Genomic DNA, 53,176 nt, shown 5'->3' with positions numbered 1-53,176 from the left:
CGACCCGGCGTGGGACGCTGAACTTCATGGACACCGCTTCCAGTGGGCGCGGGAGGATGCCCGTAAGGCAACGGCCTCCTTTGTGGAAGGCTGGCTGCACAATGTGGCAGTGGCTGTCCGTGAATTTTCCGCACCCGCACCAGACCAAGACATAAAAAATTGGATGGCGCAGAAGTACGGCAAACTGGGAAGCCACAAGCCGCGCAAGGCTAACCATCTGGATGCCGATAGCGTCCAAGCTGGCTTGGATGCGGGTTCCCGCGTGCGCCTGCACCACGGCGTCAATGGCAAAGCTGAAAGCCGACGTATGTTGGCCTGATGCCGCTGAATGCCGCTGAATGCAGAAGCTGCGCGGTCAGTGTTACAATCGCAATGACCCAACCAGCCTACTGCTCCGTACTGTAGGCGCGGTTGGTTGCCAAGTGGGCTTTTGCCCACTTGCACCTAACATTGGGCATTAACCACACCTTCGGGTGTGGTGGCCTTGCCAGCCGGTGACTCGTGCGCAATGGGCGTGCCAGTGCCGGGCGGCAAGGTTTCCTATGTGTAGTGTTCCACCCTGAACACGCCCTAGCTGCCAAACCTTACGGTTTTGCAGCAAACCCTATAAAGCCCTGACGTGCCACCAGCACAGGGCGGCATACCTTCGGGTATGTTGGTGGTGTACTTTTACTTCACTTCGCCCTCACGGGCTTTTACTGCCTTTTTTATTTTTAACCCTCTGGGAGAACCACTCCCACGGGGATGTTTCTCCCCAAATCCATTTCAGGAGAAACTATCATGGCTAAAGCACTTATGTTCCCGCGCCTTGCGCAAAACTTTATCAAAAACGGTTACTACCCCACTGATGATGTGACCATTGCCCGCACCTTGTCCGCACTTGTTGCGTCAGAGGATGGGGCAGGCCAACTGCGCATCATTGACCCGTGCGCGGGTGAAGGTGTGGCGCTGGCTGAATGCAAACACGCATTGGGCAAAGACAGTACCGTTGCCTTCGGCATTGAATATGACGCTGAACGCGCTTGGCACGCTAAAACCGTGCTGGATCACTGTATCCACGGTGATTTCAATGGCTGCGTTGTGTCCCCCGGCTCATTTGGCCTACTGTGGCTGAACCCGCCTTACGGGGATATGGTGAAAGACGATGAAGGCAATGGCGCAAACGGCCTGTTCAAGGACAGCCGCCCGCGCTTGGAAAAGCACTTTTACCAACGCACCCACGGCCTGTTACAGGTTGGTGGTGTGATGGTGCTGATCCTGCCCTCAACCAGTTACGACAAGCAATTGTCGGCTTGGGTTGCCACCCATTTCCGGGAAGTGAAGGTATTCTGCGCTGCCACCAACAAGTTCAAGCAAACCGTGCTGTTTGGCATCAAGCAGCGCAGTAATGGCAATATTGACACCGCTTTGCGCCAGCACCTGCTGGCTATTGGGGTGGGTGATGTTGTGCCAGACGAACTGCCTGAAACGTGGTTTTTCCAGCCTTATACCGTCCCTGCCGTGCCTGAGACCCGCCGCCCATTCAAGTTTGCTGCGGCATCCTTGGATGCGGCGCAACTGCAACAGGAGCTTGCCAAGCACCAAGGTGCGCTGGAACAGCAGTTTACCGGGTTGTTCCAGCAGGCTGCTGCCCAAGCCAACCGCCGACCACTGCGCCAGATGACGGGGTGGCACACGGCATTGGCACTTGCCGCAGGGCAAGTGGGTGGTGTGGTGCGTTCCGACGATGGGCGTGTGTACCTGATCAAGGGCAGCACGCACAAAGAAAAACGCACTGAAACCCGCATCCATGAAAACCTTGATGGCTCACAAACGGAAGAACGCATCGACACTGACGTGTTCGTGCCGGTGATCCGCGCCCTCGACTTCACCCCCAACAGCCCTACCTACGGGGACATGCTGATGATCCGGTGATTTTTAACGTTCGGCCAACCCTGCTGGGGAGCATCACTCCCTGCGGGTGGTGTTTCTCCGGTGTGCTTTTACTTTTGGAGAAACATCATGAATCACCAATACCGGGCAGCCGTTGCCCAAGATGGCAACTTTAAACGCCTGTTTGTCTTTAACAGGGATGGGGTATCCACCAACACTGTGTTGGGTGGCTTACTCAATTACCAACCCGACCAGCCGCTTTGGACAACTGAGGCAGTTGGCAAATGTGACTTGAGTGGCACATCCATCGTTGATGTTGGTAGGGCAGTGTTGGTCTTCGGATCGCACGTCTTCCAATGCAATATGGAGATATTGGAGGATTGGGATGCCAACTCCCTGATAGGCCGCGATGATTTCATCGTGTCCTATCTGGATACCTTGTGGCGGATGTTGCCGGACAGTGCCATCACCGAAAGCCAGTATTTTCTGGTTCAAGGGGGTGAAGCATGAGTGCGGCAATCACCATCACCACATTCGTAGGTGTCACATACCAGTTTCAGGCAGTCCCAATGGATCATCTCCCCAGTGCTGACCCGCAGGATTTCTGGGATTTTTGGCAGGAAACCGTTGAAGGCACAAACCTTTCAAGGGCGGAAAGCGACCGTCTCCTGCAATTCTTGGTCGAACACAAAACCGATGCCGTTACCGACGGGGAAGCGTATTACACGCTGACACGGGCGGGACTTGCCCGCTGTGACCCGTTTTACCGGAAAAAGCGTAAGCAAGGGGGTGTTGCATGAAACCTGAACATTGGAATGCTGAACCCACTGCGTTGGATGAAACCATCGTATTGGCCGACCATGAGTGGGCGGTACACCGTGAAAGCGGTTTACGTGTCCGTAAATTGAGGGGGCAAACTGTGCTTAAACAACGTTGGAACCAATGGCTGTTTGAAGTCACCAATGGCTCATTTTCTACGTTTTTCCTCTACGACCAATGGCCTACTTACCATCAACCTATCAGGAAAGGGTTGGCAGTTTTCAGCGAACTGTTCCCGGCTGGTGATGCCCGTGTCGGGCATTGGTATGAAGCCAATGGGCTTGATGAAGTCCATTTGGTTGAAATCACTAGCCTTTACCCTTTGCGTGGCAAGTTCCAAGGCGTGGAATATGGCTTGGACATTGAACAGTTGGGTGAGTGCCTAACCGCTTGAGCCACTTAACTTAACCAGCCCTTGCAGGGAGCATCACTCCCTGCGGGGTGGTGTTTCTCCGGCGTAATTTACTTTGGAGATACGCGACTTCATTTACTCAGGATATACAACCCGGATTGCCTATTTTGCAAGAACTTACCCGCCCCACAAAGGCATCCATTGTGATCTTGTAGCGGGTGGTGGAACTGGTTATCAGGCGGAGAGTGCCCGCATTGGAAACTTTCCCATTGGGCAGGTAGTTGATCATCTGGGGGGTCGAACTGCTGTCCGTGATGGAAACATTGGTGGCACTGGGTACACTGTCCTGCAAAATGGCTTCAGGCGCATCTGCCGTACCGTTGCCATCAAGGTCACAGGTGTTGGTGGTGTCAACCAAGCTGTTGGCGTTGCAATCGACAAACACGATCCACCCACTGTCAAAATTACCGGAGGTGGCACAACCAGAACCGCTGCTGTTGCGTACACACATGGCGGCATTATAGCGCCGTTTGACGGCTTCACCACGGGTATAGTTGATGGCGGACACGATTTGGTTATTGAGGGCGGTCAGGCGGTTGCTTTCTATCATGCCGCTGATTGAGGGGACAGCCATAGAGGCCAGTATGGCAACCACTGACAGTGTGACCATCAGTTCGACCAATGTCATTCCTTGCTGTTTATTTTCCATGATGCTTTCCATTACAGGTGCGTTATTTTTAGGATTCTTAGAAAGTGAAGGCATCCATGCCAAGCACGTACTCCCTTGCAACGCCAGTATACAAATCCCACCCCTAACGTAGGGTACCAAAGGATGGGCGGCTATCCCAAGCAGACGAACAACCTACTGGTAGCCAAGTTTTCCTAAAATTGAACCAAGCCATACATGCGGCACAAAGACGAAGTTAGGCAAATTATTGTGGTGGCCTTGCCAGCCGGTGACTGGTTAGCCAGTGCCGGGCGGCAAGGTTTCCTATGTGTAGTGTTCCACCCTGAACACGCCCTAGCTGCCAATCCTTACGGTTTTGCAGCAAACCCTATAAAGCCCTGACGTGCCACCAGCACAGGGCGGCACACCTTCGGGTGTGTTGGTGGTGTACTTTTACTTCACTTTGCCCCTTACCGGACTTTTACTGCCTTTTTTATTTTTAACCCTCTGGGAGATGCACTCCCATGGGGATGTTTCTCCCCAAATATCCCTTTAAGGAGAAACACCGTGACTACCATCGCCAATACCACCCCTGCCATTTCCTTGGCAGACTTCGTAAAAGACTTCGGCACTGCCTTGCGTGATGCCGTAGACCAACAAAACCCGCCCATCTTCCACCCGGAAAATGCCTGCCCGGCCCGCGATGCGGTGATGGATGGGCTGTTGCGTAAGCCGTTCCCTGCCCAGCGTGAAGCTGTCCAAGCATTGTCTGCACTGCTGTTCGGGCAGGGCGAAAAAGCCGCAATCATGAACGGCGAGATGGGGACGGGTAAAACCATGGTAGCAATCTGTACTGCTGCGGTGGCACAGGCTGAAGGCTACCCACGCACCTTGGTCATCTGCCCTCCCCACTTGGTTTACAAGTGGCGGCGTGAGATCAAGGATACTGTCCCCAATGCCCGCGTTTGGGTATTGAACGGTGCGGACACTTTGGCGCGTCTGCTGCAATTGCGTGAAATGGTGAAAACCGGGCGCAACCATGATGCGCCTGAGTACTTCGTCATGGGACGTGTACGGATGCGCATGGGCTATGAATGGAAGCACGCCTTTGCCCACAAGCTGGACAGCGGGCGCTTTCCTGAAACGGGTGAGTTTTACGCCCGTAAGTTGTTGGCTTGCCCCAAATGCGGCACGGTTTACCGTGATGCAGAAGGCCAAGTTTTCGGCTCTGAGCGGGGCTTGCCTGACAAACGTCTGGCCTGCAACCACAAGCACGTTGATGATAACGGCGTGGAACATGCCTGCGGTGAACAACTGTGGACATTAGTGCGTAAGGGGCAACTCAAAGGCCAGCGTAAGCTGGTCACTGACGCGCTAAAGCAACTCCCCACCATCGGTGACAAGACGGCACAACGCCTGATTGACACGTTTGGTGAGGAAATGCTGGGTAGCATGTTGTCTGACAATATCCATGAGTTCGTGAATTTGATGGATGAAAACGGGCAACTTGTTTTCAATGACCGTCAGGCAGAACGCATTGAACGCAGCTTGGGTAAGACCGAGATTTCGTTTGGGCAAGGCGGCTACCAGCCAACCGAGTTTATCAAACGGCAATTGCCCGATGGTTATTTCAGCTTGTTGGTGACTGATGAGGCACATGAGTTCAAGAACGGTGATTCTGCACAAGGCCAAGCCTTCGGGGTGTTGGCAGCAAAAGCCCGCAAGGTGCTCCTTCTGACCGGCACACTGATGGGGGGCTATGCCGATGACCTGTTCCACCTGCTGTGGCGGGCAAACCCACGCCGTATGATCGAAGATGGCTACAAATACCGTAACCGCTCGTTGGGTGGTGCGGTGATGGGCTTCATGCGTGACCACGGTATCCTCAAAGATGTGTTCAAAAGCACAACGGGCGGGAGCCATAAAACCTCACGCGGGGAAAAGGACTCGCAGCGCACCTCCAAAGCACCGGGCTTCGGCCCGACTGGCATTTGCCGTTTCATCCTGCCTTACACGGTGTTTTTGAAACTCAAGGACATCGGTGGGGACGTGTTGCCACCGTACAAGGAGCATTACGTTGAGGTGGGGATGGACGGTGAACAACGCAATGCCTACGAAGGCTTCTCGAAAGAACTGACCCAAGTGATGAAGAAGGCGTTGGCAAAAGGCGACACAACCTTGTTGGGTGTGGTGCTGAATGCCTTGTTGCGCTGGCCGGAAACGTGTTTCCGTGATGAGACGGTGTACCACCCGCGTACACGCGAGGTGCTGGCAAGTGTCCCGCAACTGTATGGTGCTGATGAGTTGACCCCCAAGGAGCAAAAGCTGCTGGAGATTTGCAAGTCAGAGAAGGCTAAAGGGCGGCGTGTACTGGTGTATACCAGCTACACGGGCAAGCAGGACACCGCACAACGGCTCAAAGTATTGCTGTCCGCAGCAGGCTTGAAAACCGACGTGTTGCGCTCCAGCGTTTCAACTGAAACAAGGGAGGACTGGATACTCGACCGCGTTGACCGTGGTATCGACGTGCTGGTTTGTAACCCTGAACTGGTGAAAACGGGGCTGGATTTGCTGGAGTTCCCGGCAATTGTGTTCCTTCAGACCGGGTACAATGTTTATACGCTCCAGCAAGCTGCCCGCCGCTCATGGCGGATTGGCCAGCGGTTGGACGTTGACGTTTACTACCTTGGCTATGCAGAAACGGCACAAACCGCGTGTTTGGCGTTGATGGCGGAGAAGATCGCTGTCAGCCAAAGCACCTCGGGTGATATGCCGGACAGTGGGCTGGATTCGCTGAACCCTAACGGGGACAGTGTTGAAGTCGCGTTGGCACGGCGGATGTTGCAGGCGTAAGCCTGCTTCATCCTTTGTATCCCTTCACTTGTTTTTATCCTACCGGCCCCGCCTTGTGCGGGGTTTTTTTTGCCCGCCATCCCCATAAAACAACACATTCCGCCCCATAAATTCTACCTATTGTCAAGTTTTCGCCTACGGCGCGGATTTTGTGCCGGGGTGAAAAATTGCTTGCCATTTTAATGCTTGGGACAATCGCAGGGCAGTTTTAAACAAGAATGCTGGGGCAGATAATCATGTTGGTTTTGGGCAGGGGAAAACAGGTGTGGCTTTGGGCAGCAGTGCCCCTGCTGTGCCTTGCCCTGCCTGTTATGCCAGCCCAAACGGGGCTTGGGGTGGCACTTGGCAAGACCTACCCCATCGCCGAACGTGATTTTCTGGATGTGATCCGTGAACGCCTGCAAGCAAAACAAGATTCAGGTGAGCTTGCTGCCATGCAAAAAGCAATGGTGGCAACCGCCAAGCAGACGGCCGAAAACCCAGTGCCAGTACCCGGCATCACCCGCGCCACTAAAGCGGGGACGCACTATTACGACCCATCGGTAACTGCACCCAATGACATACGGGATGCGGATGGGGACGTGGTGGTGAAGGCTGGGACAAGCGTAAACCCACTGGAATATGTTGGCCTAAGCAAGGTGCTGTTGTTCATTGATGCCACCGACCAGCAACAAGTTGCCTACGCTGGTCGGTATTACCAAGACAGCAAGAAACCCGTCAAAGTGGTGCTGGTCGGTGGTTCTTACATGGCACTGATGCGCCAATGGAAACGTCCTGTTTACTTTGACCAAGGTGGCTACCTGACAGGCAGGCTCCAGATAACCCAAGTGCCTGCGCTGGCATACCAAGACAAGCTATCCGACACAGAACTGCGCATTGACACGGTTGTTTTGCCAGATGCTGGGGGCAAGCCATGAAATTAGGCCAAGCCGCCTTACTGCTGGCTGTGTCCCTCTTGGCAACCGCCAAGTTTGTATGGGCAGCAGCCCCCACTTGTGAAGGCAAATTCGCCAACCCCATCACGGACATTTGCTGGTCGTGCATCTTCCCGATAACCATCGGTGGGGCCAAACTCATGAGCATGGATCAGGAGGATACGCCCAACCCCGGCGGTGTGCTGTGTGCCTGTACAGGGAATGGCAGTGCCCGGATTGGTGTCAAGGTCAGTTTTTGGGAACCCGTGCGCCAAGTGGATGTTGCCCGCAAGCCGTTTTGCCTGACCTCCCTCGGCGGGGTAGACCTTGACCCCGGTTTTGATGCGCCGGAGGCGGGGCGGGATGACCCAGAAGACGGTGCGCCAGTGTCTTCCTTTTACCAAGTGCATTGGTACGTGAACCCCATCCTGTATTGGCTGGAGGTGCTGCTTGATAATGCCTGCCTTGAAAAGTCACCGTTCGACATTGCCTACCTGACTGAACTTGACCCCATCTGGGTGGATGACGAACTGACCTACATCATCAACCCCGATGCCACCCTGTTTGCCAACCTGCCCGCCAAAGCCGCGTGTGCCGCCGATTGTGTGCAGGCGACGGCGGGTTTTGCCCGTTCGGAATTGTTTTGGTGTGGCGGTTGCCAAGGTTCGATGTATCCCCTCAACGGGCATGTGCAACACCACATCGGTGGGGTGCAAGCCTCCAGCCTGCTGGTACAGCGGATAACCGCAAAAATGCACCGCCAAGGCTTGATCTGGTCGGCCAGTGGCAGTGACGGGTTGTGTGGTTATTTCCCGCGCTTGCAGATGGACAAGGCCAATTACAAGTACCAGATGCTGTTCCCCATCCCACAAACCAAGAAGATTGCGGGCAAGTGCTGCCAGCCTTACGGGCGCACCACCACCATTTGGGGTGCGGGCAAGGAGTTCCCGTACAAGGGCGAAGACTTTTCTTACATGATTTTCAGGAAGCGCAACTGCTGCCAAGGCGGCATAGGGTTCTGACATGATGAAGGAAGCATCCCCTACCGTACTGATACCTGCCACACTGTTTTTGCTTGCGCTTGGCCTTGCCGCTGGCTTGCCCGCATGGGCACAAGGGACACCTGCAATGCCGACAGATGCACAAGTGGCTGCACAGCAGCACAAGCCGCTGGTGCTGCCCAGTGCCAGCCAAGTGGACGCTGCTGCGGGTAAGGCCACCACGGCGCTGTCTTCCCCTGAATTGCAGCCCAACAAAGTGGCAGGTTATGCCCGTCCCTTCAAGAAAGGCGTGCTCGTACCGCCCATGCCAGCGGGTGCGCTGGACAAGCTGTCCGCGCAAGTGGGCAAGCCATTGTTCCCTGATTTGAAAAAGGATGGGGAACTGTTGGTGTTGGTGTCTTTCTCGATGCCCAAGGAAACGTTGCAAAACCTCGCCCGGCAAGCGGACAAAGCGGGGGCTGTGTTGGTGCTGCGCGGCATGGTTGACGGTTCCCTTACCAGCACTACCAAGGCGATCCAATCCGTGTTGGGCGACAAGGCAGGGGACAGTACCTTTCAGGTCAACCCCAATGTGTTCCGCGCTTATGGGGTACAGGATGTCCCCACCTTCGTCATCGCCAAGAAGCCCGCTGATGGGGATAGCGCCTGTGATCTGGGGACGGATTACGTGTCAGTGCGTGGTGATGTGACGTTGGCCTATGCACTGCGCAAACTGGGCGGATACCAAGGCTGGCAGGCGGCATCAGCGCGTTACCTGCAAGCGCTGGGGGAGAAGCCATGAACAGGCCCGTGTTGTGGTTGCTGCCTTTCCTGTGCTTGTTGCTGTTGGTGGCAGGGCTGGCGCGGGCTGACTTGGACACCTCCAGCGCATTCCAGCAGGGCGCGGCCATGGCGGCGGGGGGTGCGGCTGCAAATGCTGCGGTTAATGGCGCGGGTGCAACCGGGAATGTGCCGGGGTTTACCAGCAGCCCCAGTGAGGCGGGGTTGTGGGGTAGCGGGAAAACCAACCTGTCTGGCAATGGGCTGGGCAAGCAGGCCGGATGCACCACATCCAGTACCAGTGGGTTCGGTGGGCAGGAATGCAATGCCATCAACTTCCTTGGTGGCAGCAGGCCGCAGTACCCGCTGGAAAAGAATGATGCATTGTTCAACTTGTCAAAGGGGATCACCAAGGATAACCGTGGCGCACTCGCAGGGCTGACAGGTGGCAATGGCACTGGCGGCTGTACAACGGTAGAGACAACCATCCCCGGCATTGAAACAGTGGAGCATTGCGAGGAGTGGCTGGAACCAAAAGAGGAACGTTGCCCGGTGGGGCGGGTGGTCAAAGTTGATGCTGACGCCAATTACCAATGTGACCAGACCATTAATGCCTATGAAACCTTGTCATGTGATGATGCAGGCGTCAGTTGTAATGTCACAGGGCAAGAACTGAAGTGTGTCCCCGTCAGCAAGACGTGCATAGCGGGAGGCGGTTCTTGTTGCATGGTCAACATATCCTGCAATGGAAGTTCAGCCACCATTAGCCACTATGACTGTTGCGGCTACAGCTACTCAAAGACCATCTCCAGTGTTAACAGCTTCCTTTCAGGCATCAGCTATAACCCGGCTGGTGCGAAAATCACCTGCAACTCAAGTGGCTCCTGCTCCATGAGCTTTGAGAATTACTATTGTAACAACCCAAGCGTATCAATTGGGCACTATGCCAATGCCAATTCATTCAATTTAAACACAAGCCCCATCTTTTCATGCACAACAGGTGGCGGGTGTGAGGGGTTGGAGGCCAGGACAAAATGATGGGACTTGTCAGGGCCTGCATCACCCTACTCCTTGCCGCCTCCCTCAGTGCCATTTCCATTTCTGCAACGGCAGTGGATTGCCGCAAAACAGGTACGGTATGTTTGGCGGGGCTTACCAGTGACCCCCATTACCAGTCGGGTGTGACTGTTGTCACACCCTGCAAAACCTTTCAGGGAAGCAGTGTCTGTCTTTCCAGCATTGGCAAAACATGCTGGGGGAAACGGAATACGTATACGTGCATCAAGCCTGATGCGGTCAACTATTGCCAACCATTCATCAACCTGCAACCCAAATGCCAACAGGCCAGTGCAGTATGCGCCCAAACCGACACAATGTTCGGTACGGGCTGTATGCGGCACACCCGCACCTTCCGCTGCGATGACCCCGTTGCCCCGACACCCACCAACACCATCAAACTGGACAACTCCTACACCCTGACGGAAGACCGCATCGACGAATCCCAGTGTGTGGATGAAAAAGCCAACGGCACTTGTACCCTTGCTGAACACAAATGCACAGAAGCTGGGGGCACACGCAACATCAATGGGCTAAATGTCACCAAGGACTGTTGGGCGTGGGAGGATACCTACACCTGCCTTGGGAACCGCCAGAACAGTTGTGAGGATTTGGAGGCCAAGGGCTGTAAAAAACAGGCAGCCAGCACCTGCGTCGATAAAATCCCCAACGGCACATGCCAAGTCTGGGATGTTGAATACTTGTGCAATACGCCCGGAACGACGACGACAACCGAAGACTGTTCCAACAAGGGATTTTGTCTGGAAGGCAAATGTTTCGACTCTTCCAACCCACCCGATGCGGATTTTGCCAAAGCCATTGCAGGCATGGAGGTGGCACGGGAGGCAGGGCAATACCTGTCTTCCGATATGCAAATTTTCAAGGGGACGGATGAACGCTGCTCCATCAAGCTGTCTGGCCTGAAAAACTGCTGCAAATCCAAAGGCGGGGCAAAGAGCAACCAAAGCATCCTGATGGGTGCTGCCCTAGCCGGTGGCAAGGCACTGCTGGATTACAGCTTCCAGAAGGGCAGCAATTACATGTACGACTTCATGTTCTCGAAGGGCAACAACTGGATGACGCAAAAGGCGGTTGATGCATGGGCATCCGGTGCGTGGAACCCTACCCCGTCCACCTCCATGAGCTTCTACGGGCTGACCATCAGCTACACCAGTGGTACGGGCTTTGCTTTCGTGGGTTTTGACCCCGCCTCTTTTGCCTTGCAGGTAGGGATTTACCTGCTGATGCAGTTTTTGTCCTGTACCGAAGATGAAGCCTATTTGCAGATGAAACGCGGCTCTAACCTTTGCCATTACGTCGGCACTTATTGCAGTGGCCGGTTCTTGGGTTATTGCTACGAACGCAAGCAAAGCTATTGCTGCTTCAACTCACGGTTGGCGCGGATCATCCAAGAACAAGGCAGGCCGCAGCTTGGCAAGGGTTGGGGCGGTGGGGACAGCCCCAACTGTTCCGGGTTCACCCCGGATGAACTGGAACGGCTGGACTTTGGGGCGATGGATTTGTCGGAGTTCATGGCTGAAATCCTAGCGAACGTCAAAGTGCCGGATGCTTCCACAGTTAACGGCCTTGTCCAGAAACAGGGCGGCATTGTCGTGGACAAAGTGCAGCGGTATTACCAGAACGGAGGTACACACCCATGAAGTGGGCAACTTTTTTACGGATTTTCACCTCCCTAGCGCTTGTGGGCATGGCGTCCACGGGGTGGGGTGTTGCGGCGGGTGGGGAACCCCCTGCTGCCAGCACTGCCCGTGGACGCCATCCGCCCACCTTTTTCATGATGGAAGTGGTCAACGGGGAGGATAAGGCGGCTGGGCTGGCCCCGGAGGACATGGAAAAGGATTGGCAGGCAAAGACGCTTTCCCAAGACCCGTTACGGGTGACGGCGGAACTGGTCACGCGCTACTCGGAAAAAGACAACGGCGGGCGCAAATGCGCACGGGTCAAAGGTGGGATTGGGCAGGATTTGGTACCACTCAAAGGAAAAACTTACAAGGACTGTGCCGATGACAAGGGCGGGGATACGTGCAAGCCTTTTTACGTCTGGTCTGAACTGGACGTATGTGATGACGGTATGCCGCCATCCGCCAATTATGAAAAGTACAAGGCGGATGCGGCGGACAAGGATTGGAAACCGCCTGTCACGGCAATTAAGGGGGACAAGTGATGTTGTCACGCCGGGCATTTTTATTGGGCACAACCGGGTCCTTTCTGGCAAACCTCCCCTTGGTAGGGGTGGCAAATGGGGCGGGTACGGGTGGGCGCTCCTTTATGGGGGTGTTCTCCTTCGCCTGCCCCTACTGCTACAAGCTCTCGCTGCAACTGGGCATCTGGCTGCCGTTGAACCCGCAGGTCAAGCATTACCCGGTACATATCGTGTCCTCCCCGGATGACCTGAAACTGGCTGCTGCCGGGTACTCGGCAGCGGTATTGGGCAAGGGTGATGCGTTCCGGGCGGCATTCTTTAAGGCCATCTATGAGGGCAACCAAAAGCCGGATGAACGCACCATGGTTGCCGTGGCGGAATCAGTGGGGCTGGAGGCGGCGGGCTTTGTTGCTGCCATAAAGGGCGCTGATGTGGCGGAACTGCTGGCGCGTTCCGAAGACATTACCCAACAATTCCAGATCACCGCGACCCCAGCATTCATCATCGACATGCAACGCCTGCGCTTGCCGGACAAAGACCCGCTGGAAATCCTGCAAGAGGAGTTTGGCAAGGCATGATGGCAGGAAACGCACTGTTGGCGCTGCCCATCCTCTTGGCTGCCCCTTTGTTGGCCTTACCACCGCTGGCATGGGCCGGCCAGCAAACCAGCAGCCACGATGGCAATGCCCCTTGCTGGGCAGAAGCTGCCAGCCGCCACAGTGTCCCGGTGGAACTGTTGCGGGCGGTGGCACAGGTCGAATCCAGCAACCGCGCACGGGTCATTGCCCAAAATACCAACGGGTCGTTGGACATTGGGTTCATGCAGGTCAATGACTGGTGGTTGCCGAAGCTAAGGGAATATGGGATCGGCAAGGATGAGCTGATGGATGCCTGCACCAACTTGAATGTCGGGGCGTGGATTTTAAAACAGGGCATTGACCGTTACGGCTACAACTGGCAGGGCATAGGCGCGTATGGCGCAGGCACTGACCCCAAAAAAGACAATGTGAGGATGACGTATGCAAACAAGGTTTTCAGGGCATTGGGGCAACAGCATGGTACTGGCACTGCTGGTACTGCTGCCCCTGTTGCTGTTGCCGGGGTGCAACCTGCCGAAAGTGGGCGTGGACGCAGGGGTGGCCAGCCAAGGCAGCAAACGGCCACCAGCCGCACAACAGCCAGCAGCGGGGGGGAACAGCTTGTCTGGAGCGTCTTCGATTGAACTGGAATTGCTTGACCCTGATTGGGGCGGGGATGTTGCACCCAACGGGGGATTGGATGGGGTTGTGCCTCCCCTCCCCAGCAAGCACCTGCCCGCCACCGCAAGGGCAACGCCGCAACCCCGGACGGTGGGGATCACCGCCGACCCGAACCCCGACAGCAGCCGGGGGGTGTTGGCCACCTGCCCGCAGGGGGAACCACCCAAAACCCAACCTGACTGGTACATGCCGGGCTACCACCGTATTGGGCTGCGCCTGTGTGATGGGCAGTGGGTGACGTGCGGCAATGGCTACCCCTGTGCCCAACCGACACCCAAGGATGGCGGGGCAGGCTATGGCGATGCCAGCGGCGGGTACGGGGGATACGGGGACAGCACCGCACCAGCACCGCTGACCAGTGAAGGTGGGTTTGATTATTACGCTTACCCCAAACATTAAATATTAACGGGCCAACCAGCTTTTACACAACAGGAGTAATGACACATGGCAATAGCCACCCTACGACAAAACCCACCGCCAGCATGGCTGCAAGCGGCAGATGAGGCCAGCACCCGGCTGATGCTTTTGGCGCTTGGCAACAGGAAAGCCATCATCACAGGCATTGTGGCATTGGCATTGCTGGTGGTGATGGTGGACACCGCCTTCGGCGGCACCACCGCCACCGAGTTCCAAGGCATCTACGACAAGCTCAAGGACTGGGTTTCCGGTTATCTGGGCAAGGCCATTGCGATGTTTGCCTTCGTGCTTGGCCTTGGCATTGGTGTCGCCAAGTCCAGCCCGATCCCGGCCATTTCCGGCATCGTGTTCGCGCTGTTCGTGGCATTCGGGCCTGCGGTGCTGGAAGGCATTGCCACTGCCACGGCCTAGCCATTTTTTCTACAACAAAACAGGAGCATGAAAATGGCAATAGCCATACAACAACCTTACGGCAATTTTGCCGCCAACTTGGCCCGCCAAGCGGATGAAACCAGCACCCGGCTGGTGCTCTGGGCGCTGGACAACAAAAAAGCCCTCATCATCAGCCTTGTGGCGCTGACATTCGTGCTGCTGGCACTGAACGTGGATGCAGGCACTACCGCCACCGAGTTCCAAGGCATCTACAACAAGCTCAAGGACTGGGTTTCCGGTTATCTGGGCAAGGCCATTGCGATGTTCGCCTTTGTGCTTGGCCTTGGCATTGGTGTCGCCAAGTCCAGCCCGATCCCGGCCATTTCCGGCATCGTGTTCGCGCTGTTCGTGGCATTCGGGCCTGCGGTGCTGGAAGGCATTGCCACTGCCACCCTTTAGGCCATTTAGGTGAGGTTAACCGTGGCCTTGCTATGAAAGGGGGGCCACTTATCAGGAGTCCGGCATGAGTGACAGCCAGCAACGGGCATTAGGCCAGTATTACATCCCGCGTTTATTGGATGCGCCGCCCAAGGCATTTTATTGGGACATGGACGAGTTCATGGCAATGGTTGCCCCTATTGGCATCGGCCTGATCATGGGCTGGTTTTTCATCGGGGCCGTGTTGGGGTTGTTGGCAAGCTATGCCGTGCAGAAACTGAAAGCCGGGCGGGGTGCGTATTACATGCTGCACGCCCTGTATTGGTATCTGGGGTTTGCCAAGATGCAGTCAACGCCACCGTCTTATATCCGGGAGTACATCGGATGAACCGCGACAAACAAATGAAGGACATTGGCACGGCACTTGCTGGGATGCGCCGTTGGCAATGGGTGGCAGGCATCCTGTCCGTGCTGGTGGTGCTGCTGGTGCTGACCGTGTTTGGCAAAAGCACCTCGACCAAGACCATTTTCATCCCCCCATCCTCCGCCACGGCAACCAAGCCGTACTGGGTGGCTGATTCAGGCGCATCACCTGAGTATTACCAGATGACCGCCGATTATGTGGCGCAACTGGCGCTGACCAGTGACCCCAAAAGCGCGGCCTATAACATTGACCGGCTGATGTCCATCACCCACCCCTCCATCCAAGGTTTGCTGAAATCCGAGCTGGAGGCTTCCGCCTCGAAAATGCGGGCGGAGAACGTCACGCAGGCGTTCTACCCGCTGGAGTACCACACCGGGGACAACCGCCCGGTGGTTGCCATCAAAGGCACGCTTAAGACGTGGGTGGGCGACAAGCCGACTTCCAGCCGCCAAGTGCTTTACCGCATGGAATTTAGCCTTGATGCAGGGCGTATCTACCTGACCGGGTTCAAGGAAGCACAACCCAATGACCCGTTGAATGAACCTAAAAAGCCCGGAGGGGCTACCCCATGAGAAAAGCGACCCGACCCTTGGCGTGGCTGCTTGCCACTGCCACCTTGCTGCTGGCCGTGGCGGCACAGGCCAGTGAATTTACCGCCAATGACGGCGACACCATCCAAGCACAACTGTCCCGTACCGGGCTGACGCGCATCAGCGTGCTGGGTGCGCGTGTCGAGCAAATCTTTTCTGCCGATGGCAAAGAGCTGACCTTTCAAGTGGATAAGCGCAATGGGCAGGTATTTGTGCGCTACAAGGGTGGGGAGAAAGTGTTGGATGAGCTTGACCTGCCCGGTGGGGGCAAGGTCAAGCGTAAGAAGGCAGGCAGTGGCAAGGGGCAGTTTTCGGCATTTGTCACCGACGACGGTGGGCGCACCTTCAACTTGGATTTGGCGCTGTCCGATGCCCCTTCAGAAATTATCACCCTCAAGCCCATGATGGTGGAAAAGGCCAAATCCGGGCGGGTGGTGATCCAAAATGACCAGTCACTGCCCAGTGAGGTGATGGCACTGATGCAGGTGATGGCAGCCAACGTGGAGGATGTGTCCGGCTACGATGTGGCGCGTGGCCTGAATGAGCCACAGCCCTTGTGGCCGGGTGCTGAGTATGTGCGGGTAGCCTCGTATGAGGGCGACACCCTGACAGGTGAAACCTATACCCTGACCAACCGCACGGGTTCTGAGATGCGCACGGTAGAAAGTGAGTTCCAAGGCACGGGCATTCTGGGGGTGGCCATTAAGAACCCGATCCTGCAAGCGGGCGAGTTCACCTACGTTTACGTGGTGAAGGAGGTTGGGCAATGAGCATGAGTGTCCCGGATGCTGGCAGTGCTGCCAAGCGCCAAAAGCTGCTGCTGTTTGGGGGTGGTTTGGGTGTATTTGCCGTGCTGCTGTTCCTGATGTGGTTGGCTGACCCCGGCAAGCCAGCAGCGGAAACCCTGCCAACCGCCACCGCCAAGGTGGAACAGGTGGAGGCTGTTGCCCGCAAGATCAGCGGGGAGGAGTTATGGACAGCCAAGGCGGATACGGCCTTGCAGGAAATGCGCCGTGCCAATGAGGCGGTGGTGCAGCAGATGCAGCAGGTCAAGCGCGAGAATGAGGAACTGAACAAGCAACTCAAGGGGCAGGCAGATACGGTCAAGGGCTTGCAGGATGCTGCCACCACCGCCAGCAAGGCCGCAGCACCGGCGGGCGTGCTGGGTGGCCCCTTGGATGCGATTGTCCCGCCGTTGCCTGCGGGGGCTGGTGGCAACCTGCCAGCACTGCCCGTGGGCGGGATGGCGGGTGATGGCGCAGCCGCGCCCCTACCATCACCCTTGCCGCTGGAAGATGACAGCGGCAGCATCGTGCATGTGGTGGTGGATGGCGCTGATGATGCCCCGGTAGTTACTGATGCTGGCGATACTGGGCAAGCCGCGCCGACGGTAAAGCCCCCCGGCCAAGGGCTGGGCGACAACCCAACCGCCCCGCTGGTTGCCCCCCAAGCGGTTGCCGTGCAACAAGCGGCAACAGGCCGCCCACTCCCGCAGAAACGTGAGCGCCCCAAATCCAAAACCTACATCCCCTCCGGCTCCTTCTTTAAGGCGCAACTGGTCGCGTCATTGGACGCACCCACGGGCGGCAATGCCGAGCAGAACCCGCACCCCGTCTTACTGGTGGTGACGGACAATGCCTTCCTGCCCAACCGCTTCAAGTCGAAAGTGAAGGAGTGCCACGTACTGGCTTCTGGATACGGCGACATTTCTTCTGAACGGGTCAACCTGCGTACCGAAAAGATGTCCTGCGTCCTCAAAGATGGCACGGTGATTGACACCAAACTGGATGCCTACATTGCGGGTGAGGACGGCAAGGCGGGTGTACGTGGCAACTTGGTGTCCAAACAGGGGGCATTGATTGCCAATGCCATGCTGGCAGGCACCTTGGGCGGTATTGGGCAAGGCTTGGCGCAAGCCGCCACCACTGTCACCCAAACAGGTACGGGGGCTGTAACCAGCGTGTCCCCCAACCAAGCCTTGGAGTTTGGGCTGACCTCCGGCTCCGGTGCTGCCATGAACAAGCTGGCGGATTACTACATCAAGGCGGCAGAAAAGACCTTCCCCATTTTGGAAGTGTCCGCAGGGCGGGATGTGACCGTGATCCTGCTGTCTGGGCTGGACATTGATGCCGAACCTGTTGTGGCAATGGCGGCAGGCCAGCGGGCCACCACCCCGATTGTGACCGCAGACGACCAAGCGCAGGCGGGCAAGGCGATCCGCACAGGAGACAATACATGGTAAACAAAACCACCCGCAGCCTTGTGCTGTTGGCCTTGTTGGCAAGTACGGCGGCATTGGCAGCACCCGCCCCAGCGGATGTGGCTGGCAATATCCGGGCGCTGCTCCCCAGTACGGAAGTCAAGTCCGTGGAAACTACCGGGTTGGAGGGCGTCTATGAAGTCACCGCAGGCCAAAACATCTTCTACATGCAGCCCGGCAAGAAAATCTTGCTGGTCGGCCATTTGTTTGACCTTGGGACGGGGAAGGACATGACCCAACCCCAGCAAGATGCCTTGCAGGCGGCGGCATACAACATCCAGTGGGACAAAATCCCCACGGCGGCACGCATTTCTGTAGGTGATGAAAAAGCCAAAAGGGAAGTGGTGGCTTTTTTGGATGTGGATTGCCCGTACTGCAAGCAAGCCTACACGGCATTGCAGGCAACAGCGGGTATCCGGGTGCATTACGTGATGTTGCCACTGGATGGCCTGCACCCGGAATCCCGCGACAAAACCCTCAATATCTTGTGCGCGGCTGACCCGCCCGCCGCATTGGGGACAGGCATGGCGGGAAAGCCCGTGCCACTGTCAAGCAATACTGCTTGCCGCGCCAAAGCCGCAACGGGGCTGGATGGGGTGGCGAAGTATGCCGCCGCCCACCAGATACAGGGGACACCTTTTTTTGTGACAAACAGCGGGCTGGTTGTGCCGGGCTTAGGTGATGCCCTGACCCAATGGTTACAGCCACAACAACCAGAGAAGGGGCAATAGCCATGAAAATGATGAAAACGGCAACAGCGGGCTTATGGGGCTTGGCGTTTGCCACCTTATTGCTGTCCGGGTGCAGCACCAGCCCCAGTTATGCGTGTGGTTCAGTGCAGGGCGGCAAGTGCCAGTCGGTGTCAGACTCGTATTTGACCGCACTGGGCAAAAAACTCAAAGGCAGTGGCGGTACACCCGGCAAGGCAGGCAAAGCGGTGGAGGCCACGGGCGCACGGGTGACGCAGTATATCCCTGAAGGCATTGCCATCCGTTCCATGCCACAAGTGATGCGTGTCTGGGTTGCCCCGTGGGAGGACAACAACGGGGTGTTCCATGACCAAGGCTACAGCTATTTCGTGGCTGATGCTGGCCAGTGGGCGCTGAGTGCCAACACCGAAAAAAGCATTTATGCCAACGGCTACATGGCACTGGAACACCCCACAGAGAAGGGGCCTGTTGGGGGGGCTGCCGACAAGGCCAGCACCAAGGGCAAACCGCCCGTTGCCATGACCACGGCACAAGCCCAAGGGCAGGCACAAGACTTTATGGCGGGGGATTAGGGCATGTTGCAGGCACTGGGCAAACTGTTTGACTTCAGGAACCGGCGGGTGACACCGGATGCGGCTGTCCTGCGGGGCGTGCCACCCCCCAGCATCGCGGTTTTCAACCAGCACCTCCAAACACACGGCTTGGCTGACCTGTTGAACCATTATTCCTTTGACCCGGAAACCCAGCTTTACCACAGCCAGTTCCATGCTGCGTTCATGGATGCCAAGGCCATCCCCAAAAGTTACGGCTTCATCCTTGAAATCCCCCCTTCACCGGGTGGCAGTGAGGAAATGGCGCGGGTGCTGTTGGGCCTGTTCAACCAGCAGTACGTGACAGGCACAACGCTACAGGTGTGCCTGTACGCCTCCCCGGAGATCACCCCGGCACTGCAATACTGGGTGGACGCCCGCAAACCGGGTTCGATTTATGCGCGGATGGCGCAACGGCGGGCGGATTACCTGCTGCAAGGTGTGCGGAAATCGCTGTTCAGTGACTCCACCTACTTGTTGCGGAATTTCCGCTGCACGTTTGCGGTGTTCATGCCGGGTGGGCCTGATGCACATGACATCACCGATGCGCTGTCCCTGCGGGATGGGCTGACGGGGGTGTTGCGGGCTGCGGGTTTCCCCTCCCGCATAATGCCACCCCAGCGCTTAGTCCAGCTACTGGATGAGATGCTGAACCCGGCAAAGCTGGGGGAGTCCAAACAACAGCCACCCACTTACGATGACAGCATCCCGATCAGGGACCAGGTGGTGTCCCGTGAAACCAATCTGCTGCATGACAAGGATGGCATCACCATTGGTGACAAGGCCATCCGTTGCCTGTCGGTCAAAGATTACCCCAAAGAGTGGTCACTGGCACAAATGCTGGATTTTATCGGTGACTTCTTCCAAGAGACGCTGCAAATCCCTTGCCCGTTTGTGTCCACGTTGGCGCTCCAGATACCGGATGCGGAAAGTATGCGCCGCCTTGTCGCCTTGAAGTCCAGCCGTGCCATCCAAGTGGCGGACTCACCCATGGCAAAATTCTTGCCGGACTTGGGCAATCGGGGACGTGAGTGGCGCAAGGTGCAGGATGATGTGGACTCCGGCATCTTGCTGGCACGGGTGTGGCACGGCATCACCTTGTATGCCCAATTGGGTTTGGCCGACCAAGCCGAGAACCAAGTGAAAAGCCTTTACATGGCGAAGGGCTGGAGCCTGCAAGTTGACCGCTTCTTGCAGGTGCAGTCGTTCCTTGCGTGCCTGCCCGGCAGGTTTGACCCGCATCTGGCGGCAGACTTTGCCAAGCTCAAGCGCCTGCGCACCATCACCCAATTCAATGTGGCCAACACCCTGCCAGTGGTGGGCGAGTGGAGCGGCACGTCCTCGCCGTTGCTGCTGTTGTCCGGGCGGCGTGGGCAGGTCATGTACATTGACATGTTCGACAACAACCAAGGCAACTACAACGGTGCGGTGGTGGCCTCCTCCGGTTCGGGCAAGTCATTCTTCCTCAATGAGGTGGTCAGTTCGGTGGTCGGCACGGGTGGGCGTGCATGGATCATCGACGTGGGGCGTTCTTACGAGCGCACCTGCAAGCTGTTGGGAGGGCAATTCATCGAGTTCACGGAAAAATCCGGCATCAATATCAACCCCTTCACCCATATCCGTGAATTTGATGATGATGAGCTGACCATGCTCAAACAGATTGTTGCACAAGCGGTTGCGTCAGAAGGCGTGGTTGACGACTTGCGCATGTCATGGATTGAGCAGGCCATTGGGCAGGCATGGCGGGACAAGGCCAACGCGGCCACCTTCGGTGACATTGCGCGGTATTTGCTGGACCACCCCGATGAACGGGCAAAAGACATGGGCCAGATACTGTTCCCGTACACCAAGGATGGGGTTTACGGGCGGTTTTTCGATGGGGCATCCACCCTGTCCTTCGACAATGAATTTATCGTGTTGGAGTTGGAGGAACTCAAATCCCGCAAGGAACTGCAAGGCGTGGTGCTGTTGATCATCATGCTGCGCATCCAGCAGGAGATGTATCTGGGTGCGCGTGACCGCCGCAAGGTGTGCATCATCGACGAGGCATGGGATTTGATGGGGGGTGGGCAGGCCGGGAAGTTCATCGAAACGGGCTACCGGCGGGTGCGCAAATACGGTGGTGCGTTCCTGACTGCCACCCAGTCGGTCAATGACTATTACAAGAATGCGGCGGCACAGGCTGCATGGGAGAACTCCGATTGGGTGTTTATGCTGCGGCAAAAGGATGAGTCGATTGAACAGTTGAAGGCATCCGGGCGTTTCACGGTTGATGGGTGGTTGGGGCGCTTGTTGCGCTCCATCAGGACACGCCACGGGGAATATTCGGAAGTGTATATCCACATGCCCGGCGGTGGGGCAGTGGGGCGGCTGATCGTGGACAAGTTCACCGCGAAAATTTACTCAACCAAGGCGGAAGAGGTACACGCAGTCAACCAGTTGGTGGCACAAGGCTACAGCTTGGCAGATGCGGTGGAAGAATTGGTGCGTATTGAGGAGGCACAAGATGGACGGCGGTAACAAGGTGGATATTATCACCCCTGTGGCGGGGCAACCCGCCCGGAAATGGCCCCTGTTGGGCAACAAGTGGCAGGATATGTTGCTGGGGGTTGCCGCCCCGCTGGTGTGGGGGGTGGTGGGGGCAACACTGGTGCTGTTGTTGCTCCCCAGCATGGTGGGCTTGGGCAACCGCGAAGGCGGGGCAGCAGCCGTCAAGTTGGCGACGGTGGACATTGCCAAGATCATGCAGGAATTCCACGAACGGGTGCTGCGTGACCCCAATGACCCCAACGCGGTCAGTTGGGCACTGGAGGAATCAGCGCGTGCCGCCAACCAGATTGACCCGCTGCTGAAACACCTCAGCACGGAACTGCACCCCGGTTACACACTGGTACAGCCGCAAGCCTTGGCCTACCAAGGTACTGTACCGGACTTTACCGACGAGTTCCGGGTGCTGGTGCTGAAACGTACCGGAAAATTCAACAAGGATTTGCGGCAAGGCGCTGGGGATGCTGCCCCACCTGCCCCGGCATTGCCGGACGCCCTGCCGGCTCCCCTGACATTGCCGCCAGCCGCCGCACCGGACGCCCTGCCAGCCCCCTTGGCATTGCCGCCAACCGCCGCACCGGACGCCCTGCCAGCCCCCTTGGCATTGCCGCCAACCGCCGCACCGGACGCCCTGACTGCCGCCCCGGTTGCCCCGGCAACCACTGATGCCAAGGACATGGGGCCAGCCGATGCAAAACCTGTCACCGCACCTTGATGGGCGCTGGGCAAAAGCCCGCCTCCTGCGCAATTACCTGTTGCTGTCATTGGCTGTGGCCCTTGTCTGGGGCAGTGCCCTGCTGTGGGCCATTGGGCATTACCGGGTTGCCGGGAATGAAACCGACAGCCTGCGGGATAAGTTTTTCATCGTGGCACTGGCCAAGGCAGGGCAACCACCTGCACCTGTGGTACGGGGTGGGTTGCTGGCTTTCCATGTGGGGGCTGGGGTGCGCCATTACCCGGTGGGGATGGTGTTCATCAAGCGGGTTGCTGGGGTTCCGGGCGACCGCATTGAATGGCGTGGTGATGCCGTGTATGTGGCAGGCAAGCGGGTTGGCAAGGCCAAGCACCGTAACCGCTTTGGGGAGGTGATGGGCTGGACACCGGCTGGCACTATCCCAGCGGGGCATTACTTCGTGGCGACCCCACACCCGGATTCCTACGACAGCCGTTATGCTGAGGTTGGCTTGGTACAGGCCGGGCAAATTGCCGGGGAAGTGCTGTGGTGAGGCGGCTGTTATGGGGCTTGCTGGCAACCGCCTTGCTGCTGGCGGTTGCCGCGCCTGCGTGGGCGGCTGACCCGTGGTATGGCGACAAGGCACGGGGCTGGTTTTGGAAAGAAATGCCACCACCACCCGCACCCAAACCTGCCATCGGCAAGGATAAAACCACACAAGCACCACCACCTGCCCGGAAAACCGCCACGGAAGAAATGGCGGAGGTGCGTGCTGGCTTGGAGGAGGCCAAGAACGAGGCCATTTTAAGGCCGACACCGGGCAGCTTGTCGAAGTACCTCGCCCTGCAAGACCAAACCATGGACAAAGCGATGCTGTTTACCGATATGTGGCAGCGGGTACGCTGGGCTAACCCGGCACTGGACTATGCCTTCACCCACCCGACTGCTGCGGGTGGGGTGCGGGTGGAGCGGGAAATGACCCGTGCCGAACAAAAGGCGGCGCTCAGGGTAGTGGCGAAGGACAACGGCCTGTTTTTCTTCTTCAAGGGGAACTGCCCGTACTGCACTGAGCAGGGCAGGATATTGCAGGCATTGGTGAAGGAATACCAGATCACGGTGATGGCGGTGTCGTTGGACGGTTCCAGCAACCCGGACTTCCCCAATGCCAAGCCAGACAATGGGATTGCGGCAAAGATGGGGGTGCAGGATGCGCCTGCGATGTTCATCGTCAACCCAAACACCCAAGAAACCCTGCCGTTAGGCTACGGTGTCGTACCGATAGATGAGATTGAAACCCGCATCAGGCGGATGGTGATGATGCAACCGGGGGTATATTAAGTGCTGAAAATACACAAAACCGTGATGGTACTGGTGAAAATAGGGTTGCTAGCAACCTTGCTGGCCTTGGTGGCAAGCCCCGCCAGTGCAGATTTGGAGGGGCGGCTGAACGCATACTACGATTCCCTTGGTGGCTCGGCCTCCGTTTCCCCCGCAGCCATGTACCAAGGGCAGTCGGCGGGGTATTTCTCCGGCGGTGGCTTGCGTATCCGCACCCCCGTCAACAATTACCAACTGATGAGTTTCCAAGCCCCAACCATCAGGTTTGGCTGTAGCGGGATTGATGCGTTCTTGGGTGGCTTCTCCTTCATCAACAAGGAACAAATTATCGCCATGGCGCGGCAGATCGGGTCAACAGCCGTCTCCACTGCCTTTTACTTGGCACTGGATGGGTTGTCGCCAGACCTGTCCTCCCTGATGAAGCGCTTGCAGGAGTGGGCGCAAAAAGCCAACCAAGCGGGCATCAATTCCTGTGAGGCAGGCACCAAGATGGGGGCAGCCTTGTGGCGCGGGATGGGGGGTGCGAACACTGACCTGTGCAAACGCTGGCGCAGCGGTGAGGGGGTCATGTCAGATGAGTTCACCATTAAAACTGCCTGTGACGAACAGGGCTGGGATTTTTCTTCGATACTGGGTTTGGACAAAAATGACCCCGAGCGGAAAATGAAGGAATTGGCAGCAGGCAATATTGTGTGGCGGGCGCTCAAAAGTGCGGGCATCACAGACAACAATTTGGCGGAACTGCTCATGTCCATCACCGGGACGGTCATTATCCCAGAGGGAAACACCAACGCCCCGCAGAAAACACGGGCTGTCGCTGCGGTCATCTCGTATGACGAGTTTTTGCGGGGTGACACCAATTTTAACATGTTGCGTTGTGATAACCACGACACATGCTTTGGGCCTACAACCGTGGCCTACAGCAACAGCAAGGCATTGGCACAAATCCGTGAGCGTGTTGAGAAAGGCATTGCGCATGTGGTGAAGTCGATAAAAGATCCGACTGCCAATATTGCCGCTTGCACGGATTGCCCTAATGCAGGGGATGCCCTGATGGTCATTAGCCTGAGCGAATACCCCATTTTCTCCCTGCTCCAAGCGGAATACGATGCGAACATGCAAGGCTCCATCCTTGCCGAGGAGTACAAGGTATTGCTTACCAAGGAGATAACTTACCGCTTCTTCTCCAAGGCGGCAGTCCCACTCTTGACGGCACTGGCCAGCGATGGCGACACCGTGGCGGGTACAGAGCAGATGCGGGCCGAGATTGCGGCAAACCTGCGTACCATACTGGAATCTACCCAAAGGGCGTTGAGTACGGAGCAGCAGAAAAAGGGCGGATTGAACAACATCATCGCCGTTTATGCGCAGATGAAGAAGATGGCGACCGCACGCTATGCCCCCTCACTCGCCCAGCGCCTGCGGCTGGCACAAGTGCTGCGGCGCTAAGGGGGAAGGCATGTTATTCGAGGTTTATACGTTTGGCAGTGGCTCCTACGTGGTGGAAGCCTTGCAGTCGGTCAAGATGTTCATGGGGTCAAGCAGTTATTCAACGTTGGCACGGATTGCGGGCTTTATCGCCTTGCTGTGGGTGTTGTTGGCAGCATTGCGGGGCAAAGGCGGTGGTGGCGGTACAATACAGGCTGACTGGTCATGGCTGCTGTTTTACGCTTTCTTTTGGGTGGGGCTGATCGTGCCGAAGGTGGATACGGTCATCATCGACCCGATTGACCCACCCAGTGGTGCGTCCCCGGTCGTGACCAACGTGCCGCTGGGGGTTGCGGCATTGGCCTACATCACCAGCGGGATTGGCAAAGGCTTGGTGGACAAGTACGAAACCTACATCACCATCCCCGGCGACCAAAAATACACCCAGAACGGGATGTTGTTCGGGGCCAATGTGGTGCGCTCCTACGGGGAGATGGAGTTCCCGGATGCCCGCTATTCAGCCGACATGAACCTGTTCATCGGGCATTGCATGTTTCCGCAGATCACCGCAGGCACGCTGACATTGGATGCCATGGCAACCGCCTCAGACCTGTGGACGTATTTGAAGGACAAGGGGCAGCAGAACCGCTGGATTGAGTTCCAAGACCACATCATGCGTTCCTGCCGGGAAGCGGCTACTGACCTCAACACCCGCATTAACCCGCAGGTCGATGCCGCAGCCGGGCGGGCAGGGCAAAAGCTGTGGCCCACCAAGGGGATTTCAGCGGCACAGTCGGCCTTCCTTGCCAGTGCGGGCGGCACAACCGCCACGGATTTTATCGGCATTACCCAAACGGGGGCTGACCTGACCCGGCAAGCGATGATGGTCAAGGCCATCTCTGGGGCATTGGAGGGGGCTTCCATCGACGCCGACAACCAGTCAATGGCAACGGCCATTTACCAAGCCAAGGCAGAAACGCAACAGCGCAACATGTACCTCACGATGGGCAACACCGCTGCACGCACCTTGCCGGTGATGAAGGCGGTCATGGAAGCCATCGGCTACGCGATTGCGCCACTGGTGTTCCTGTTCGTCCTGATGCCCGGTGGGGTGGCCGCCTTCGGGCAGTACGCGATGTTCATGGTGTGGTTGCAGATGTGGCCGATCCTGTACGCCATCATCAATTCGGTCATGTATTGGTATGGGCACCAAAGCAGCATGAATGCGGCACTGCTGTCGGATGGCTCCTATGGGCTGACGTTGGAGAGCATGAACTCCGTGTTTTCGGTCAACGCCGACATGGTGGCACTGGCAGGTTACATGGCGGTCAGCATCCCCATGATCTCCTACATGCTGCTAAAAGGTGGCATGAATGCAGGTGGGAGTGTCTACAGCAGCCTGATGCAACCTGCCAACAGTGCCGCCACTGCATCTGCCACCGAACAGACCAATGGTGCGCTGACCATGAACACCATGACAATGGATACAGCTTCGTGGGGTAACATGAATGCCAACAAGATGGACACCAACACCAGCATGTCATGGGGCATGACCTCCATGACGAATCCGGGTACTGGCACGACCACGACAATGACATCGACGGGTGGGATGATCACCCGCATGATGAAAAGCGATTATGCGTATGGCACACAGATGGATTCAGCCATCAAGTCATCCGTCAGTGCCAGTGCGCGGGAATCCGTGACCGCTGCCCGTATGGACTCCGCCGAATACATGGATTCCACTTCATCCTTGTTAAGCAACATGAAATCCTTCGGTCATCAGGTGCAGCAATCCACGGATAAAACCGATACCGCCGCACAGCAGCAATCCACCCAAGTGGTGCAAGCCGTGGACAAGATGGAATCCATTGGGCATGATTTTGCCACCAGCCGGGGCTTGAGTTACCAATCGGGCTTAGGCTTATTGGCACAAGCGGCACAAGGTATCAAAATGAGTGGTGGCGCTGATACCAAATCCCAAGAGGATTACAAGGAAGCGGTTAAAGTTGCCGAACAATCGGGCTTTAAGGAGTCGATGCAAACCGCCCAACAACTCTCCACGCAGTTGTCTGCGACCCATCGGGACGGGGTATCTGATACCGCCACCAACAACCTGCAAACCGGGTTACAACGAAACAACGCCTTGGCAGAAAAAGCCGCCGCATCTTACCAAACAGCGCAAGCCTTTGAAACCACTAGGGCGCGGATGGAGGAAGATGGAATCAGCTTTGGGGGGGACATCAGTGACTTCATGCGTAACCGCTTAGGGGTCAGCCCTGCCGAGTTCACAAACACCCAATCGGCAGCTTACCAAAGTAGCGACCCTGCCGCCCAAGCGGCCGCTATCCAGAAAATGCAGGGCTGGGTCGATAGTTTCGTCAAGCAAGGTGGTGGTGCAGAACTGGTAGGCTTGCAGGCTGCACCAACCGCTGCGGGTGTTGGTGCCTTCCATGCGGCTAACCGCGCAGACATTACCCAACAAGGTAACGCTGGTATCCAAGGGTTACAAAATGCCGGGGCGGGGCAGGTTGGGCAAGCATCCACTGCTGCTGGGGTGGATGCCAACAGCAAAGCCCCCGCTGGTTATCAGGCGTTGCGGGATGCCACGCAGGGTGGCATGGCGGACACCCAAGGGAAAATCCAAGCAGATAAGGCCAGTTTACAGGATGGGCACGACCATAAGGCGGCATTAATCGGTGACATGGCAAAACGCACGGCACGGGACGCAGCTTTTGAACGCACCTCTGATAATGTCCTGTCAGTAACGCCAGAACCTATTGCTGATGTCGCAAAGTTTGCGAACAAGGGGATAGTGGACATTGCCGCCACAGCATCAGGGCTGTCCCAAGGGGTTGCAGGTGCTGTTGAGCGTGCCGCCACCGGACAGGCACAAGACTGGAACACCGATTACAGTGCCGGGTTTAACCGTGTTGCACAAAGCGACCTGCTCACCCCATCGCAACAGGGGTCAACCATTGCCATTTATAACGAACTGTATGGCGAGGATGAGGCTGCGGCGCAAAAAAAAAGCACCCTGAGTGAAGGGGGATGGGGTGGCAACCAACACCATGCCATGACATCCGGTCACGTGGGCGGAAATGTTACCCGGTATGACCACCTGATCCAAGAGGCAGCAGTACGGAACAACCTCGACCCCGATATTATCCGCGCTATGATGAAGCAGGAATCGGAGGGCGACCCCAACGCCACCAGCAATAAAGGTGCCGGTGGGCTGTTGCAGTTAATGCCCGAGACTGCTGAAGGCGTGGCAAAACAACTAGGCATGGGAAACTATGACCGCTACGATCCCCACGATAACATCATGATGGGGGCTGCTTATATGAAGCAACAAATGGACAAGTATGATGGAAACCTTAGCTTGGCATTGGCAGCCTACAATGCAGGGCCGGGGGCTGTGGACAAATATGGCGGTATCCCTCCCTACAAGGAGACCCGGAACTATGTGGCAAAAATCACCAATACATACCAGAAACTGAAAGGCTAACAATGGAAACTACCGAAAAAGACGGTGTACCCCCTTCCCCATTAGATAGCTTTTGGTTGAAAATTAGCCCCCGCCCTATCTGGACTGCACTGCCAGATGGCTACAGCAGCGGGGAACAGGGGAAAGACAAGGTTGGCACGTTGGGGACACCCCCTTCCAGCTTTTTTGACTACGGTGCTGACAAAACACAACAGTAAACACGAGGGAATAACATTGAAACAACAGATTATGGCAACGCTATTATTGGCCTCACTGGCCTTAGCAGGTTGCAGCGGTACGGGGACGGTGATACCCGGAAAAACCCAGCATGTTAACCAATCTTTTGAAGATTTTGCCGACTCCTACGCCAGCCCCGGTGATGTAGGCGATGGCATTGTCTATAAGTTCAGTGGGTTCGACAAGATTCTAGGGGCGACTTACCATGTAAGTGTACGGAAATCACGCTTTTGGACGTGGTGTATTGCCGATGGCTATAAATTCACCGACAGGGGAGACCTCGCCCTTGGTACACGGCTAAGGAAGCTGTATCCCGGTGAAACCATCACCGATGCAACAGTCTGTGGGGATGGGAAAGGTGGCTTTTACGGCTATGCCTACTTCAATACCAAACACAAGACGGCATTCATGAAGGCTGGGGTACTGAACCCCAAAGTGATCGTGGATTTCTGGCCCGGAGAGGGAAAACAACGGGATTTCTGGGAAAAGGGAAAGGAACCCCTAGATATGTGGCCCGAAGCCGCAAAAAAATAAGCCCTTGGGTTGGCGTCCAACTATAGGCCGGACGCCAATGCCCTCACCAATCATTGCCAAGGCTTTTGATATTCGACTTACCCAGTTGTTTAATCATCAGAACCCATTCTCCCTATACTACCAAAGTCATCCAATCCACAACGATCCCAAAGGAATCCCAACGGCATCAAATGGCTGGATATGTGCCATATCATTATCCCCCCAAGCCCCTAACAATATCCAATGCCCCCCAACAGACTGGTAAGCCTCCAGTGTCTTGTGTTCCGGGTCAACCATCCACAACCATTCCACCCCCATTTCACGGTAGATGGGCATCTTAAGGATTTTGTCCTTACTGGCAGTTGATGGGGATATGACTTCACACACCCAGTCTGGGGCAAGGTCAATCCATGCCGTATCTGGCAGGCGCGGCATACGCTCCCGCCGCCATCCAGCCAAGTCGGGGACAAGGATGTGGGGTTTGTCCCCTAAGTGCAGTTCAGGCTCAAACAGGATAAGCCAGCCACCAGAATCATCATCCCCAGCGTCAAAGGTACTTCCTACCCGCCGGTCAAGCACGGAGGCTGCCCGTGCATGACGGACTGCTGGGCGCGGTTGTGCGTACAGTTCACCGTTAATGATTTCCCCCACCAGATGTTCAGGAAGCTGCAACAGGTCTTCGTAGGTTGCCACCTCCAGTATTTTTTTTGCTGCTTCAGCCATCCTGTCCTCCCTTGCCTGTTTGTGTTTCCTGCCTCAGCCCATATTTGCTGTGCAGGCCATTCCCAAAACGCTGCCGCAGTATCCGGTATCCTGCCGCAGCCCACCTACATCCCAGCAACACTATTCTGCCGCACTTACCTGATCCCCAGCATCAAGTTTTCTTCTTTTTTGGGGGAAGTTTGTATGTGATTTTCCCATCTTGGACGGATACACAACCATTTGCCTGTAACCGTTCCAGAATTGCGTTAATTTCTTCTTCTGTAAACTGCTTCCCGAAAACCGCTGCAATGGTGTTCCTCAATGTGTCGGGCTTAAGCGGGCGGGACGAACCACGTTTCCGCAAATCTTCCATCACCAAAGCCACTTTCCCGTCCAGTGGATCGGGAGGCAGCGCGGTTTCGCTTCCCTGCTTGCCAATATTGGCGGGACATCTGAATGGGCCTTTCTGGTTTAGGACTATTTGTAGTTTCTCCTTGATCGTCCTGCTTCCCAGTAGGGTATTCAGTGACTTGCAGCAGGCCACGCAATTGTCATCGCTTTTTTGTCCACCATTCGCGGTTGCCACCAGATGTTCAACACTGGCCTCCCCATCCGGGATTGACTTCCCGCAAAAAAAGCAGTCACCACCTTGCAGGTACATCAACCGTTCAAGCTGTTTCATGGGTTTTTCCTGCTGTCCTAAACATTCCCACTTTCGCCTATTTTGACAACCATCCATTGAATAGATTGGTTAGTTTGTGTACAGCGTGATCTTACACCGCTTGCACGGCGGGATTTAGCAATTCGATATTGAAATAGCGTTTATGCCCACTGTCCCGTGAAACCAGTGTATAACCTGCATAAGCAGCATGGGCTGCAATCAGGAAATCGGCTAGCACACGCTTTTGCTGCCCTTTGTTGCGCCGATAACGTCGGAAGGCTTGCCCTGCAAGAAAATGCGCTTCCCAAGGAATAGGGTCACGGCGAAACAGCGTTTCTGGCAGCAAATTATCCAGCTCTTCCAGCGAATCGCACATTGCACCTATCTCGGCATAGACGACGGGGTTAATGATCAACATTCCTTCTTCTGCTAACTGTTCCAGCAACACACGGGAGCAGTCACCAAACTGCTCATCTGCGCCGATGACATCCAGTAACACATTGGTATCAATCAGGTATTCACTCATCACGTAGCAACTTCATCAGGTCATCGGTTGAACGCTCAAAACGCTTTTTGCCGTAAATGCCTGCCAAACGGCTACGGTTGGCTTCGGGTTTTTTTCGCAAAATCAACTGACCATTTTGGATGCTGAACTCGACTTCAGTGTGAGGGCGAAAGCCGAGTTGTTCCCGTAGTTTGAGAGGGATGGTCACTTGCCCCCGTTCGGTGATTTGCATGATACACCTCATTAGAATAAGAATTCATATTCTTATTTCAGCATAAATACAACCAAAAGGCGAGTGTTTTGCCACCCACACCAACTAGGGTAACTGTGTGGATTCAGCAACCCAGCCCCTCCTGAACCAGCCTGTATAAACTGGAGCGGTGTATCCCATACTTCTTTGCCAGCGCCACCTTGTTGATGCCCGGCGTATTAAATTCCTGCCGCAGCGACTCAAGTTCTGCCGCAGCCAACTTGTCTTTGCGTCCAAACTTCACGCCTGCCGCCTTGGCCTTAGCCACACCTTCGGCAATGCGCCCATTGATCAGGTTACGGTCAAATTCTGCCACAGCCAATATTGTCTGGTACATGCCCGCTTGGGCTGAGTCCAGCCCTTGATCCAGCACCACCAACCTAACCCCGCGCTGGCCCAGTTGCTGGATCACCTTTGCCAACCCATACATGGATTTAGCCAAGTAGCAGAGGTGGGCGACCACCAATGTGTCCCCTGCTTGTGCGGCCCCCAATGCTGTATCCAGTTCCGTATTTCCGTTGTCCTGCCCTTGGAACAGCTTTTCACACCCATACTGCCGCAGCTTCCCTATCTGCACCTCCATACCTTGCCCGGAATTGTCCCGCGCATACCCAATGACCATTATGAAACCATCTCCACCATCCGCCCCAGCACCCGCTGGGCAAACTCCGGTGCGCCCTGCTTTGCCGCTTCCATCGTCAGGAACCCGCTGGCACTGAACCCCAGATAGCGCAGCCCAAAGCGCTCGGCATCGTCATCCTCCTTGATTACAATCATTTCCTGCCCGGCAAACAATGCCCGTTGCATTACCCCATCATCGGAATCCCGCCACACTTGTTGTGGTGCATCCAGCGACCATTTCCCTGCCGCAGTAACCTGTATCCTCATCTTTGCCCTCCTTTGGCTAAATCAAAACGGGTTGGAAAAATCATCAGAGCCACCCAGCCCCACCACCAACTTACCACCCGGCACATCCCAGTATAGGTCTGGTTCTGCTGGCAAGTAGGGCTGTGACAGCGTGATGGAGACGCCACCTGCCGTAAAAACATGGGGTATCTTCCACTTCCTTGCATCTTTGGAGAGGTAAGCTGTGACAGGCGACCCACCCCCTATGGCATCAGCCACCAGCGCATAGCGCGGTGCATGGGCATAGCTGCCATTTCCCAACCGGACTAATACGACTTGCTTTGGCTCCCCATCATGGGCAACTGACGCATATTTCATTGTGCCGCCGCAGACATGGCAAGTAACGTGGCCTTCATCCGCCTCATCCCAACTGTACACCGTACCATCAAGGCACTGGCAACCGACCATCGGGGGTGGATTGAACTGGTAGTTATCAACCATCCCGTAGCTTGCATAGCTTGGGTCATCAAGCAGGAAACCGTCATCAAGGTCTGCCAAGGCATCCAACACCCGGCAGGGTTGCCCCTGAAAAAGTTTTTCCAAGTCATACAGGGAACATGGTTGGCATCCAAAGACCTCACCGTCAACCATTTCTTCTGCTACGCGCAACGTGGCGTTACCGTTGGTGGCGTAGTAGTACCCACCCACCCGCAACGGCGTGGGGAACCGGGAGTTTGGCCCCACTTCGCAAAAACGCTGTAACATTTCCGCCTTCATCGCTCACGTCCTAACAAAAGAATAAAAGGGGCTGGTGACTCTTGGAGAAACACCGCCGCTGCCCCTTGGGGGTCTTACGCATAAGAGTTAAAGCCTCAGCCAGTGGCACTGGTTGTAACCAATGCCTATCATGTTATGTACCATAATGTCTCATATATTTTAATATGTTTGCAAGACAAATAGGCCACTGGTTTAGACTGGTGCAAGGAAGGGTAGTGCCAGAAAATGGGGCATAAGAACCCGTTAAGAAATCCCATCTGACTAAAATTCGGAAACTTAACGAGAAGTAAGCTAAAAACCTCTCAACTGATAACCAAAATGCGGGGCTGTTTAATGACACTCATATTTGAATGGCGCGGCATTCCTATCCGCGCCTTTCCTTATTGGATCAGCGAGCATTGGCGTATTTCAGCATTGCCTTGTTGGAGGGGGACTTCAGCATAACTTAGCCCAAAGTCCAACGCAGTTGGGGCATATATGGCAGTTATGCTTGTTGAGAGACGGATGTAATGCTTAGACTGTGGCTTTGCATCAACCATGACAGAGGCATCGGGGAATCCCCATCCCCAAATCTTACTTTTCCCTTTCGCAGTAATGGTGTGTCTGCCGGGGGTTGTGTACATGACCATATACCCACCATCCGTCAGAGTGGCTTTCTGTTCAATGCCGTCAAGGTATATAGAGGGCGACCCCATGCTGGCAGCTATAGCCGATGGCCTGTAAAGGTAAACCAAGGATTGGCCATTGGTCGGTTCAGGCTGTTCCTTGAAAACTGGGCCTGCCGCACATCCAGTGATGGAAAGCACAACTATCAATAAGGACAGCAAACAGTATGTAAATAATTTTGTCATAATTTTCCCTCGGAGCAGTTTGGTTCCCCACAAATTAGGTGTAAGCCGATAGTACTGGATATTCGGTTACTGGAACAGGGGGCACAACTCCCCCAATACCTTCTTTTTAATGCCTATACTGACTGCTGACTTATCCGCATGAAAATGCGTCCGATTCAGGCTGGTAAATTTTCAAGTTGGGTATTGCGCCCAGCCGTGCGTTTCTTTAAGTTTTGCCATCTCAATAAATCTGCCGCCCCACTGCCATGACCTTTTTCGCCAACTTTTTATGTGATGCAGTATTGACGACAAACACGGTACGCTGTGTCTGGGTCGCGTCCAGTAAAGCCCGTTGCAAACTGCCCTCATCGTATACAAAACCGCCAACTTTGACCGCCAGTACGAATAACGGGTTATCCTGAAAATGGCGCACTTTCTTTTGTGCAAGCCATACTTCCTGCACCTTACCGTGCTGTGGAAGTGTCCCCAGCAACTCCTGCACCAGTTCCTCGCCAGCTTTATCCAATGCATTGGGAGCCATCAGGGTATCGCTACCTTGTATATCGGCCCGCTCTTGGCGGGCTTCTTCCAGCAGGTCAGCAGCCGATTCCAGCCGGATCAGCCAGTCGCCAGCCTGTTGTGGCTGCTGCTGGCGGACATAATAACGCCATGCTTCTTCCGCCGCATAAACGCACAAGGCAGGGTTGCACATGGCCTTTTCAAGATGGCAGATACCATCGGCATTATCACGCACCAGCAGCAAACGACCGATGGCAAGGTCGGCGTCGGTGTCTTCCGGGTAGCTGGCGGCGTATTGTTGGTACAGTGGCAGGGCATCGCGGGCAGGCAGAAAACGTTCGGTCAGGCTTGCCAGTTGCCACTTTTCACTTTCAGCCAGCGCGTGGTAGTCGCGGGCAGCGAGTTTGTCGACATCCTGTCTGGCAGTCTGGGCACGCTGGTGGAAGTCCAGCCATTGCGCGGTGTTCTCACTGACCCATTGCTGGTTGAAATGCTGGATGACACCCACCGTTTTTTCCCCCAACCATACCGCAGCCTTGCAGGTATCGGTTTCAGGCTTGATGCCAGTTGCCTTGAGCGCTTTCAGGCGTTCCATCAATGCGGGATGCGTATCGGCTGGGTCAGTCTTGCGCGTCAGGGCAGTACGCAAGTGGCGTTTGAATTCATCCTCATGTATGGGAAATTGTTGGTAAAACTGCTGCAAGCGGGTGTAGGCCGCTGTTTCCGGTTGTGCTTGGGTATATGCTTGGTCATAAAGGCTGCGCCAGAATTGTTGCCCGGTCAGCTCGCCGTACACATGCACTGCCACCAGTGCGGAAGCGGCGGTGTCATGCGAGGTCAGCTTGCCAGCCAGTGCATCTGCCTCGTATTCGTTGTCGCGTGCCAGCACGTAGGAATAGCCGGAAAAATACGGTGCATACCAATCAAGAAACCGGCGTAACAGCCCTGTTCCCCAGACATTGGATGCATGGAATGCGCCATTCACCTGCGTCCAGCTTTGGCGCAGGCGGTAAATCCAGCCGGAAAACTTACTGTGATCACCGGAAAGGTGTGCCAGTTCGTGCGCCAATACCGAACGTGCCTGCCCAGTGGTCAGGGCGAACAGCAACTCCAGCCCCAAAATCAGGGTGTTTTTGTACGGCCCGATGATGCCAAGACGCGGAGTTTGGGCAATGGCGGCATTCATCTCTGATGTAAGGATAATGTTATGGATGGGCGGCGTACCCAGTTCCTTGCCCAGCTTATCCACCTCTGCCCACACGTGCGGAAATCCTGCCCGCGACAATTCATAGCCTTTGGGTGCCCTAATCCGCACAAACAGGGAACGGACAAGTACCCAGACCAGACCCGCCAGTACAAAAATCAGCTTGCTCTTAAATAACAGCAACAATAGGGCTGAGCTAGTCAGTGCCAACCATACCGTTCCGCCAGTCAGCACCAGCAGCAGTACCAACAAACCGAGAATGACTGCATAACCCAGCAACGCCAGCCATTTAAGGCGGCGTTTGTAAGCGGCTGGTTGTTCTGCAATTTCCTGTTCGGCGCGTTCTACCAATTCTTCAAATTGCTGGCGGTATTCAGTAGATGTTTTCATGCGGCATTCGTAGTTTTTAGTTGATATTACTGGCAGTAGGGTAACAAAGTACAAGCGGATAAGGCAGGTTTTCTGATAAACAGGCAAGACAGGCGCTCTGTTGTACAGAAGGATTCCATATATCCCTATTCTTTAATTCCGTGGGACGAACCCCGCATCGCCCATACCCGCTTAACTTGGCTTATGCTGCAACCGGACAGCTTGGCTGTTTTGGCAATGCTGTGCCCGCTGGCACGTAAGGTGGTGATACGGTCATGGATCACGGTATCGGCTTTCCTGCCCGTATACTTTCCTGCCTGCTTTGCCAGTACCACGCCTTGGCGCTGCCGTTCACGCCGATCCTCGTAATCGTCGTGCGCCATTTGTAGCGCCAGCTTCAACAGCATGTCCTGTACGGATTCCAAGACTATCTTCGCAACCCCCTGCGATTCAGCAACCAGATCAGACAAGTCCACAATGCCGGGCACGGAAAGCCTTGCGCCCATTGCACGGATAGAGGCCACCAGCTTTTCGGCTTCTTCCAGTGGCAGGCGGCTGATGCGGTCGATTTTCTCTGCCACAACGATTTCACCGGGTTGCAGGTCTGCAATCATCCGCAGCAACTCCGGGCGGTCGGCTCGCGCACCTGATGCTTTCTCCCGGTAGATGCCAGCGACATAACAACCTGCGGCGCGGGTATTGTCCACGATGGACATTTGGCGGGTCAAATCCTGTTCTTCTGTGCTGACACGCAAATAGATTCGGGCAACTTTTAGGGGTGGTTTTGTCATAGGGTCAGCCATTTTGGGTGGTTAAAATAAACCTAGCCAATTTAAACCGTAAAAGTGCTTATTGGCTACCATTGTTTAGGGTGGCTCTTTAAGGTTACACCCAAATTGACCCGACCAAGATACATGTGTCCAACGCATCCGCAATGCCAAACTTACATCTTTGGCGGGATGGGCAAAGTTAGCCGCTATTGTAACAGTGCCCATCATGTTATGCGCACAATGTCCCATAAATATTAAATGTCTGAAAGACATTCAGGGCGAACTGCAATGGTCAATTTTCAGCACCATAAGGCGAACCCCGCATCGCCCATATCCGCTTAATTTTTAATGGGGAGTTGCCAAAGTAATGTACGAAATCTGCCGCCTCTCCTTAGTCGTCAAAAAATAAGGGGATAGTGCCTCATCGCTGATCAATATTTCACTGCTTGGGCTACACTTAGACATGTGGCATTTGACCACATGGTTGTTTTTAGAGTGAGAGGGAGGGTTTTCTTATGAAGCTGCTGAATACCTTGTCATATACATTCCTTGCGGGGCTACTGATGCTTGTTGCCCAGAATTCGTGGGCCGTCACTGATACCGAATTTGCCGGAATGCTGAAGGCTAATGAGACCAAGTTATCCTCAATTGAGGGTACATTGAGCCGGATCAAGTCCCAAAAACTGGTTAAGTTGGGCGATGAGGGTATGGATCAGTCCATGTATGCCTACGCCGAATCTATGAAATCAGCTTTTGACCTAGCCTCATCTGAGGCACTGAAAGCCGCCAAATCGAATGGGCGTGAAGGAAACGTTGGCTTAGTTGGAGCTTTCGAGAAAATGGCGAAAGTACACGAACAACGTACTGCGTTATTGGAAGGAAAACTCAAGGCCATTGATTCCGGCGTTAAGGCCGGTGATATTCTGCTCGACAAATCACTGCTGCAAAGGATGACCCCCTCGGAACGGAGCGAATTCAAGGGGACACTCTCACCGGGAGCCATCCGCAACTATGAGCGCCTTTCCCCCGGTTTGTTGAATTTGAGGGTTGGGCCGACATCTTCCCTTATGCCTGACGTTTTGGCACTTGGTGTAGCGCCTGTGGCAGAGGATAATTCTTGCTTTAACACCAGTTTATCGGCTATTGGAGATTTCTTTCTCAGCCCAGCAGAGGCGGCTATTGCTGCCCCTTGCGTCGGGGTATGCTGGTCTAGGAACTGGAGTGCTTGCACCGCTTGTGTTGTCGCTGCTGGGCCTGCCGCAATTAATGCATGGAATGCCTTTGTGGGGCAATGGAATGGGTGCTGTGGGTGCAAATGGTATAAACCATGGTGCTGTGCCTGCAAGGCTGCGGCTGTCGCAAAACTGGTTGCAAAGCTGGCTTAGGGTACTGGAGTTTGTTGGTTTGACAGTTTGACCAGCCTATTACCCCCATCAGGGCAACTGGTTTCCCATCAGTTGCCCTGATGTTGTCTTGGCTTCACATAACCATAACCCTTGGCGTTTTGGCTGGCAGGCTAGCCCGATGGGATCGTTCCTACCTCTAGGGAGGGCAGGCGATGGTAGTGGACAGATGGCAGCATTATCAGGGAAAACCCAATGATGCCGTAGAACTGACCCGTAAAACGCTGGCGCTAGTGTTGGCGAGCGGTGAGGGTGCCAGTCTGGGGGAGTTGACCGCATGGCGTGCCAAGGCGTCCCTCCATTTTGGCGGTAACTACCGTCTCGTTGATTTTGCCTTATCCAATTGTGTGAATTCAGGTATCCGCCGCATAGGTGTGCTGACACAATACAAATCACACTCCCTGATCCGTCATTTGCAGCGTGCGTGGGGTTTCATGCGGGCAGGTAGCGGTGAGTTCATTGAAATTCTGCCAGCCCAACAGCGCACAATACAAAAACGATGGTATCAAGGGACTGCCGATGCCCTGTTCCAAAACTTGGATATTATCCAACGCCATCATCATGACTATGTGTTGGTGGTGAATGGTGGGCATGTTTACACCATGAATTACGCCAAAATGCTCCGTATGCATGTCAGGTCAGGAGCCGATGCGACGGTAGGCTGCATTGATATGCCAGTGGGGCAGGCTAGCAGTTCCGGCGTCCTGTCAGTGGATGGCAATATGCGTATCACCCGTTTTACGAAGCCCCCCCCTGTTCTGGATGGGGTGTCAGCACAGCTTGATAGGGTGTTGGTTCCAACAGGTGTGTACATTTTCTCGCGGGATTTCCTGTATGGGCTGCTGTATGAGGATGCGGCAAAATCCCGTTCTTCGCATGACTTTATTAACGACATTATCCCCTCAATTATCCATTGTGCCAAAGTGTTGGCCTTTCCGTTCCGCAGTGATGATGGTGAACCCATTTATTGGCGTGATGTGGGGACGGTGGATGCTTACTGGCAGACCAATGTGGATTTGTGTTCCACCATCCCGCCATTGAACCTGTATGACTACGATTGGCCTATTTGGACATACCAACACCATTGCCCGCCCACCAAAATCTTAGCGGGTGATAATGGTCGGCGGGGCGGGGCTATTGACTCGCTGACATCAGGAGGATGTGTCTTGTCTGGGGCGCTGACCGAACGTTCGTTGGTATTTTTCAGCACAATGATCGGGAGCCATAGCGAGGTGAAGGATAGTGTGGTTTTGCCGAGGGTCAGTATTGGTAAAAACTGCCGCATCACCAAGGCCATCATTGATAAGGGGGCTATAGTTCCTGATGGCATGGTGATTGGGGAAGACCTTGGCCTTGACCGCCAGCGCTTCCGGGTCACAACAGATAGCGTTGTATTGGTTACGCGGGGGATGCTGGAGGCTATATGAATACGCAAGCTATCAGGGATTTTTTGGGGCAGGGCAACAGGTTCAAGCACCGTAGCATCACAGCGTATGAACATGCTGTCCGCCAGCTTTTTTCAACAGCAGGGATTGAAGTGGGAGGGGCACGTGCCTTTGATGTGTGTGTCCACGATCCCCGTTTTTACGCACGGGTACTCCGGCAAGGCTCGTTGGGGTTGGGCGAAAGCTACATGGATGGGTGGTGGGATTGTGCTGCTATTGACGGGTTGGTTTCGCGGCTAATACAGGCAGAACTTCACGAAACGCTCAAGCACCACCCCGAATTCTGGCTGCAAGCGTTACGTGCCCGCTTGTTTAACTTGTAATCGGTGGGGCGTTCCTATCAGGTGGCGGATGCCCATTACAACCTTGGCAATGACCTCTTCATTGCGATGTTAGGTGAAACAATGTGCTACTCATCCGGCTATTGGAAAGGTGCGGACAATCTCGTACAGGCGCAGGCCAACAAAATGGATTTGCTGTGCCGCAAGCTGGAGTTGCAAGCGGGGGAACATGTACTGGACATTGGCTGTGGGTGGGGCAGTTTCGCCCGTTATGCAGCCGAACATTACAGCGTACAAGTAACTGGGATCACCGTCTCAAAAGGACAGCAGGCGCTTGCTATTGAGCGTTGCAAAGGGTTGCCGGTCAAGGTGTTGCTGCAAGACTACCGATTATTGGAGGGACGGTTTGATAAGGTTGTTTCGGTCGGGATGTTTGAACATGTTGGGCTTAAAAACTATCCCACCTATTTTGGGGTGATCCACCGTGTGTTAAAGGATGGGGGGCTATCTGTCCTGCATACCATCGGCACTGACCGCTCTTTGTTGGTGACTGACCCGTGGATTGGGCGCTATGCGTTCCCGAATGGAAAAATACCTTCCTTGGCTCAAATTGTAGTGGCTGCTGAACAGCATTTTCTGGTCGATGATGTACAGAACTTCGGGCCTGATTACGACACCACCCTGATGGCTTGGCTACAGCGTTTTGAACAGGCATGGCCTCTCCTGAACGCAAACTACAGCGAACAATTCCGGCGGATGTGGGTTTATTATCTGGCAAGCTGCGCGGGGGCATTCCGCTCTGGGTCACTGCAATTGTTCCAGCTTGTGTTGCGCCATAGGAACCGGCCAAGGCCACGCTACGATGCACCGAGGTGATGTTTTTGTTCAAGTTAAGTAGCTAGCCTGAAATTTTCGCGCATCAAAGGAATATAACTTATTGATTTTCACGAGAACGAATACACGAAAACTTAGGCTCATGTACTTATGTACGGTATTGGGAATAGTGGAGCCACCTACCTTTGCCCCGAAAGGGAAAGGGCCAATAAAAGGGCGAAAGGGCTGGTAAGGGAATGGGCGGAGTAAGGGAAGAGGACTTACCCGGAAAGGGCAAAATGGCTCATGCCCATCTCGCTGCTGCCGTTCGCCGTAACTGCGGCGTCAACTAAGCATGAAGGTAAAAGCACTTCAGATTCCAACATGAACCTTTGCCTTTCCGTTTAAATTTCCTTGTGCCATTCCATGCTACGCCGGTAAACCTCGACGTGGGGCACATTTTGTGAACACAAGACGTATTCCTGCAATGCAGGGATCAGGCGATAACCTGCCAACTTTTCGGTGCGGCCTTTATGGGCAGCACTACCAGAAAGCACTTCCACAATCAGGCAATGGGATGTGTTGTAATGGGACTTGACACCTACCGCTGGCTAAATTGTCCGCCTATGTTCGGCTTTTGATTCAAGTCCCCTTACCGGGCAAACGTGCCGCCAACTGACGGGTGAACCAGCCTGTGCCACTGCCCACATCCAACACTTGACCGGCTCCTACTGGGGCAAGCAACTACCACAGCAGTGCCAGTTCTACCTCCCCAACCCAATGCCCACGCGGGGTGCTGTACCATGAGTCATAATCAGCCGGGTTCACCTCACACCCCCAACACGCTTTTGAACAGGATATAGGTTGCCACCACCACCAAGAACCACGCAAACGCCTTTTTCAACAGTGCCTGTGAGAAGCGGGTGGAAAAATGGATGCCAATGAAACTGCCCACCACTGTCACCGCCGTGAACCCGCCCATCACCGCCCAGTCAACCGGCACACTGCCCATGTACCCGGCAAACCCGGCATACGACTTGGCGGCAACAATCGCCAGCGAAGTCCCCACCGCCAGCTTCATCGGCACGCGGGAAAGCAGCACCAGTGCCGGGACGATCAGGAAACCGCCGCCCACCCCCACCAGCCCAGTGAGTACCCCCACCCCAATGCCATGCAGGGCGATATGCCTCATGCAAGGGTCGGAAAAGTGCTGACACGCCAATACTGCCGTCCCATCCGCACCGACCAGCAACCCACCGTCCGTCGCTGGGGCAGCAAGTGGTATCTGTGCAGGTTTCAACATCCGCCACGCCGCCGCATACATGACCAGCGCGAACAGCCCCAACTGCACCACCACGGGCGTGATAATCCCCAGCCGCGCCCCGGCAAATGTCCCCATCACGCCGAACAGCCCAAACACCAGTGACACCCGCAAGTCCACATTGCCACGCCGCCAGTGTTCCAGTGCCGAAATGGTAGCGGTCACCGCCACTACCCCAAGGCTCATGGCAATCGCCGATTTCGGGTCTACGTGCAGCAGGTAAATGAGCGCGGGCAAGGCAATGATTGAGCCGCCGCTGCCAAACAGCCCCAGCACCATGCCGGTAGCCAGCCCCGCGAGAATAGTAGAGAATGACATGATACCGCCCTCCTGAAACAGGGAAACACGAGAAATAAAAGATTGCAAACAATCCAACGATCGTTAGATTATAAGACTAATCCCCAGCAGGACAGAACGCAAGTGAAAGAAACCCTCTATGGGCAAGTCGCCCGCATCGGTCAGGCATTTTCCAGCCCCAAACGGCTGGAACTGGTTGAACTGCTGTGCCAAGGCGAAAAGCCAGTCGAACGCCTCGCCGCCGAAGCGGGCATTTCGCTCAAGCTCGCCAGCGCACACCTCAAGGAATTGCGTCAGGCGCACTTGGTCGAAGCCCGCAAGGAAGGCAAGAACACCATCTACCGCCTCGCCAGTGAGGAAGTGGCGGATTTCTGGGTGGCGATCCGCACCTTGGCGGAAGACCGGCTGGTGGATTTGCGCGTTGCCCTTGCCAAACTTTCCGCCCATGCCCACGAACTTACCCCGCTGTCGCGTTCGGAACTGCTGGCACAGGCCCAAGGAGGCGAGGTGCTGGTGCTGGATGTGCGCCCCAGTACCGAATTCATTACCGGGCATCTCCCTTACGCCCAGTCCATCCCGCTGGCAGACCTGAAAAAACGGTTGGAAGAATTGCCGGGTGACAAGCCCATCGTCGCCTATTGCCGTGGGCCGTTTTGCCTGATGGCGGTGGAGGCGGTAGAAATGCTGCGGGCAGAAGGTTTCAACGCCATCCGGCTGGAAGATGGCGTGGCAGAATGGCGCACCCAAGGATTGCCACTGGAGGTGGGGGCATGAACATGGGCACAAAGACTGGCAACCCCATTTATCTGGATTACAACGCCACTACCCCGGTTGACCCACGGGTGGTGGGAGCCATGCTGCCGTGGCTGCGGGGCGGTTACGGCAACCCCTCCTCCGACCACCCTTACGGGCATCGCGCCAAGGCAGCGGTGGCAGAAGCGCGGGCGCAGGTCGCTGTACTGGTTGGCGCAAAGGCAGAGGAAATCATCTTCACCGGCAGCGCCACTGAGGCCAACAACCTTGCCATCCTTGGCACGGCGCGGGTACGCGGTAACGCTGGCGGGGTGGGTGGCAAGCTGGCCTGTTCCGCCATTGAACACCCCTCGGTATCCCAACCCATGCAGCATCTGGCGGGGGAAGGCTGGCAGCTTACGCTGCTGCCCGTGGATGCTGGCGGGCAAGTGCTGCTGCCAGCCGCCGCCAGCGCCATCAGCGCAGGTACAACGCTGATGTCGGTGATGCTGGCCAACAACGAAGTCGGCAGCATCCAGCCCGTCCGCGCACTGGCTGACCTTGCCCATGCGGTGGGTGCTACCGTGCATGTGGATGCCGCGCAAGCGGTGGGCAAAATTCCGGTGGACGTGGATGCACTGGGGGCAGACCTGCTGACACTGGCAGGGCACAAGTTTTATGCCCCCGAAGGGGTGGGCGCATTGTTCGTGCGCAGCGGTACACCGCTTGCCGCCATCCAGTTCGGGGCAGGGCATGAAGGCGGCTTGCGCCCCGGCACTGAAAATGTCCCGCATATCGTTGCGCTGGGTGAGGCGGCACGGCTGGCAAAGCTGGAACTGGACGCAGAAATGGCACGCCTGCGCCAGTTGCGGGATACCTTGCAGCGCCGCCTTGCGGCTGCCATCCCCGGCCTGCTGGTCAATGGGCAGGGCGATGCTTGCTTGCCCGGCACGCTGAATGTCTCCTTCCCCGGTGTCGAAGGCTGGCGGTTGCTGGCTGCCGTCCCGGAACTGGCGGCTTCCACGGGTTCTGCCTGCCATGCAGGGCAACACGCAGCTTCAGGGGTATTGGGGGCAATGGGGCTGTCCGCCGGACGTGCAGCCGCTGCGGTGCGCCTGTCGTTGGGGCGTTTCACCACACTGGATGAGGTCGGAACGGCTGCCCGGATGCTGTCCGCCGCATGGGGGCAGTTATAGCCATGTGTGAACTGTTTGGGCTGTCGGCGACAAACCCCATACACGCTGAAGAACCGCTGTGTGAACTCCGGCGGCACGGTGGCCTGACGGCAGATAACCCGGATGGCTGGGGGCTGACGTGGTGGGGGGATGGGGTATTCCAACTCGCCAAAGAGCCACTGCCCGCCCACCAAAGTGGCTTGTTCCAGAGACTGTGCGGTACGGTGCGTTCCAGCCTGATTATCGCGCATATACGCAAGGCAAAATTCCCGCCCGTCAATACGCTGGACAATACCCACCCATTCCAGCGCACCTGCTGCGGCAAGGGCTGGGTGTTTGCCCATAATGGTTTGGTGCCGGATATTGTGGGGATGGAACAGGCCAACACTTGCCCCATTTGCCAGCCTTCAGGGGAAACCGATTCGGAATATGCCTTCTGCCACTTGTTGAGCCACATTGCCGAAGCTACCCGGCACACTCCTGATGCTGACAGTGCCGCCCCATTCACAACAGTAGCGGCGGTCAGCGAACTGATCGCCTCACACGGGCAGTTCAATTTCCTGTTGTCCGATGGGGAATACCTGATCGCCTACGGTCATGACCACCTGCATTATCAGGAACAGTCCAACAGTGCCATGATTGCCACCGAGCCATTGTCTGGAGATGAAAACTGGGTTGCCTTTGCGCCAAGGGAGCTGCGGGTTTACCGTTCTGGCAGGATGGTTTTTACCTCCCATCAATGCAAGTGCTGATGATGCGCATCGGGGAAATGTGCATGTTCATGCCGCAGGGGTACGTGCCTATGCCCATGGGAATGCGGTTCGCCGCCAGTGACTGGAAAATCATGTTCATGCTGATGGTGAGTGTCGTGGGTATGGGCGTGTTCATGTTCCAACGCATCATGTTGGTGCGCGTGGGTGTGGTGTTCCGTTAGGTGCAGCCAAAGGCCAAGCACCATCAGCAAGCCCGCCACCAACAACGGCAGTGTGACTGCTTCACCCAACAGCATGACGCTAGAATTGCCCCAAAAAAGGCGCAATCGAGAAATAAGCCCCGGTACGGGCAGTACCAAGATGGCGCAAGCCGACCACAAATAATGCCAAGCTTACCCCGTAAGCCAACAGGCCCAACAACATTGCGCCGACCATCAAGGGCAGGGCAGGCAGCAAATTGCCCACGGCAAGTGCCAACGTCAAGTTGGCCGCTCCCGCCACTAGCCCCTTGACGGCAGCGATCCACGTTGCATCGTTAAGCGACACTTTGCGGGTCAGGTTGTTGTCGAGTCCCCACGCGAAACACGCACCCAATACCGCGAGGGTAGGCCATAAACCGCTAAAGCGTGCTTTCCCCGGCCAACTCAACACCAATGCACCTGCCACAATAGCCAACATGCCGAGCGCAATCCGCCGGTCAACGTTTTCACGGAAGGCAAACCACGCCAACAACACCGTGAAAACCCCCTCCGCATTGAGTAACAGTGATGCACCGGAAGCAGGCATACCCGTCAACCCCAGCATCAGCAAGACAGGGGCAATGATGCCCCCCGCGATAATTGCACCCGCAAACCATCCCCTTTCTTGCTTGGGCAACTTGACGGCAGTAGCACCGCTTAAACGGCGGTAAAGCATCAAACCCAGCCCAGACCCAAGATAAAGCAAGCCCGCCAACATCCACGGGCTGATGCCTGCCAGCAGCAGTTTGGCAAGGGGTGTGCCTGCCCCGAACAAGGCGGCTGCACCCAAGGCGGCGGGGATGCCAGTTTGAAAAAAGCGGTGTGTTAATGGCATAGCAGCTTCCTTGTGGGCGATGTTAGGGCTTACTTGCTGGGTGTGGCTGTGGGTGTTTCCGCTGGAATCTCAAATTTCGCCATACGCGGTTTACCCTCAGCCGGTTGCAGCAGTGCTACTACTTTGTCGCCAGCGACCAGTTTCACATCCGCCGCTGCGTCAAAGTGAGCTTCATCACCTTCTACCAAGGTCATGTCGGATTCTTGCTTTTCCGCGCCTTTCAACACGGTCAGGCGCACTTTGACCGCTTTGAGCGCGTCGCCTGTGGGCAAACCTTCCGCGTAGAGGCTGACTTTGCCGTCGTCAGCAATTACCAGTTCATGATGCACATCATCCACGGTAGCCACAATGCCGCCGTGGTGCGGCGTATCGTCATCGGCGTGATCGTGTTCCGCAGGCTTTTCCTGCCCGTGGTCGGTTTCATGGTTATGCCCCGCTTCGCCGTGTTTGGGCGGGTCTTTGGGGGCTTCTTCTGCCAGCAGTGGGGAAGTGGCAAAGCTCAATGCCGCCGTCAGCAGCAAGATATTCAGTGTGTGATTAGCCATTGTGTTATTCCCTAGTTACGTGAATAAAAACGGTTAAAATGCGCCCTCTTCTGCCGAATTCAGCAGCTTTTCCGTCGGTTTGCGTCCAAACAGCCAGAACATGGAGGGGGTCAAAAAGGTATCCAGCAAGGTGGAACTGATCAGCCCGGAGAAAATCACCACCGCTACGGGGTGCAGAATTTCCGTTCCCGGCTGTTCCGCCTCAAACAACAACGGCATGAGCGCGAACGCCGCGACCAATGCCGTCATTAGCACCGGGGATAAGCGTTCCAGCGAACCCCGGATAATCATCGCACGGCTGAAGTTTTCCCCCTCCAGCCGCATCAGGTTGAGGTAATGGCTGGTCTTGAGAATGCCGTTACGGGTGGAAATACCCGCCAGCGTAATAAAACCGATCAGTGCCGCGACCGACAACGGTTGCCCCGACAGCCACAGCCCAATCACGCTACCCACCAGCGCCAGCGGAATATTTGCCATGATCAGCAAGGCTAGTACCGTGGATTGGTAACGGCTATACAGGGTCAAAAACACCAGCAATGCCGCTACCGCCGCCAATAGCGTGATGCGTTGCGCCGCTTGCTCTTGCGCTTCAAACTGCCCACCGATGGTAACGAAATAGCCCTCAGGCAGTGGGAAAGCCGCCAGCTTTGCCCGCATGTCAATGACCACTTCCGACAAGGCACGCCCCTGCACGTTGGCAGAAAGCACAATACGCCGCTGCCCGTTATCCCGCGCCACTTGGTTGGGGCCGTCGCTTTCCTCAATCTTAGTGAGTTTGCTTAACGGCACTTGCCCCAACGGGGTACTGATCAGCAAGTCCTGTAATTGCGTGGTGGAACGTGCCGCCTCCGGCAAGCGCAACACCAGCTTAAAACGGCGATTACCATCCACGATTTCATTGATGGTTGCGCCATCCACCAGCATTTGCAGTTCCCGCAACAACGCCGCACCCGACAAGCCGTATTGCCCCGCTACCGCATAATCCACGTACACCTTGATTTGCGGAGCAAGCACTTGTTTTTCCATGTTCAAGTCTGCCACGCCCTCAACGGTAGCCAACGTTTGCTGCAAGCGTTCGCCCTGAGCGCGGAGCGTGTCGAGGTCATCACCAAACAGCTTGATGGCAATTTGCGCCTTGACACCCGACAGCATGTGATCAATACGGTGTGAAATGGGTTGCCCGATACTCACACTCACTGGCAAGGGCGCAAGGCGAGCGCGAATGTCGGCATACACCGCCTCCATTGGGCGTTCTGACGGTTTCAAGCCAATGTCCAACTCACTGTTGTGTACCCCTTCTGCGTGTTCGTCGAGTTCGGCACGCCCGGAACGCCGCCCGATATGGGTAATTTCCGGCACAGCTTGCAGCAAAGTTTCGGCTTTGGCGGCAATGCCCACCGACTCCTCCAAGGTCACACCGGGGGTCAAACTCACACTCACCAACAATGTGCCTTCATTGAACGGTGGCAAAAACGTGGTCGGGAAGAACGGCACAAGGCTACCCGCTAGCAATACCGCCACCAACCCCATGCCAAGCAGGGTACGCGGATAATCCAGCACGGTTTCCAGCGACCTTGCATAACCGCGCTTGAGCCAGCGCACCAGCCACGGTTCAGGGTGGTCAAGCTGTTTCATGTTCGGGAGCAGGTAATACGCCATCACGGGCGTCAGTGTGACCGACACCAACATCGACACCAGAATCGAGGTGATGTAGGCAATGCCCAACGGCACAAACAATTTGCCTTCCATCCCCGGCAAGGCGAATAGCGGCAAAAACACCAGCACCACAATAATGGTGGCGTACACAATCGCCGACCGCACTTCCAGCGTGGCGTGCAACACGATCTTCAAGGGCGCAAGTTGGGTTTTGTGCAAGCGGTTATTACGCAAGCGGCGAATCACATTTTCGACCCCCACCACCGCATCATCCACCAGTTCCCCTATCGCAATCGCCAAGCCGCCCAGCGTCATGGTATTGATCGACAAATCCAGATAGCGGAATACCAGTACCGTACACAAAATCGACAGCGGAATTGCCATTAATGAAATTAACGTAGTACGGAAATTCCCCAAAAACAGGAACAAAATCACCATCACCAGCAGTGATGCCAATATCAACTTGTGTTCCAGATTGCCGATGGATGCCTCAATGAAACTGGCTTGGCGGAAGGTCACACGCGGCTCTGCCATGCCTTGCGGCAGGCTGGTTTTCATCGACTCCAACGCGGTTTCTATCGCTTGGGTGAGCTGGATAGTATCCGCATCGGGTTGTTTCTGAATACCCAATATCACCGCAGGCTGACCGTTAAACCCCGCATCCCCGCGCTTGACCTTGGGGGCAAAGGTGACGCTTGCCACCTGTTTGAGCAAAATCGGTTGCCCCGCCGTGGCAGTAATCGCAAGGTTCTGCAAATCCTCAAGGCTGGAAGTGCGCCCAATGTGACGGATCAGGTATTCCTTGCCGCTAAGTTCCATGAACCCGCCAGAGGTATTATTGGCAAACCCTTCCAGCGCATCCGCCAACTGCGTAAGGCTAATCCCCAGATCAGTCATGCGGCGCATATCCGGCTGTACCTGAAACTGGCGCACTTCCCCGCCAATCGGGATGACTTGCGCCACGCCAGCAATCGACAACAGGCGCGGGCGTAACACCCAGTCGGCATACTCACGGACTGCCATTGGGTCAATTTTGGCGGGGTCAATCGGCACTGCCACCATCATGATTTCCCCCATGATCGACGACACCGGCCCCATTTGCGGCACAATCCCAGCAGGCAAACCACTTTCCATCGCTCCCAGCCGTTCGCTGACCATCTGGCGGGCGCGGTAAATGTCGGTATCCCAGTCAAACACCGCGTACACAAACGACAACCCGGCACTGGATACCGAGCGTACCGACTCAATCCCCGGCAAGCCGTTGAGGGTAGTCTCCAGCGGGAAACTGATCAGGCGTTCCACCTCTTCAGGAGCCATGCCACCCGCTTCGGTCATCAGCGTAACAGTAGGTCGGTTGAGGTCGGGAAAGACATCCACGGCGGTTTGCGGCAGTTGCAACGCGCCGTAAATCATCAGCATGGCACTCGCCACCAGCACCAGCAGGCGGTTGCCGAGGCTGGCGTTCAATAACCAGTTAAACATGGCAGCCTCCTAACGGATTTGGTTAATCAGATTGGTGGCTTGCACCACCACGCGCTCACCGTCTGGCAAACCTGCGGTAATCATCACCCGTTCCCCGTCCAGCGGCTGGTATTGCACCACTCGCGGGGCGTACTGTTCCGGCGTGGTTTTGACCCATACCACCGTTTGGTTGCTGGGGTTACGGGCGAGGGCTTCAGCAGGGACAGCTACGCCTTGCAGGGTTTCGCGGGTTTGTACGGTGACTTGTAGGGGGGAGCCTGCGGCGAGGGGAGAACCCCCCATCCCCAGCCCTTCCCCCGCAAGGGGTGAAGGGGGTAAGAAACTGAAGCGTAGGGGTAGGGCTTGTTGGCGTAATTGTTGGCTGTTGCCTTGGTAGCGTAGTGAAAGGGTTTGCTTGCCGATGGTGACGTTAGCGGAGGCGATGTTGGCGGGTAAGGCGGGGTCATAGGTGACGGCTTCTACCTGCAATTTGCTGGGGTCGATGATGTCTAGCAGTAAGTCGCCTGCTTGTACGGCTTGTCCGTTGGCGGCGTAGCTGACGCTGACAATGCCACTGATGGGGGAGCGCACGGTTTCGGTAACGCCTTTTGCCCCTTTGCGGAACACGGCGAGGCGGGCTTGCAGGCTGCGTACTGTGGCAGCAGCAGTATCCACTTCACGGCGCGGAATCAGGTCGCCCAGCCCTTGCAAACGCTGGTAGTCCAGTTCTGCCAGTTTGAGTTGTTCCTGCAAATCGGCAGCTTCGGCGGCTTGGTTGGTGCCTTCCTGTGCGTCTTTGGCAAGTGTGAGGGTGGCGAGGATTTGCCCTTTTTCCACCTTGTCGCCAATCGCTGGCAGGCTACCGTTGGCAATGTCGAGCCGTCCGGCTTGTAATGCTTGCACTTTGCTACTGGCATCCATGCCCGCCACCACCTGACCATTCAGGATAAGGCTACGCGGCAAGGTTTCGAGTTTGGCAGGTTGCGTGCGTACTTGAATGAAACGTTGGGTCTTTTTCGGCAAGAAAACGCTGCCATCCGGCAGGCGTTGCGGGGCATTGGGGTTGGCAGCGGTCGGGGCGGCTTCGCCGTGGTCGTGACCATCGCCCGCCGTTGCCAGCGCGGGTAACAGCAATGCACCGATCAGGAACAATAGGGCTGGTTTCATGCTTGCACCTTCCGTTGTTGGCGGTCACGCCGCAAGGTGAACACCACCAGAGCCATTGCCACCACCGCCAATCCTAGCAGCCACAACAAGAAGCCCCCAGCGTTGGGGGATGTTGTTGCGGTCGGCTCGGCGTGCATCTCTTCCGCCGCGTGTACATCCAGATCGCCAGTCAGCAAATCGCTGGTTTCACCTGCCAGAATGGTTGCCATCACCGCGTATTCCCCTTCTGGGAACGGTTCTGCCAACGCCGCTTGGTAGCTGCCATCGGCTTCTGGTTCGGCTTTAATGCGTTGTCCTGCCAGCTCCAGTTCCACGCTGGCATCGGTCACTGGGGCATTGCTGGCGTAGTCATCGAGGTGCAGGTGCAAGCCGTCCCCTTCCAATGTGCCTACCAGTTCAAACTGGGTGGACTCCATCACCAGACGCGACGCAGCGGGGGATGCAGGGGCAGCAGCGGCTTTTTCTTCGCCGTGGTCATGCCCATCACCGGCAACAGCGGCACAGGCGAACAACAGGCTGCATAAGCAGCCTGCAAGCATTTTTCGCATGGTTTTCCGCCTTACAGTTGGTGGGGCTTGTCGTGCCAAATGATGCTGATACGGTGTAAACCGGGCTGCCAAGGCTGCTTCAAATGAATAATGAAATGAGCAGGTTTTCGAGGTTTTATGTGACGCCCCAGTAAAAACGGGGTGAGGGTGGAAATTTGGGTTTGCCCTTCATCAAGCATACGTCCCTGTTGATCAGTGACTTTGTAATCAATGTGACCCGATTTGATGGGTTTAGCCCCAGCCCGGTATAAATTGCCTTTGATATTGCCAGTACCCTTCGCCGTATTCTCAATATGTACCTGCTCAAACACGACATTGGATGCGCCATCGACATTAATCCCTTGAGGTGGTGGGGCAGCTTTTTCAAAAACAGTTGCACAGCCAGCAACCAGCAGTGATGGCAGCATCACAAACAGTAAACTTTTCATGGTATATTCCTGAACTTATTTGAAAATATATTTTTTTGAAAAATTAGGTTCAGGCTATCGGTGGGCGAATCAGCAGGTCAGCCAGCGGGTTGCGGTAGGGTTCAGCAGAAAAAGCGGGGATCAGTGCGGCAGGCTCTGTTTGTGGTAACGCCAAGGACGTAACAGGAACGGCAACGCTGCCCGGTGTGGCATGGCAGCAATGGTGATGGTGTTCCCCTACGGTGTCCTGCTCCCCGGCGTGGTGGGTGGCTTGGTGTTGTTCCATCACCGTACAATGCGCCGTTTGGCTGTCTTGTGCCACAGGTGGAAAGTCGATATGCCACCCCGCCACGCCCACAGCCATCTGTGCCAGCAGGACGCAGGCAAGCAGGAACGACAATAAGTGGTGGACGGCTGGTTTCTTCATGTACGCATCGTAAAACAGTACCGTGATGCAATGCAAGCACCCGCCTTCTCCAACATAAAATGGGCTTGAAGCGTGTGCGTGATTCCAGCATAAAATGAGCCTGACGGACTGGCGTAACCTGTTCATGATCCACAGGATGAAAACGATCATGAACCTCGAAGTACTCGGCCTTAAAAGTGGTTGGCTACGTTACAGGGGGGTTATTTCGGGCAAACAACCGGGACGCCATAGTTGCCTTTGTAATTGTTTTCACTGACAGCCCCCCACCCAAGTTGGTAAACTGGTTGCCGGGATTGGTGTTGGCGGAGTTAGGGGCAGCATTAAACGGCTCACTGTTTGCTGTCAGGGGTACTTGCCCAGTCAGGCTGATGTCTGGTTTTGGTGTTACGGAAGAGATCACCGTCAGTTGGCAGGTTTTGCCGTCTGCTGCCAGTGCCAGTTTGTATTCGGGTACTCGTGCAGCAGATGCGGCTATGGCCCCCTTGGCAGCGGTTGCCAGTACGATGATGCCTGCCAGCGTTACGGTGCGGTGGGATGG

The 53,176-nt window shown here is 55.8% G+C and carries 59 protein-coding genes and 1 pseudogene; 39 read left to right on the top strand and 21 right to left on the bottom strand.

The window, feature by feature from the left end; genetic code table 11:
• The 5 genes from PHE17_RS18550 to PHE17_RS18530 form a co-directional block, all read left to right on the top strand.
• Positions 1-319, top strand: a 319-nt coding sequence (locus PHE17_RS18550; protein ID WP_301017404.1) for a hypothetical protein, incomplete at its 5' end; no start/stop codon positions are given.
• A gap of 461 nt (positions 320-780) precedes the next feature.
• Positions 781-1,914: a DUF6094 domain-containing protein gene (locus PHE17_RS18545; RefSeq protein ID WP_301017403.1), complete on the top strand. Its 1,134-nt coding sequence runs from the start codon at positions 781-783 to the stop codon at positions 1,912-1,914.
• A gap of 87 nt (positions 1,915-2,001) precedes the next feature.
• A complete protein-coding gene (locus PHE17_RS18540; RefSeq protein WP_301017227.1) occupies positions 2,002-2,382 on the top strand; it encodes a hypothetical protein in 381 nt (126 codons plus the stop codon).
• A complete protein-coding gene (locus tag PHE17_RS18535) occupies positions 2,379-2,672 on the top strand; it encodes a hypothetical protein (RefSeq protein WP_301017402.1) in 294 nt (97 codons plus the stop codon). The genes PHE17_RS18540 and PHE17_RS18535 overlap by 4 nt, the downstream gene beginning before the upstream one ends.
• Complete coding sequence (locus PHE17_RS18530; protein WP_301017401.1) at positions 2,669-3,085, top strand: hypothetical protein; 417 nt, start codon at positions 2,669-2,671, stop codon at positions 3,083-3,085. Before PHE17_RS18535 ends, PHE17_RS18530 begins: the two co-directional genes overlap by 4 nt.
• Positions 3,086-3,182: 97 nt before the next feature.
• Here PHE17_RS18530 and PHE17_RS18525 read toward each other — a convergent pair whose 3' ends face one another.
• Positions 3,183-3,752: a GspH/FimT family pseudopilin gene (locus PHE17_RS18525; RefSeq protein WP_301017400.1), complete on the bottom strand. Its 570-nt coding sequence runs from the start codon at positions 3,750-3,752 to the stop codon at positions 3,183-3,185.
• Between the two features lie 525 nt (positions 3,753-4,277).
• Between PHE17_RS18525 and PHE17_RS18520 the strand changes: the two genes are divergently transcribed.
• The 26 genes from PHE17_RS18520 to PHE17_RS18395 all read left to right on the top strand — a co-directional run bounded on the left by PHE17_RS18520 (position 4,278) and on the right by PHE17_RS18395 (position 29,761).
• A complete protein-coding gene (locus PHE17_RS18520) occupies positions 4,278-6,563 on the top strand; it encodes a DEAD/DEAH box helicase (RefSeq protein ID WP_301017399.1) in 2,286 nt (761 codons plus the stop codon).
• A 263-nt stretch (positions 6,564-6,826) separates the two neighbouring features.
• On the top strand, positions 6,827-7,480 hold the full coding sequence (traW, locus tag PHE17_RS18515) for a type-F conjugative transfer system protein TraW (protein WP_301017398.1): 654 nt from the start codon (positions 6,827-6,829) through the stop codon (positions 7,478-7,480).
• The gene (gene traU, locus PHE17_RS18510) at positions 7,477-8,499 is read left to right on the top strand and encodes a conjugal transfer pilus assembly protein TraU (RefSeq protein ID WP_301017397.1); all 1,023 of its coding nucleotides are present in this window, start codon (positions 7,477-7,479) and stop codon (positions 8,497-8,499) included. The genes traW and traU overlap by 4 nt, the downstream gene beginning before the upstream one ends.
• A 1-nt stretch (position 8,500) precedes the next feature.
• Positions 8,501-9,259 (top strand): type-F conjugative transfer system pilin assembly protein TrbC, encoded by a 759-nt coding sequence (gene trbC / locus PHE17_RS18505; protein WP_301017396.1) that lies wholly within the window; start codon positions 8,501-8,503, stop codon positions 9,257-9,259.
• Positions 9,256-10,275: a hypothetical protein gene (locus PHE17_RS18500; RefSeq protein WP_301017395.1), complete on the top strand. Its 1,020-nt coding sequence runs from the start codon at positions 9,256-9,258 to the stop codon at positions 10,273-10,275. The genes trbC and PHE17_RS18500 overlap by 4 nt, the downstream gene beginning before the upstream one ends.
• Positions 10,275-11,954: a conjugal transfer protein TraN gene (locus PHE17_RS18495; protein WP_301017394.1), complete on the top strand. Its 1,680-nt coding sequence runs from the start codon at positions 10,275-10,277 to the stop codon at positions 11,952-11,954. The genes PHE17_RS18500 and PHE17_RS18495 overlap by 1 nt, the downstream gene beginning before the upstream one ends.
• Positions 11,951-12,478, top strand: coding sequence for a hypothetical protein (locus PHE17_RS18490; protein ID WP_301017393.1), 528 nt, complete (start codon positions 11,951-11,953; stop codon positions 12,476-12,478). The genes PHE17_RS18495 and PHE17_RS18490 overlap by 4 nt, the downstream gene beginning before the upstream one ends.
• On the top strand, positions 12,478-13,035 hold the full coding sequence (locus PHE17_RS18485) for a DsbA family protein (RefSeq protein WP_301017392.1): 558 nt from the start codon (positions 12,478-12,480) through the stop codon (positions 13,033-13,035). Before PHE17_RS18490 ends, PHE17_RS18485 begins: the two co-directional genes overlap by 1 nt.
• Positions 13,032-13,679 carry a lytic transglycosylase domain-containing protein gene (locus tag PHE17_RS18480; protein ID WP_301017391.1) on the top strand — a complete coding sequence of 216 codons (648 nt, stop codon included), beginning with the start codon at positions 13,032-13,034 and terminating at the stop codon, positions 13,677-13,679. The genes PHE17_RS18485 and PHE17_RS18480 overlap by 4 nt, the downstream gene beginning before the upstream one ends.
• Complete coding sequence (locus tag PHE17_RS18475; protein WP_301017390.1) at positions 13,657-14,115, top strand: hypothetical protein; 459 nt, start codon at positions 13,657-13,659, stop codon at positions 14,113-14,115. The genes PHE17_RS18480 and PHE17_RS18475 overlap by 23 nt, the downstream gene beginning before the upstream one ends.
• A 45-nt stretch (positions 14,116-14,160) precedes the next feature.
• On the top strand, positions 14,161-14,544 hold the full coding sequence (gene traA, locus PHE17_RS18470) for a TraA family conjugative transfer protein (protein ID WP_301017389.1): 384 nt from the start codon (positions 14,161-14,163) through the stop codon (positions 14,542-14,544).
• 33 nt (positions 14,545-14,577) lie between these two features.
• Entirely contained in the window at positions 14,578-14,964 is a 387-nt protein-coding gene (gene traA / locus PHE17_RS18465) for a TraA family conjugative transfer protein (RefSeq protein ID WP_301017388.1), read from the top strand.
• 64 nt (positions 14,965-15,028) lie between these two features.
• Positions 15,029-15,331 carry a type IV conjugative transfer system protein TraL gene (gene traL, locus PHE17_RS18460; RefSeq protein ID WP_301017387.1) on the top strand — a complete coding sequence of 101 codons (303 nt, stop codon included), beginning with the start codon at positions 15,029-15,031 and terminating at the stop codon, positions 15,329-15,331.
• Entirely contained in the window at positions 15,328-15,939 is a 612-nt protein-coding gene (locus PHE17_RS18455; protein WP_301017386.1) for a TraE/TraK family type IV conjugative transfer system protein, read from the top strand. Before traL ends, PHE17_RS18455 begins: the two co-directional genes overlap by 4 nt.
• Positions 15,936-16,727: a type-F conjugative transfer system secretin TraK gene (locus PHE17_RS18450; RefSeq protein ID WP_301017385.1), complete on the top strand. Its 792-nt coding sequence runs from the start codon at positions 15,936-15,938 to the stop codon at positions 16,725-16,727. The genes PHE17_RS18455 and PHE17_RS18450 overlap by 4 nt, the downstream gene beginning before the upstream one ends.
• Positions 16,724-18,199, top strand: coding sequence for a TrbI/VirB10 family protein (locus PHE17_RS18445; RefSeq protein ID WP_301017384.1), 1,476 nt, complete (start codon positions 16,724-16,726; stop codon positions 18,197-18,199). Before PHE17_RS18450 ends, PHE17_RS18445 begins: the two co-directional genes overlap by 4 nt.
• Positions 18,193-18,948: a DsbC family protein gene (locus tag PHE17_RS18440; RefSeq protein WP_301017383.1), complete on the top strand. Its 756-nt coding sequence runs from the start codon at positions 18,193-18,195 to the stop codon at positions 18,946-18,948. Before PHE17_RS18445 ends, PHE17_RS18440 begins: the two co-directional genes overlap by 7 nt.
• A gap of 2 nt (positions 18,949-18,950) precedes the next feature.
• Entirely contained in the window at positions 18,951-19,499 is a 549-nt protein-coding gene (locus PHE17_RS18435; RefSeq protein ID WP_301017382.1) for a TraV family lipoprotein, read from the top strand.
• Positions 19,500-19,502: 3 nt separating this feature from the next.
• On the top strand, positions 19,503-22,037 hold the full coding sequence (traC, locus tag PHE17_RS18430) for a type IV secretion system protein TraC (protein ID WP_301017381.1): 2,535 nt from the start codon (positions 19,503-19,505) through the stop codon (positions 22,035-22,037).
• Positions 22,024-22,779 (top strand): hypothetical protein, encoded by a 756-nt coding sequence (locus PHE17_RS18425; RefSeq protein WP_301017380.1) that lies wholly within the window; start codon positions 22,024-22,026, stop codon positions 22,777-22,779. Before traC ends, PHE17_RS18425 begins: the two co-directional genes overlap by 14 nt.
• Positions 22,754-23,290, top strand: coding sequence for a signal peptidase I (lepB, locus tag PHE17_RS18420; protein ID WP_301017379.1), 537 nt, complete (start codon positions 22,754-22,756; stop codon positions 23,288-23,290). The genes PHE17_RS18425 and lepB overlap by 26 nt, the downstream gene beginning before the upstream one ends.
• Positions 23,287-24,075 carry a conjugal transfer protein TraF gene (locus PHE17_RS18415; RefSeq protein ID WP_301017378.1) on the top strand — a complete coding sequence of 263 codons (789 nt, stop codon included), beginning with the start codon at positions 23,287-23,289 and terminating at the stop codon, positions 24,073-24,075. Before lepB ends, PHE17_RS18415 begins: the two co-directional genes overlap by 4 nt.
• Positions 24,076-25,524: a conjugal transfer protein TraH gene (locus tag PHE17_RS18410; protein ID WP_301017377.1), complete on the top strand. Its 1,449-nt coding sequence runs from the start codon at positions 24,076-24,078 to the stop codon at positions 25,522-25,524.
• A gap of 10 nt (positions 25,525-25,534) precedes the next feature.
• Positions 25,535-29,011, top strand: a complete 3,477-nt coding sequence (locus PHE17_RS18405) for a conjugal transfer protein TraG N-terminal domain-containing protein (RefSeq protein ID WP_301017376.1) — start codon at positions 25,535-25,537, stop codon at positions 29,009-29,011.
• A gap of 2 nt (positions 29,012-29,013) precedes the next feature.
• Positions 29,014-29,208, top strand: coding sequence for a hypothetical protein (locus tag PHE17_RS18400; RefSeq protein ID WP_301017375.1), 195 nt, complete (start codon positions 29,014-29,016; stop codon positions 29,206-29,208).
• A 16-nt stretch (positions 29,209-29,224) separates the two neighbouring features.
• Complete coding sequence (locus PHE17_RS18395; RefSeq protein ID WP_301017374.1) at positions 29,225-29,761, top strand: hypothetical protein; 537 nt, start codon at positions 29,225-29,227, stop codon at positions 29,759-29,761.
• Positions 29,762-29,887: 126 nt separating this feature from the next.
• On the opposite strand, the gene PHE17_RS18390 is transcribed toward PHE17_RS18395, so the two are convergent.
• From PHE17_RS18390 to PHE17_RS18345, 10 genes are all read right to left on the bottom strand, one after another.
• Positions 29,888-30,463, bottom strand: a complete 576-nt coding sequence (locus PHE17_RS18390) for a Uma2 family endonuclease (protein ID WP_301017373.1) — start codon at positions 30,461-30,463, stop codon at positions 29,888-29,890.
• A gap of 151 nt (positions 30,464-30,614) precedes the next feature.
• Entirely contained in the window at positions 30,615-31,124 is a 510-nt protein-coding gene (locus PHE17_RS18385; RefSeq protein ID WP_301017372.1) for an HNH endonuclease, read from the bottom strand.
• Positions 31,125-31,215: 91 nt separating this feature from the next.
• On the bottom strand, positions 31,216-31,629 hold the full coding sequence (locus tag PHE17_RS18380; RefSeq protein ID WP_301017371.1) for a type II toxin-antitoxin system VapC family toxin: 414 nt from the start codon (positions 31,627-31,629) through the stop codon (positions 31,216-31,218).
• Complete coding sequence (locus PHE17_RS18375) at positions 31,622-31,840, bottom strand: AbrB/MazE/SpoVT family DNA-binding domain-containing protein (RefSeq protein ID WP_301017370.1); 219 nt, start codon at positions 31,838-31,840, stop codon at positions 31,622-31,624. Before PHE17_RS18375 ends, PHE17_RS18380 begins: the two co-directional genes overlap by 8 nt.
• 103 nt (positions 31,841-31,943) lie before the next feature.
• Entirely contained in the window at positions 31,944-32,480 is a 537-nt protein-coding gene (locus PHE17_RS18370) for a recombinase family protein (RefSeq protein WP_301017369.1), read from the bottom strand.
• Positions 32,480-32,746 carry a hypothetical protein gene (locus tag PHE17_RS18365; protein ID WP_301017368.1) on the bottom strand — a complete coding sequence of 89 codons (267 nt, stop codon included), beginning with the start codon at positions 32,744-32,746 and terminating at the stop codon, positions 32,480-32,482. The genes PHE17_RS18370 and PHE17_RS18365 overlap by 1 nt, the downstream gene beginning before the upstream one ends.
• A gap of 21 nt (positions 32,747-32,767) precedes the next feature.
• A complete protein-coding gene (locus tag PHE17_RS18360; protein ID WP_301017367.1) occupies positions 32,768-33,481 on the bottom strand; it encodes a hypothetical protein in 714 nt (237 codons plus the stop codon).
• Between the two features lie 380 nt (positions 33,482-33,861).
• Positions 33,862-34,332 carry a DUF2846 domain-containing protein gene (locus PHE17_RS18355; protein ID WP_301017366.1) on the bottom strand — a complete coding sequence of 157 codons (471 nt, stop codon included), beginning with the start codon at positions 34,330-34,332 and terminating at the stop codon, positions 33,862-33,864.
• 220 nt (positions 34,333-34,552) lie between these two features.
• Positions 34,553-36,424 (bottom strand): M48 family metallopeptidase, encoded by a 1,872-nt coding sequence (locus PHE17_RS18350; protein ID WP_301017365.1) that lies wholly within the window; start codon positions 36,422-36,424, stop codon positions 34,553-34,555.
• A 125-nt stretch (positions 36,425-36,549) separates the two neighbouring features.
• Complete coding sequence (locus PHE17_RS18345; protein WP_301017364.1) at positions 36,550-37,194, bottom strand: recombinase family protein; 645 nt, start codon at positions 37,192-37,194, stop codon at positions 36,550-36,552.
• Between the two features lie 494 nt (positions 37,195-37,688).
• Between PHE17_RS18345 and PHE17_RS18340 the strand changes: the two genes are divergently transcribed.
• The 4 genes from PHE17_RS18340 (at position 37,689) to cfa (ending at position 41,178) form a co-directional block, all read left to right on the top strand.
• On the top strand, positions 37,689-38,558 hold the full coding sequence (locus PHE17_RS18340) for a hypothetical protein (protein WP_301017363.1): 870 nt from the start codon (positions 37,689-37,691) through the stop codon (positions 38,556-38,558).
• Positions 38,559-38,731: 173 nt separating this feature from the next.
• On the top strand, positions 38,732-40,003 hold the full coding sequence (locus PHE17_RS18335; RefSeq protein WP_301017362.1) for a glucose-1-phosphate adenylyltransferase: 1,272 nt from the start codon (positions 38,732-38,734) through the stop codon (positions 40,001-40,003).
• Positions 40,000-40,344 (top strand): hypothetical protein, encoded by a 345-nt coding sequence (locus PHE17_RS18330; protein ID WP_301017361.1) that lies wholly within the window; start codon positions 40,000-40,002, stop codon positions 40,342-40,344. The genes PHE17_RS18335 and PHE17_RS18330 overlap by 4 nt, the downstream gene beginning before the upstream one ends.
• A 3-nt stretch (positions 40,345-40,347) precedes the next feature.
• Positions 40,348-41,178, top strand: coding sequence for a cyclopropane fatty acyl phospholipid synthase (gene cfa / locus PHE17_RS18325; RefSeq protein ID WP_363320145.1), 831 nt, complete (start codon positions 40,348-40,350; stop codon positions 41,176-41,178).
• Positions 41,179-41,519: 341 nt separating this feature from the next.
• On the opposite strand, the gene PHE17_RS18320 is transcribed toward cfa, so the two are convergent.
• The gene (locus tag PHE17_RS18320; protein WP_301017360.1) at positions 41,520-41,678 is read right to left on the bottom strand and encodes a Uma2 family endonuclease; all 159 of its coding nucleotides are present in this window, start codon (positions 41,676-41,678) and stop codon (positions 41,520-41,522) included.
• A 266-nt stretch (positions 41,679-41,944) separates the two neighbouring features.
• Positions 41,945-42,754 carry a sulfite exporter TauE/SafE family protein gene (locus tag PHE17_RS18315; RefSeq protein WP_301017359.1) on the bottom strand — a complete coding sequence of 270 codons (810 nt, stop codon included), beginning with the start codon at positions 42,752-42,754 and terminating at the stop codon, positions 41,945-41,947.
• Between the two features lie 102 nt (positions 42,755-42,856).
• Here PHE17_RS18315 and PHE17_RS18310 point away from each other — a divergent pair, with 102 nt between their 5' ends.
• Genes PHE17_RS18310 through PHE17_RS18295 form a run of 4 tightly spaced genes read left to right on the top strand, consistent with a single transcriptional unit; the run spans position 42,857 to position 45,574 of the window.
• Positions 42,857-43,507, top strand: a complete 651-nt coding sequence (locus PHE17_RS18310) for a metalloregulator ArsR/SmtB family transcription factor (RefSeq protein ID WP_301017358.1) — start codon at positions 42,857-42,859, stop codon at positions 43,505-43,507.
• Entirely contained in the window at positions 43,504-44,661 is a 1,158-nt protein-coding gene (locus PHE17_RS18305) for a cysteine desulfurase family protein (protein WP_301017357.1), read from the top strand. Before PHE17_RS18310 ends, PHE17_RS18305 begins: the two co-directional genes overlap by 4 nt.
• Before the next feature lie 2 nt (positions 44,662-44,663).
• Complete coding sequence (locus PHE17_RS18300) at positions 44,664-45,392, top strand: class II glutamine amidotransferase (protein WP_301017356.1); 729 nt, start codon at positions 44,664-44,666, stop codon at positions 45,390-45,392.
• 50 nt (positions 45,393-45,442) lie between these two features.
• Entirely contained in the window at positions 45,443-45,574 is a 132-nt protein-coding gene (locus PHE17_RS18295; RefSeq protein ID WP_301017355.1) for a hypothetical protein, read from the top strand.
• A gap of 79 nt (positions 45,575-45,653) precedes the next feature.
• Here PHE17_RS18295 and PHE17_RS18290 read toward each other — a convergent pair whose 3' ends face one another.
• From PHE17_RS18290 to PHE17_RS18255, 8 genes and pseudogenes are all read right to left on the bottom strand, one after another.
• Complete coding sequence (locus tag PHE17_RS18290; RefSeq protein ID WP_301017354.1) at positions 45,654-46,427, bottom strand: DMT family transporter; 774 nt, start codon at positions 46,425-46,427, stop codon at positions 45,654-45,656.
• Positions 46,428-46,456: 29 nt separating this feature from the next.
• Positions 46,457-46,972, bottom strand: a complete 516-nt coding sequence (locus PHE17_RS18285; RefSeq protein ID WP_301017353.1) for a hypothetical protein — start codon at positions 46,970-46,972, stop codon at positions 46,457-46,459.
• A gap of 33 nt (positions 46,973-47,005) precedes the next feature.
• Positions 47,006-50,110 (bottom strand): efflux RND transporter permease subunit, encoded by a 3,105-nt coding sequence (locus PHE17_RS18280; protein WP_301017352.1) that lies wholly within the window; start codon positions 50,108-50,110, stop codon positions 47,006-47,008.
• Between the two features lie 9 nt (positions 50,111-50,119).
• Positions 50,120-51,256 carry an HlyD family efflux transporter periplasmic adaptor subunit gene (locus PHE17_RS18275; RefSeq protein WP_301017351.1) on the bottom strand — a complete coding sequence of 379 codons (1,137 nt, stop codon included), beginning with the start codon at positions 51,254-51,256 and terminating at the stop codon, positions 50,120-50,122.
• Entirely contained in the window at positions 51,253-51,804 is a 552-nt protein-coding gene (locus PHE17_RS18270) for a hypothetical protein (protein WP_301017350.1), read from the bottom strand. Before PHE17_RS18270 ends, PHE17_RS18275 begins: the two co-directional genes overlap by 4 nt.
• A gap of 11 nt (positions 51,805-51,815) precedes the next feature.
• A complete protein-coding gene (locus tag PHE17_RS18265) occupies positions 51,816-52,232 on the bottom strand; it encodes a hypothetical protein (RefSeq protein ID WP_301017349.1) in 417 nt (138 codons plus the stop codon).
• Positions 52,233-52,281: 49 nt separating this feature from the next.
• Positions 52,282-52,638, bottom strand: coding sequence for a hypothetical protein (locus PHE17_RS18260; protein WP_301017348.1), 357 nt, complete (start codon positions 52,636-52,638; stop codon positions 52,282-52,284).
• Between the two features lie 184 nt (positions 52,639-52,822).
• Positions 52,823-53,176 (bottom strand): annotated as a pseudogene (locus PHE17_RS18255) (hypothetical protein); the annotation flags it as partial.

This window comes from Thiothrix sp. (assembly GCF_028714775.1).
Lineage (GTDB): Bacteria > Pseudomonadota > Gammaproteobacteria > Thiotrichales > Thiotrichaceae > Thiothrix.
This window is presented reverse-complemented; position numbering and strand designations above follow the sequence as displayed.

Coding starts and splice junctions, on each gene's coding strand:
- PHE17_RS18545 (WP_301017403.1), top strand. CDS start 781: ATGGCTAAAGCACTTATGTTCCCGCGCCTTGCGCAAAACTTTATCAAA.
- PHE17_RS18540 (WP_301017227.1), top strand. CDS start 2,002: ATGAATCACCAATACCGGGCAGCCGTTGCCCAAGATGGCAACTTTAAA.
- PHE17_RS18535 (WP_301017402.1), top strand. CDS start 2,379: ATGAGTGCGGCAATCACCATCACCACATTCGTAGGTGTCACATACCAG.
- PHE17_RS18530 (WP_301017401.1), top strand. CDS start 2,669: ATGAAACCTGAACATTGGAATGCTGAACCCACTGCGTTGGATGAAACC.
- PHE17_RS18525 (WP_301017400.1), bottom strand. CDS start 3,752: ATGGAAAATAAACAGCAAGGAATGACATTGGTCGAACTGATGGTCACA.
- traU (WP_301017397.1), top strand. CDS start 7,477: ATGAAATTAGGCCAAGCCGCCTTACTGCTGGCTGTGTCCCTCTTGGCA.
- trbC (WP_301017396.1), top strand. CDS start 8,501: ATGATGAAGGAAGCATCCCCTACCGTACTGATACCTGCCACACTGTTT.
- PHE17_RS18500 (WP_301017395.1), top strand. CDS start 9,256: ATGAACAGGCCCGTGTTGTGGTTGCTGCCTTTCCTGTGCTTGTTGCTG.
- PHE17_RS18495 (WP_301017394.1), top strand. CDS start 10,275: ATGGGACTTGTCAGGGCCTGCATCACCCTACTCCTTGCCGCCTCCCTC.
- PHE17_RS18490 (WP_301017393.1), top strand. CDS start 11,951: ATGAAGTGGGCAACTTTTTTACGGATTTTCACCTCCCTAGCGCTTGTG.
- PHE17_RS18485 (WP_301017392.1), top strand. CDS start 12,478: ATGTTGTCACGCCGGGCATTTTTATTGGGCACAACCGGGTCCTTTCTG.
- PHE17_RS18480 (WP_301017391.1), top strand. CDS start 13,032: ATGATGGCAGGAAACGCACTGTTGGCGCTGCCCATCCTCTTGGCTGCC.
- traA (WP_301017389.1), top strand. CDS start 14,161: ATGGCAATAGCCACCCTACGACAAAACCCACCGCCAGCATGGCTGCAA.
- traA (WP_301017388.1), top strand. CDS start 14,578: ATGGCAATAGCCATACAACAACCTTACGGCAATTTTGCCGCCAACTTG.
- traL (WP_301017387.1), top strand. CDS start 15,029: ATGAGTGACAGCCAGCAACGGGCATTAGGCCAGTATTACATCCCGCGT.
- PHE17_RS18455 (WP_301017386.1), top strand. CDS start 15,328: ATGAACCGCGACAAACAAATGAAGGACATTGGCACGGCACTTGCTGGG.
- PHE17_RS18450 (WP_301017385.1), top strand. CDS start 15,936: ATGAGAAAAGCGACCCGACCCTTGGCGTGGCTGCTTGCCACTGCCACC.
- PHE17_RS18445 (WP_301017384.1), top strand. CDS start 16,724: ATGAGCATGAGTGTCCCGGATGCTGGCAGTGCTGCCAAGCGCCAAAAG.
- PHE17_RS18440 (WP_301017383.1), top strand. CDS start 18,193: ATGGTAAACAAAACCACCCGCAGCCTTGTGCTGTTGGCCTTGTTGGCA.
- PHE17_RS18435 (WP_301017382.1), top strand. CDS start 18,951: ATGAAAATGATGAAAACGGCAACAGCGGGCTTATGGGGCTTGGCGTTT.
- traC (WP_301017381.1), top strand. CDS start 19,503: ATGTTGCAGGCACTGGGCAAACTGTTTGACTTCAGGAACCGGCGGGTG.
- PHE17_RS18425 (WP_301017380.1), top strand. CDS start 22,024: ATGGACGGCGGTAACAAGGTGGATATTATCACCCCTGTGGCGGGGCAA.
- lepB (WP_301017379.1), top strand. CDS start 22,754: ATGCAAAACCTGTCACCGCACCTTGATGGGCGCTGGGCAAAAGCCCGC.
- PHE17_RS18405 (WP_301017376.1), top strand. CDS start 25,535: ATGTTATTCGAGGTTTATACGTTTGGCAGTGGCTCCTACGTGGTGGAA.
- PHE17_RS18400 (WP_301017375.1), top strand. CDS start 29,014: ATGGAAACTACCGAAAAAGACGGTGTACCCCCTTCCCCATTAGATAGC.
- PHE17_RS18390 (WP_301017373.1), bottom strand. CDS start 30,463: ATGGCTGAAGCAGCAAAAAAAATACTGGAGGTGGCAACCTACGAAGAC.
- PHE17_RS18385 (WP_301017372.1), bottom strand. CDS start 31,124: ATGAAACAGCTTGAACGGTTGATGTACCTGCAAGGTGGTGACTGCTTT.
- PHE17_RS18380 (WP_301017371.1), bottom strand. CDS start 31,629: ATGAGTGAATACCTGATTGATACCAATGTGTTACTGGATGTCATCGGC.
- PHE17_RS18375 (WP_301017370.1), bottom strand. CDS start 31,840: ATGCAAATCACCGAACGGGGGCAAGTGACCATCCCTCTCAAACTACGG.
- PHE17_RS18370 (WP_301017369.1), bottom strand. CDS start 32,480: ATGGTCATTGGGTATGCGCGGGACAATTCCGGGCAAGGTATGGAGGTG.
- PHE17_RS18365 (WP_301017368.1), bottom strand. CDS start 32,746: ATGAGGATACAGGTTACTGCGGCAGGGAAATGGTCGCTGGATGCACCA.
- PHE17_RS18360 (WP_301017367.1), bottom strand. CDS start 33,481: ATGAAGGCGGAAATGTTACAGCGTTTTTGCGAAGTGGGGCCAAACTCC.
- PHE17_RS18355 (WP_301017366.1), bottom strand. CDS start 34,332: ATGACAAAATTATTTACATACTGTTTGCTGTCCTTATTGATAGTTGTG.
- PHE17_RS18350 (WP_301017365.1), bottom strand. CDS start 36,424: ATGAAAACATCTACTGAATACCGCCAGCAATTTGAAGAATTGGTAGAA.
- PHE17_RS18345 (WP_301017364.1), bottom strand. CDS start 37,194: ATGACAAAACCACCCCTAAAAGTTGCCCGAATCTATTTGCGTGTCAGC.
- PHE17_RS18340 (WP_301017363.1), top strand. CDS start 37,689: ATGAAGCTGCTGAATACCTTGTCATATACATTCCTTGCGGGGCTACTG.
- PHE17_RS18335 (WP_301017362.1), top strand. CDS start 38,732: ATGGTAGTGGACAGATGGCAGCATTATCAGGGAAAACCCAATGATGCC.
- PHE17_RS18330 (WP_301017361.1), top strand. CDS start 40,000: ATGAATACGCAAGCTATCAGGGATTTTTTGGGGCAGGGCAACAGGTTC.
- PHE17_RS18315 (WP_301017359.1), bottom strand. CDS start 42,754: ATGTCATTCTCTACTATTCTCGCGGGGCTGGCTACCGGCATGGTGCTG.
- PHE17_RS18305 (WP_301017357.1), top strand. CDS start 43,504: ATGAACATGGGCACAAAGACTGGCAACCCCATTTATCTGGATTACAAC.
- PHE17_RS18300 (WP_301017356.1), top strand. CDS start 44,664: ATGTGTGAACTGTTTGGGCTGTCGGCGACAAACCCCATACACGCTGAA.
- PHE17_RS18295 (WP_301017355.1), top strand. CDS start 45,443: ATGCCCATGGGAATGCGGTTCGCCGCCAGTGACTGGAAAATCATGTTC.
- PHE17_RS18290 (WP_301017354.1), bottom strand. CDS start 46,427: ATGCCATTAACACACCGCTTTTTTCAAACTGGCATCCCCGCCGCCTTG.
- PHE17_RS18285 (WP_301017353.1), bottom strand. CDS start 46,972: ATGGCTAATCACACACTGAATATCTTGCTGCTGACGGCGGCATTGAGC.
- PHE17_RS18280 (WP_301017352.1), bottom strand. CDS start 50,110: ATGTTTAACTGGTTATTGAACGCCAGCCTCGGCAACCGCCTGCTGGTG.
- PHE17_RS18275 (WP_301017351.1), bottom strand. CDS start 51,256: ATGAAACCAGCCCTATTGTTCCTGATCGGTGCATTGCTGTTACCCGCG.
- PHE17_RS18270 (WP_301017350.1), bottom strand. CDS start 51,804: ATGCGAAAAATGCTTGCAGGCTGCTTATGCAGCCTGTTGTTCGCCTGT.
- PHE17_RS18265 (WP_301017349.1), bottom strand. CDS start 52,232: ATGAAAAGTTTACTGTTTGTGATGCTGCCATCACTGCTGGTTGCTGGC.
- PHE17_RS18260 (WP_301017348.1), bottom strand. CDS start 52,638: ATGAAGAAACCAGCCGTCCACCACTTATTGTCGTTCCTGCTTGCCTGC.